The following is a 55,662-nucleotide window of genomic DNA, read 5'->3' as shown; positions in this document are numbered from 1 at the left end:
GTCTCCTCGGCTCGTGTCATGCGTCTGTCGTCCAACGCGCCGCCCCGCCCATCATTCGCCGTCGCCCATGGCACCGTCATGGGCCACGCCGGGGTCGGGCGGGTCGGGCACGTGTCCGCCGGCGGTCGCGCTGTGGTCATGGGCCTCCCCCACCCGGACCAGCCCCCACCATCCCTCGCTGACTCCCCAGTGGAGGTTGCCCGTCCGATACACGTAGTCGCCGGGGTGGTTGGCGCGGAAGCGGACGGTGCGGGTACTGCCGGAGGCAAGGGCGCCAATGGTCGAGACATAGTGCCCGCGCCCCGTCTCGGAGGCGTCCCAGACCTGCCCGTGGACCGTGAAGCATTGATTGCGCATACGGGAAGCGCCGACCACGAGATGGATCGCCGCCTGGTCGCCGGGCCGGCAGCGCAGCAGCGGCGTCGGCGGCTCGGGGGCCGCCAGCACAGGGTCCAGCGGATGCAGGGCCGCGGTGCGGTAGTTGTACGCCTTCTGGCCCGCGTCGTCGGGACTGTCCGAGAACAGGTCGGTGACCGGCTGGGTGAGGTCCCCGTCGTGGTAGAGACGCAGGCCGTCCTGGGTGACCAGAACGAGTTCCCGCACCGGCTCGGCGTCCGGGCGGCGTACCACGGACAGTTCGCCGGTCCAGCGTTCCCGGCCGGTCCGCGGGTCGTACGGGGTGGCGTCCGACTCCTCGACGACGAGCGCGCCCACCAGACCGCGGCGCATGTGCGAGACGGGGTCGGCGAACGAGCGCAGCAGTACGACGCCCGGTTCCCCGGCGTACCAGCGGTAGGTGCGGGCGCCGCCCGGCTTGACCGTGCTGTCCTCGTTACGGCCCACCGCTGCGCCGTCGTCCGTCCGTACGTCATAGCCGAGCAGCGTGGGGTGGAGTGACACTCGGCCGGAGACCGTCCGGGCGCCGGGATCCTGCTCGGCCATCAGCCCGGGGTCGTGGGGGTTGGCCGCGGGCACTGCGTCAAGCTCGTTGATCAGGGTCACCTCGACCCACTCTCCGGCCCGGCAGCGCAGCACCAGCGGCGTACGGCCCGCGTCGGCGCCGTGGTCCCCGTCGACGGTGCAGACCAGGCCGTACGGATCGGTGCGCCGGTCGCTGTACTCGATGACGCGGGCGCGGGCGCGCACGGTATAGCGGCGGGTGGCGCGCCGTTGCGGCAGGGCAGGGGCGGCCGAGGCCCGGGCGCCGGGCAGTGGCGGCAGGTCGGTGCGGCGGCGCTCGTGCAGGCGCAGCAGCCCCCAGCAGCCCAGCCACAGGTCGTTGCTCGCGCTGAACGCCCAGAGGTGGTCGCCAGGACCCAGGGTGGCCGGGTCCAGGGCGAGTTCCGCGACGTTGGAGATCCCCAGCGTCTGCTGGTTGCGCCAGGGGGTGTCGGGTCGGCGGGCCCACTCCCGCCAGCGGGCGCCGTGCAGGGTGAAGCTGTGCTGCAGATCGTGCGAGCCCTGCAGGATGTGCACCCGCAGGTCCTCGCCCGGGTAGCCGCGCAGCAGCGGTGTGCCGGGGTCGCCGTGGACGGCGCTGGAGAACCAGTCGGCCGGGTCGCCGCCACGCACGGACAGCGGGGCGCAGCGGTAGTTGACGCCCATGACGCCCTGGTCGTCCGGGGCTCCCGGGAAGGGGGGCGGGTTGATGGGCCCGCCGTGGTCACCACCGTGGCCGCCGTGCCGCACCATGGGCACGAAGTCACCGATGGCCAGGACCATCTCGCGGTGGGAGCGTCCGTCCGGGAGCGTGATGACGGCCTGGCTGCCGCGCCTGAGCGGCTTGGAGTGGTCGGCGGGCGATACCCACTGCGCGCCTTCGGGCTCGGCCATCAGCGCCCCGAACAGGCCATGCCGCTGGCGGTGGTTGGCGAGCAGGTGGTCGTGGAAGAGGACGGTGCCGAATGCCTGGTCGACATACCAGCGGTAGGTCCACGAGTTGTACTGCCGGAACGCCTCGTCACCCTGGTCGGCCGTGGTGGTCGCGGAGATGTAGTTCCAGCCGACCGCGGAGCCGTCGGAGACGAGGGGGTCGTACTTCACCAAGTGGGTGTGGAGCCCGAGTTCGGGCTGGAACGCCAGCCCGGGGTCGAAGGCGGTCTCCTTCTGGGGACCGTGCGGCAGGGCGTTGGTGAGGGTGAGCTCCAGCACCTCGCCCTGGTTCGCGCGGATCACCAGCGGTTCCAGGGTCCGCTCCCCCTTGGCGAGCTGTCGTTTGAACTCCTCCAGTCCGCCGGCCTCTTCGATCTCCTCGGCGAGTACGTAGAACATGCCGTTGTGGTCGTGCCAGGTGACGGCGTGCGGTTCCGTCGGATCTCCGTGGTAGTGGAGCGTGCCGCCTGTGACCACGAGGTGATAGCGGCGCACCGGCGCGCCGGGCGGCCCGATCCTGGTGAACGCCTCGCCCGGCTGCGGGTCGTCGACGAAGGCCTCGGCCTCCAGTTCGGTTGGTTCGCGCCCCATGCCCGGCGGCTGCAGCGGGGTCCGCGGCGGCCTCGGGTTCTTCTGCGGGTAGGAGGCCGACCCGGCCACGAAGGCGGGGAACCCGGGGCGCTCAGGTGTGGGGAGCGGTGGCCGGTCGCGGTGCGGCAGTGGTACGAGCTCGGGGATGGGGCGGCCGTCGGGATAGCGGCCGGTGCCGTCCTGCAGCGTGTCGAAGATCCGGAACAGTCCCCACATGCCCATGTGGAAGTGCACATACATGTGGCAGTGCCAGATGGAGTCCCCGACCGCCCGCTGCGTGGAGCCAAGTCCGCCGATCAGGTCGAGTGTCATGCCCTGCTGCGGGCTGATGCTGACGGAGTCGACGATCGGTGAGTTCTCGTCGTGCGGGTCCGCATGCCACTGGTGCAGGTGGGTGTGGAAGACATGGGTGTCGCGCATGCCGCCGTGGACGAGCCGGATGACGGCGGGGTCGCCCACGTAGCCCGGCAGTACGGGAGTCGAGGGGTCGCCGAACATCCACGAGCTGTGGTGCATCTCCTCGCCGATGACGGCGTCACGCTCCGGATCGAGGACCCCGTCCTCGATCATTTTCTGGTAGCGGTACATCCGCCATTCCATGGGCTCGATGCGCAGATTGACCGGCAGCATCGCCACGTTGGGCGTGGTCAGGTCGTCGATGGTGTCGGATGCGTGCGGGGTGGCCGTGGGCGCCCCGGCGCGGAGGGTGTGCTGGACCACCGGTGCGCCATGCCCACCTCCGTGGCCGTGGCCCGGCATCGCGGGGGTGACGGGGTTGTGGTTGTTGGGGTACTCCATCATGACGATGACGTACTCGCGGAAACTGCGGTCCTTCAGGTGCACGTCCGCGTACAGCCCGCTCGCGAGTGGGCCGCCCGTCTCGGGGTCGGTCCAGGTGGCGTTGGGCGGCTCGACCACCAGGGCGCCGACCATGCCGTGACTCTGGGTGCCCTCGCCGCGTGCGTCGGACATGTCGCCGAAGTGGAATACGCCCTCGTGCTCGCAGACCCACTCGTACACCCGGGCCTCGCCGGGCGGAACGGCGCTGTCGGGGTTGGCACCCGCCGCGAGTCCGTCCATGGTGCGGGCGTCGTAGCGCACACCCTGCATCGTCATGCCGACGGGGCGCGGCAGTTCGTTGCTGAGCCGCACGCGCAGCCGCTCGCCGCGGCGCACGCGGAGCACGAGCGGCCGGGCCAGCGGGTGCGGACCGGGCACGCGCTCGGGTTCCTCCAGATAGCTGGGGAAGGGATCGGGCCAGGTGGCTGCGACCTCGCGCAGTTCCTCGGCGTCCCGCGCCAGGACGTACAGGGTCCCCTCGCGGTCGTGGTCGCCGAACTCGTTGTGGGCGATGGGCACCTGCAGTGCCACGACGTCGTATGTACGGACCGGGCGTCCGTCCCTGGTCTGCTCTGCCGGTGTCAGTGAAGTGCTCATGGGTGTGCGTCCCCCGTTGGTGTGTCCGGTGCGTGGCCGCGCCCCGCGGTGGTGCGGCGCGCGGCGTACTCAGGCCTGGTCGGGCCGTGTGCTGTGGGCGAACCGGGCGACGGTGACGTGGCCGGAGATCACCGAGCCCTCCCATCGGTAGACCTGGCCGAAGGAGCCGTCCGCCGGATCCGCTCCGTCATCGGGGCGCTGCCGGCTGAAGGCGACCGCGATCCGGTCCCCGCGCCGCACGGGTACCGGTTCCGAGATCGGCAGATAGGCGTGCTTCCAGCTGTCGGAGGTGGTGGGTGCCTCGATGTCGTCGCCGGAGATGTCCAGGGCGACGGTGTCCGAGAGCGTGGCGACGAAGTAGCCCTTGAAGCCGGTGAACAGGCCGTCACGCTGAACCGTGTAGACGAGCGGCACCCGGTAGCTGGTCCCGTGCGCGGCGCCGGCGGACTGGAAGTCGTAGCGGCGCACCAGGCGGGGTGCGGCGAGCTGGCCCAGTACTGGGATGATCGCGTCGTAGTACAGGTCGAAAGGGTCGCGGGCGCCGCGCCGCCGCAGCAGCTCGGCGAAGCCCGCTTGCCCCGCGGCGTCCTGCGGCGCCCCCTCGCGGAGCTGTTCGTGAGCCCGCTCCGCTGCCACCGGTACGAGATAGCTCTCCACGGACTGGGGCAGCATGCTGCCGCCCGGGCGCAGGAAGCGCCGGCGGGCATCGTCGAGGATCTCGACGCAGTTCTCGTTGTCCGCGAGGTTGCCCATGATCTCGGAGATGACGAGGTCCACCCGTTCGGGAAGTTCCAGGTCGAAGGAGTACCCGGCCAACGGGTGGAAGCGGTCGCCGAATCCGGCGGCGGCAAGCCGCTCGGCCGCGGTGTCGAGGATCTTCTCATTGAGGTCGATGCCGTAGACGCGCTCGGCGCCCGCCTCCAGAGCCCAGCGGGCGAGGATGCCGGTGCCGGTGCCCAGGTCGAGCACCATCGCCCCGGGGCGTACGGCCTCGGCGATCGCGGCCTGGTACGACTCCATCCGCAGCCGGTCGCCGAGCATGAGGTCGTGGAAGCCGTCGTCCCAGTCGAGCAGCCGCTCGGAGGCCGGCAGCCACAGCTGTTCCGCCTCGTAGAACTGCCCCAGTACGCCGGCCCGGTGGACGGTGAGCGCCTCGTCGGCGGGGCCGGCGACAGGGCAGCCGGTGGTGAGGTCGAAGCTGGTGCGGTGCAGCGGGCAGGTGATGCGGAGGGTGCGGGGGTTGACGTATCCGTGGACAAGGCGGCCCAACCGATGGGTGCACGCCCCGTCGATCACGAACTCCCGGCCGGCGACCCGGACCCGCACCTGGCCGCTTGGCAGTTCTTCGAGCACCGCGTCGTTCATGCCACCTCCTTCGCCCGGGTCACGGCGGCGTCGAAGGCGCCGCCGATCAGCTCGGAGAGCAGCTGCGCACCGATCCACACTTTGGTGGCGTCGATCCCCTCTGCCGTCTCGCATTCCTTGATCGCGAGCTGCATTTCCTGCATGTGGAAGGTGTCGATGTGCAGGTGCTCGGTGTAGTACCGCCCGTTGGCGATGCCGAGCCGGGCGCAGGCCCGGGCCTGGACGGTGAAGGCGTCGGGGATGGCGGCCTCCAGGTAGGCCAGCGCGCCGAGGAAGTACTCCACATCCTCGGCGCGCTGGGTGAGCCAGTAGAAGACGTTCAGGAACTGGAAGGTCTCATCGCCCGTGGTGTCCAGGAAGCTCTCGATGTCCTGCGGCAGTCCCAGCTCGGCGAGCAGGTTGAGGTAGAGCTGCGAGTGGGCCTGGCGCAGATTGCCGCAACCGAACTCGTCGATGAGGACGCGCATCACGGCCATCTGTGCCCTGATGGGCAGGCGGGGTATCGCGGGGAAGAAGTTCTGCGCCTCGGTGAGCCCGTCCAGCGCGAACTCCCGTACGACGTGGGCGAACTGCTCACGGGTGGCCTTCTCGGCGAGATAGCTGCCGGTCGAGCTGCCCGCGCGTTCCCGCGCGAGCAGCTCTTCGAGCCGTTCGGTCCACTCGGCGCGGGAGGCGAGCGGCTGAGTGCCGGCCGTGACGCGGGCGAGCAGCGGTTCGATCCACTCGGCTTCGAGTGCTTCGATCTCCGCCACAACCGCCGCGGCCGGCCGGCTGCGGTTGAGGATGAACAGGCGCTTGTGCGCGCTGCCGGTGAGCTGCGGTGTCACATTCACTGCGGGACCTCCTTGTCTGTCTCCAGCACTCCGCGTCGGTATAGCTCGGTCTTGAGGGAGAGGTACCAGTCGTCGCGCTCCAGTCCGTACCGCACGCAGGCCTGCTGAAGCCTGGCCGCGTGCTCCTCGGAAGGGTCGGTCAGCAGCGCGGCGCACAGGGCGGGTTCGACGTTGCCCAGGGCGACGACGCAGCCGTCCACGGGCCCCGACTCCAGCAGGAGGTGCTCCAGCCCCTGAAAGACGGGCACGCCTGGTCCGGCCGCGATCAGCTCCCGGGTGAACCGCGCGCTGCCCGCGGAGTCCTTGACGCCGGCCACGCCCCTCAGCGCACAGATGCGCAGCAGGGTGCCGAGCTCGAGGCTGTTTCCCGAGACCGCGGACTCGTGGTACATGACCACCGGCAGACTGGTGGCGCGGGAGATGTCCTTGTAGTGCTGGTACATCTCCTCCTGGGTCACCTCGGGCCCGTACGGTGTGGTGGCCACGACGGCGTCGGCGCCGATCTCCTCCGCGGCCCGGGCCCGGGCGACGACCTCGGCCGTGGTGGGCCGCAGCACGCCCGCCAGGACCGGCAGCCGATCCGAGTGCCGGACCGTGGCCGCCACCATGACCTGCCACTGACGATCCGTCAGCGACCCGCCCTCACCGGTGCTGAGGGCGGGCAGCAGGGCGTCGGCGTGCGGGTGTACCGCGGCGACCAGCCGGGCCACGCTCTTCTCGCACACCTCTCCCGCGTCCGTGACAGGTGTCACCATCGCCACTGTCACTCCGCTGATCACGCGGTGGCCTCCCTCCCCCACCGGTCCTCGCTTACGGGACTCACAGCGCATCAGCGGGGACGCGCAGCGCCAGTGACTGCTGGTAGAGGCCTTCGAGCGGTTCGGGGAAGGCGGGCGTGGGCCCGGTGGGGGACTCGGGAGCCCGCACGGGCAGGTCGCGGTGGTGCAGCAGCCGGGGACTGGGCGTGTGCAGCAGTCCCTTGCGGTTGAGGACCATGCCCAGCAGCAGCCTCTCGTGGACGGGGAGGTGGCCCGGGATCTCCTCGTCTTCCGTGCCCCGGCGCACATCGGCCTCGTCGTATCCCACGCGTCGGATGTCCATGACGGTGTGCAGGTTGTCCATGAACGGGTAATAGACATCCTGGAGTTCGCGGCTGAATCCCCAGATGATGTCGTCGCAGCGGCCCACCTGCTCCAGGCTCATCACCAGCCGCCCCTGCAGGTGGGCGACGAAGAACGCCTTGCAGGACCACCGCACCGCGTCGTCCGTACTGTTCATGCCGAGGAACAGCGCGGCGTCGGCGTACGCCGCCGCGTCCTGCCCGGCCGGGTGCGGGTCAGCAGGCATGGCGGTCGAGCACCTCGCGCATCCGTGTCATCGCGTCGGAGAACGTCTGCGGCTCCCGGGCGAGCGCGAACCTGACGTAGGAATCGCCCCGGTCGGGCTGGCTCCAGTAGAAGTACCGGCCGGGCAGCACGTAGACCTCTTCGTCGCTGAGGATCCGCTGCAGGTCGGTGGCGCTCAGGGTGGGGTGGTTGATCTTGGCCCAGGCCACACTGACGTTGGCGATCGGGTCCTGGTGCTCGAGGATCGTACCGTCGAGGGCCTTGCGTATGGCCTCGCGGTTGAGGGTGAGCACCTGGCGTACGGAGCCGAGATCGTCGCGGCGGGAATCCTCGATGTACTGCGTGAGCATGTTGAGGACGAACGGCGAGACGTTGAGCAGCACACTGGTGTGCAGGTTGTAGACCTCTTCGCGGATGTCGTCGCTAGGGGTGATCATCGCGCACTTGGCATCCTGCACGGGCCAGGTCTTGCCGGTGTCCTCGATCGCCAGGTAGGAGACGCCCGAGCTCTCCAGCAGCTCGTAGATGTCGAACCTCGGGAGCTGCGGGTCGAAGAGCGTGAACGAGGCGAAGCAGAAGTCGAAGATCAGCAGCTTGTTGTGGTCCTTGCAGAACCTGATGACCTCTTCGAAGGCCTTACGGCCGTGCTGGAGCAGAGTGAAGCCGGTGGGGTTGTTGGGGTCCACCAGGAACAGCGCGTCAGTGCGGACCCGGCGTTTGAGCTCGGAGTAGATCTGGTCCGGGTCGTGCAGCGCGGATTCGTCGATGGGATAGAGCGGTACGCCCATGTTCGCGAGTACGTCATAGAGGTTGTCGAAACAGGGTTCGACGAGCGTGACGGACATCCGCTGCTGCTTGAGGTACATGCCGGCGACCATCGTCGAGATGGACGCGGCGTAGGAGAGCATGGTCTTGTTCTTGGCCAGCGCTGTGGGCTGCCGGTGGAGCCGGAAGAATGCCTCGGTGAAGCGCTGTTCGTACGTCGCCTGGAGCCCGTTCTCCGCCTCGTACCACAGCTCGGGCAGCCGGGAGACGATCTCGCGCTGGGCGGTCGACTGCCGCTGGTGGGTGTGGGCGTCGGCGAGGTTGAACCTTGTGCGCAGTGCCTGGATTTCGTGCTGGGTCAGGTCGACGAGCTGCCGGTTGTCGGATCCGGTCATGATGCTGTGCGGGTTCACTCTTCCTCCGGTCATGTCTGGACGAGCCGTGCGGAGATGGACGCGCAAAGCGACGCCCGAAGCCCGTTGCCGGGCCGGCGTATCGCGGGAGTTCGCATGTCGGTCGCCTGCGGCCGCGCTGCCGCCGGGCACGGCGGGGCGGGCACGGCCAGCAGTCAGGGATGCGATGGCAGCGGCAGTGGCTGCCTCAGCAGATGAAACGTGCCGCAGTGGGCGGGAAGCCCGAATCGCTGTTCACGGACGGCGCAGAGCCTGTGATACCTGCCATTGTTTCCCCCCGGTTAAGCGGACTGCGGTCCGGATGGAAACGATGGCACGGCCGGGGCTCAACAGACAAGGCCGGAATCGGCGAGTTGGAGAGCCATTCCCGCAACCGTCACCGGGCTGCCAAGTGCCGGGCGGCTGTCTGTAGACTCCCCCAAAGCCCAGCACACCCTCACCATGGACGAAGCCACGTGCACGACCGGCAGGTCGGCGAGCTCACCGACCTCACTCACCGGCCGCCGCCCCGCGAACGGGCGGACGCCGCACGCAACCGCAGCCGCATCCTGGCGGTCGCCGCGGAACTGTTCGGCGAGCACGGCGTCGAGGGCGTCTCGCTGGACGCCATCGCGGCACGGGCACAGGTCGGCAAGGGCACGCTGTACCGCAGATTCGGCAGCAAAGCCGGACTGGCTGTCGCCCTGCTGGACGAGGAGGACAGGGAGTTGCAGCGGCGGATCCTCTTCGGCCCGCCTCCACTGGGGCCCGGCGCCGACGCGGCGGCCCGCATCACCGCGTTCTTCGATGCCTATCTCGACCTGCTCGACGCCAATTTGGAGCTGGTACGGCTCTCGGAGACCACCGCGCCCGGTGTCCGGTACCAGGTGGGGTCGTACCGCTTCTGGCAGCGCCATCTGTCCATACTGCTCGCCGAGGCGCGGCCCGGGATGGACGCCGAGGCCACGGCCCACCTCCTCCTGGCGGCACTCGACGCGGATCTCCACCACGCGCTGCGCCGGCGCAACGTCGGCCCCGGCCGTGCCCGTGCCGCGCTCGGCGAGCTGGTGCGGCGGCTGCTGGGTGGCTGAAACCCCTCGCCTCTCGGGGCGGCGCTTCCGTATACAAACGGGTCCTGGGCACGGCGGTCGCGCCCAGGACCCGCGGAGGCTCCGTGTGGTGGCTCAGGCCTCCCTGATGGCCTCGATCTCCAGCGCCAGCTCGATCTCCTTGGAAACCAGGATGCCGCCGGTTTCCAGGGCCATGTTCCAGGTCAGGCCCCAGTCCTCGCGGTTGATCTTCCCGCGGGCGGAGAAGACCGTACGGTCGTTGTCCCACGGGTCCCGCGCATAGCCGAGGTACTCGACCTCGAGCGAGACAGGGCGCGTTACGTCCTTGATCGTCAGGTCGCCGTTGAGCGTGCCGGTCTTCCCGTTCCAGCTCACCGAGGTCGACGTGAAGGTGGCCTTCGGGTGCTTCTCCACATCGAAGAAGTCCTCGGAGCGCAGGTGGTCGTCACGCGTCTTGTCGCCGCTGTCGACACTGGCCATGTCGATCACCGCGGTCACCGTGCTGTCCTCGGGCCGCTCACCGATGTTCACGGTGGCGTCGACGCTGGTGAAGCGGCCGCGCACCTTGGTGAGCATGAAGTGACGTCCCACGAAGCCGACTTCGGCGTGCCCCGGGTCGACCTTCCAGGGGCCGGCGGCCGGGAGTTCGACGCCATCGACCACGCGGGTGGGCGAGGTTGCGCTTTCGGTCATCGGTCTTGACCTCTCCTCTTTCGCACACATTGCCTTGATTGCCCTGAGCGGACGTTATGTGCCGTGAGTACCCTCAGGTTTCAGACGTACTCAGGCGCCGGACTCGGTGGGCAGACCGGCTCCGATCCAGTCCTCCTTGCCGTCCTTGTAGGTGTAGACGTTCTGGTAGCCGAGGTGGGCGAGCCGGTTGGCCGCGATCGTCGAGTTCGGGCAGGTCACACCGGTGCAGTAGAGGATGACCGCCGCCTCCTTGTCGGGCAGCAGTCCGGGCGCGAGCTCGTCGACCTGGTCGTGCGGCAGGTTGAGGGCACCCGGCAGGTGGGCCTCCTTGTAGTACGACTCCGGGAGGGCCTCGACCGCCGTGGCCGTGCCCGCGTCGATCTTCTGCTTGACCTCGTCGCGGGAAAGATTCTGAACCATCTCGCCAACCTCCGAAGGGGCGCGGTAAGTGCGTACGCACACACCTTAACAAGTGCGTGCGCACACATGCAATCGCGGGATAGAATTGCAAGGTGACAGACCGGGATCATCGACTCGAGGCATGGCGTGCGCTGCTGCTCGCCCACAACACCGCCGTGCGCGCCATCGAAAGAGATGTCCAGAGGGAGGGACGTGTCCCCCTGACCTGGTACGACGTGCTGCTCGAACTCAAAGCGGCCGGTGCGGGCGGACTGCGCATGCAAGAGGTCGCGAGCCGCGTCGTCCTGAGCCGTACCCGGGTGAGCCGCCTGGTGGACGAGATGGTCCGGGCCGGCCTCGTCCGCAAGCTGCCCGATCCCCACGACAAGCGGGTGTCCTGGGCCGAGATCACCGACGACGGCATTCAGGCGCTGCGCGAGACCGCGCCGGTCTACCTGCGCAGCATCCGCCGTCACTTCTCCGCGCACCTGACGGACGAGGACGCGATGGTCATCGCAAGCGCCCTGTACAAGGTCGCGCAGCGGGACAGCGACGTCGACTGGGGCTGACCATCAGCCCCGGGCTGGTGAGTGGCTCATCGCGGGATAGGCATCTCGCGGCATGGGTAAGGCAGTTGGGGCGACAGTGGAAGGGCTGGCCCCTCCACCGGTGTCCTGACCGCCTCGCCCGTGCGTTCCCACCGACCAGCGTGCGCATCGGCGCACCGAGACCTCTGGAGCCAGTGGATGGAATCTGAAACCCCTCCCCTCGTCATCGACCCCTTGGGCGGGGACATCCACGGCGAGGCCGCCCGTATCCGGCAGCGGGGGCCGGCAACGCTGGTGGAGCTCCCCGGGCAGGTGCTGGCATGGGCCGTCAGTGACCAGGACCTGCTGAGGGAACTGCTCACCGACCCTCGCGTATCAAAGGACCCGCGCCAGCACTGGCCCGCGTGGATCGACGGGCGGATCACCCCCGACTGGCCGCTGTTCACCTGGGTCGCGGTGCAGAACATGTTCACCGCGTACGGCAGCGACCACAGGCGGCTTCGGCACCTGGTCTCCCCCGCCTTCACGGCACGCCGTACCGAGGCCCTGCGGCCGCGTATCGAGCGTCTGACCGCCGTCCTCCTCGAGGAATTCGCCGCTGTCCCCCCGGGAGAGGCGGTGGATTTACGGGAACGGTACTGCTATCCGATCCCGATCCAGGTCATCTGCGAGCTCTTCGGCGTCAGAGACAGCGGCATGCGCAACGAGCTGCGCCGCCTGGTCGACAGCGTCTTCAACACCTCCGTCTCCGCGGAGGAGGCGGCGGCCACCTTCGAGGGTCTGCACACCGTGCTGGCCGGCCTCGTCGCCCTCAAGCGCGAGACTCCGGGCGATGACATGACCAGTGCCCTGATAGCGGCTCGTGACCAGGACGGCGAGCGGCTGTCGGAGGCAGAGCTGGTTGACACCCTGATACTGATGATCAGCGCCGGGCACGAGACCACGGTCAATCTGCTCGACAACGCGATTCATGCCCTGCTGACCCACCCGGACCAGCTCCGCCTGGTCGTCGAGGGCAGGGTGTCCTGGAACAATGTGATCGACGAGGTGCTGCGCGTCCAGGCACCTGTGGCGAGCCTGCCCCTCCGTTACGCGGTCGAGGACATCGAGAGCGGGGATGTGCGGATACGGAAGGGGGAGGCGATCCTCGCCGCCTACGCTGCCGCCGGCCGGCATCCCTCGGTGCACGGTCAGGACGCCGACCGCTTCGACGTCACGCGGGCGAACAAGGAGCACCTGGCCTTCGGACACGGTGTCCACTACTGCCTCGGGGCACCGCTGGCCAGGCTGGAGGCCGGAATCGCCCTGCCTGCCCTCTTCGAGAGGTTCCCGGACCTGGCACTGGCTGTCCCGGCGGACGAGCTGAAGCCCGTGGAGTCGTTCATCTCCAACGGCCACCGCAGCCTGCCGGTGCTTCTGGTCCCGGCGCCCCGGGCGTAAACCTCCGTCGCACTGGCCCGCGCGGGCATGATGGGGCATCCCCCGCAAGCGGCCGGGCTGTGGCCGAAACTCATCGGCGGGCGCGTTGTACGCATGTGTGCGGCCAACCACCGCCGGCCAGGGCCGGCCCGCACGCTCGAGCAGTGGGCCCGCGACCACGCCGACGACTTCCGCCGGCGTCCGCCCCCTCCCGGTACAGCCGGGAGGGGGCTGTCCGGACGCCACCCCGCGCAGGGATGGCCTGCGCGCCGGCCGTGCGCTTCAGCGGGCGGGAGACGGCCCGGGACCACCCGGGAGCCGCTGAGCGCCGACATCTGGAAGCCCCTGAACCGGGTACCGAGACCGCACCGGCGAAAGGACACCGCGCATGGCGGCGGGCCCCGGGTCGCGACGCCGAACTGAGTCCCCGGGGAAGTGGAGTTGAACGAGGCCACGACGTGGCCACGACGTGATGCCGCGGACGGAGTGCCACCCACCCTCTGCCCCTGCCAGCAGCAGAGGGGGCGGTGCGATTCGTCCCTGCGTGCCCATGCGATCACGTGACCCACGAGCCAGGGTGAAACCGAGCGCGACGGGTGGACCGCCCAGCGCCAGACCCCGGAGGTTGGAGACATGACCGTGATGTCCGTGTCCAGGTTCGAGAGGTTCTTCCGAGCGGCGGCGGGTCTGGACGTCGACAAGAACGATCTGAAGCGCTACAGCGACTTCATCGACGAGAAACTCTACGATCTGTTGATCGTCGCCCAGGCACACGCGAAGGCCAACAATCGGGATGTGGTCCACACCTGGGACCTGCCGATCACCAAGGGACTGCAGGAGACCATTCACCGCTTCAGGGCGCTCGACCACGAGATCGAGCTGCAGCCCATCCTGGACCAGATCGCCTCCCACCCGCTCCTGGACCGCCAGCCCGACGAGGAGACGGAGTCGAAGTACCCGGAGATCGTCGGCGGACTCAGCCTCGCACTCGCCCAGACGTTCAGGATTCTCTACCCGGACATCAAGAACCCGCAGAGCCACCACTGGGACACGGTCCGGAAGGTGTTCGACCTCCTGCTCTGAGCTTGTTCGAGCTTCTCTGAGCACGTCCGCGGACCGGCCCCGCCCGAGCGTCGGGCGGGGCCGGTCCGCGGGCAGGCCGCGATCCGTCTAGCGGGCAGGCCGCGATCTGTCTACGTCGGGATGACCGCGGCCAGCGATGCGGGCAGAAGGGCCTTGATGTCCTCCCACTCCCCCTTGCTGACGTGACGCTCGAGGGCCTGCAGGACGGTGCGCACCAGTTGCTCGATGCTGCCCTCGATCGCATAGGGGAAGTTCTCCCGGACGCGCCGGAAGAATTCCTCGCTGTCCATCTTCACGGGCGTTTCCCTGGGCTTCCACCCGTCGTAGTAGACGCCGCGCAGCAACGTCGGAAGCTGTGCACCGAACTGCGCGACCTCGTCGACCGTCAGCCGGTCCCGCAAGGGGTGCAGCACCGCTCGCACGGCCGCGTACGACTGGTTCCGGCGCTCCTTGGGCCATCCGTAGGCCGTTTCGATCTCCTTGAGGAGCCGGTTGACCTTGTCCACCATGGTGTCGAACGAGGAAAAGCCTGTCTCAACCATCTTGGGTCCTTCCCGTGGCTGCGGCGGCACCGGGGCAACGGGGCCGCCGCAGAAGAAAGAGCCGGGTCTGGCGGTCTCAGCCGCCGCCCTTGCTCTCGCTGACCTCGGTGATCTCTATGTGACGGGGCTTGGCGACCTCCGCCTTGGGGACGGTGATCGTGAGCACACCGTCGGACATGGCGGCCTTGACGCCTTCGGTGTTCACCTCTGCCGGAAGCAGCATCCGGAACTCGAACTGGCCGGTACGGCGGGTGCCTCGGCGCAGTATGCCTTTGCGCTCGCGTTCCTTGATCTCCCCGGTCACGACCAGTTCCTGCTTGTTGACCTCGATGTCGATGTCCTGCTTCTTGGCCCCGGGGAGTTCCAGCTCTATCTGGAAGGCCTCGTCGGTTTCCGTCACATCGGCCAGCGGCGTCCATGCCGCTGCGGCTACCGCGGGGACGGCAGTTCCGACGGTGGATTCGAGCAGACCGCCCATCTGGTTGAGCAGGTCGTCGAATTCCGCCAGCGGACTACGCCTCCAGCCCAGCGGACGCTCCAGCGTGGCCTGACGCTGTCGTCGAACGGGCATGGTCATTACCTTCACCTCCGTCATATGGATGGTTCGCTGATGTGTCCCCCACCCGGCTGGGCTGACCGGCCGGGCGGTGCGTAGCTGTGATGGGGCAGGCTCACCGCGCGCGACTCACGGATCATTGCGCGCAGTGCCACAATGTTCTCCAGCGATTGCTGTCCGGCCCGTACGCCGAAGACCGGTTCCGCCAGTCCGCCGAGGGCCATGGCCGTGTAGGGACCTGCGTGGTGACCGTGCCCAGTTCTCCGGTGGTAGCGCTCATAGGCCTCTCCCCGCTTCCCCTTCACGGTGGCAAGCGCAGGGCCGCCACACCTGCGCCTGCGGGGGCGAAAGCCCGCACCGCCGCTCGACCTCCGAGCGCAGTGACACAGGGCAACATGAGTGAGTTCGGCACACCTCGCCCAGGGAGTGCGTCCCCTGCACACGGCGTGCTCACGCAGTACGTGTGTCCGCATGGTGTCCGCGCTCAGCTCGTACCGGCCTGAGCCGTGTGGCCGAGATGTTCGTGCACCAGGTGGACGGCCATCGCCCCCTCACCGACCGCCGAGGCCACCCGCTTGACCGAACCACTGCGGACATCACCCGCCGAGAAGACCCCCGGCAGATTGGTCTCCAGTATCAGGCAGTTACGGCCTCGGCCTTCCCACAGGTCGGGGGTCGCGCAGGCCTGGGCGTCGGCACCGGTGAGGACGAAGCCGCGGGAGTCGAGCGCGAGCGAGTCGGGGAGCCAGGCGGTGCACGGCTGAGCCCCGATAAAGATGAACAGGGCACGGGCCTCCAGCTCGCGGCGCTCTCCGGTGCGGTTGTTCTCCACCACCAGCGACTCGAGGACGTGTTCGCCTCTCAGCTCCCGTACCTCGGTGTGCAACATGACATTGACCTTGGGGTGGCGCTCGACCTGATCGACGAGGTAGCGCGACATGTTGGCGCCAAGGTCTCCGCCCCGCACCAGCAGATGCACCCGGGGCACCCGGCTCGCGAGGAAGAGTACGGCCTGGCCTGCGGAATTACCGCCTCCGACGACGGCGACCGGGTCCATCCGGCACTGCTGGGCCTCAAAGACGGTCGCGGCGTAGTAGACGCTCGCTCCTTCCAGGCGTTCGAGCCCGGGGACGTCCAGCCTGCGGTACTTGGCGCCGGTGGCCAGGAGGACGGTGCGGCCGACGGCCTCGCTGCCGTCCGCGAAGGTGACGCTGTAGCCGCCGTCGCGGAGCTGCAGCGCGGTGGCCTCCGCCGGAATGCTGATCCGGGCGCCGAACTTGCGCGCCTGCAGGGCGGCCCGCTCGGCGAGCTCGGCACCGGTGATCCCCGCCGGGAAGCCCAGATAGTTCTCTATATGGGACGACGTGCCCGCCTGGCCGCCTGTGGCGACCGCGTCCATAACGGTGGTCGTCAGCCCCTCCGAGGCCGCGTAGACAGCGGCTGCCAGCCCGGCGGGGCCCGAGCCGACAATGAGCAGGTCGGCACGGCTCTCCTCGGAGACCGGTGCGGGAAGGCCGATGAGCCGGGCCAGTTCGGCGTTGCTGGGGTTGCGCAGCAGCCGCTGGTCGTGCCAGATGACGATGGGCGTCTCCTCCGGGCTGATGCCGAAGCGGCGCAGCAGTGCCTCGGCCTCCTCGTCCGTCTCCAGGTCGATCCAGCGGTGGGGCAGCCGGTTGCGAGCCGCGAACTCGCGCAGCCGCCGGGTGTCGGGCGAGTAGCGCGAGCCGATGATGCGGAAGCCCGCGCCCAGACCGACGAGCAGAGCGCGTCGGCCCAGGTAGGCGCGGAGGATGAGGTCGCCGAGGGCGGGATCCTGGTGGACGGCCTCACGCAGGCGGTCGACCGGGACGGCGAGGACCTCTCCGGGCTCGCGGACGACCGCGGTGAAGAAGGCCACCTGTCCCTGAAGCAGGCCCAGTTCCCCGAGGAATCGCCGTGGACCGTGCACCCTGAGGACGACCTCCTCAGGGGTCCCGAAATTCTCGAGGATGGCGACTGAGCCGGAGAGGATGACCAAGAAGACCTCGCACCGCTCCCCCTCACGGAAGAGCACCTGGCCGGACTCGACCGGGTACCGCTCTCCGAACTCGGCAAGGAAGACGATCTGTTCGTCGGCCAGACGGGGGTAGGCCCCGTACAGATCCGGGGTCTCGAACTCGGTGGCCTCAGCACCCTCCTCCGGTGCCTGGTGGTCTTCTTGCGACATCACACTATGGCCTCGTGGACGAAGCACCAGCGCCAGTTCTCGCCCGGCTCCATGGATCTCACGATGGGGTGGCCCAGGGCACCTGCGTGGGCACGCGCGTGCTTGTGCGGTGATGAATCACAGCAACCGACGTGCCCGCAGGTCAGGCAGAGCCGCAGATGCACCCAGGGGGACCCCAGCCGCAGGCACTCCTCGCACCCCTCAGGGGTGCGAGGAGTGACGGGGCGTACCAGCGAGAGATGCCAGTCGGTCTGGGTGGCCATCGTCTTCACCCTTCCCCAGCGGATTGCCGGCCCGCCGCCGACTCCTCGACCCACGAGCGCAGTACGTTCGCGGGAGCGGCGCCCGCCCTGCGGGCGATCACCTCGCCCTTGTCCAGGATCAGCAGTGTCGGCACGGCCTGAACGCTGAAGCGGGCGGCGATCCGTGGATTCTTGTCGATGTCGACCTTGACGAGTTTCACCTTCCCGGCAAGTTCCTTGGCGACCTGTTCCAGAGCGGGGGTGACCATCCGGCAGGGGCCGCACCACACCGCCCACAGATCGACGAGCACCAGCGGCGTTGCCTTCTCCGCGACATCGGTGAAGTCGTCGTCGCCGGCGTCCACGATCCACGGCAGCGGTGCCTTGCAGTTGCCGCACTTGGGACGGCCCTCCGCTGCCACGGGCACCCTGTTCGTACGCCCGCAGTTGACGCAGGTGGCGGTCTGGCTCCTCATTGCTTTCACGCGGCCTCTCTGAGCTCCGGCTGCTCTTCCTCCGGCTGCTCGTAAGTGACCACCAGTTCGCCGTGCTGGGCGTCGACGTGGATCGTGGCACCGTCCTGGACGTCACCGCCCAGCAGCGCCCGTCCGATGCGGGTTTCGACCTCGTGGGAGATGAAGCGGCGCAGCGGCCGTGCACCGTACACGGGGTCGTAGCCCTCCTTGGCGATGAGCTCCCGAGCGGCCTGGGTGAGCTCGATGGTGATCCGGCGCTCGGCGAGCCGCCCTCGCAGCTCGTCGATCTGCAGCTCCACGATCCGCTCGATCTGGGCCTCGCCCAGCGGCTTGAACAGCACTATGTCATCGACGCGGTTGAGGAACTCCGGACGGAAGTGAGCCCGCAGCTCGCTCATCACCAGGGCCCGTGCGTCCGGCTTGATCTCCCCGTCGGCGGTGACGCCGTCGATGAGGTGCTGCGAGCCGATGTTGGAGGTCATGATGATCACGGTGTTGCGGAAGTCGACCACATGCCCTTGGGCGTCGGTGATCCGGCCGTCGTCGAGCACCTGCAGCAGGGTGTTGAAGACATCGGTGTGGGCCTTCTCGATCTCGTCGAAGAGCACGACCGAGTACGGCTTGCGCCGCACGGCCTCGGTGAGCTGGCCGCCTTCCTCGTAGCCGACGTATCCCGGCGGCGCGCCGACCAGCCGGCTGACGGTGTGCCGCTCCTGGTACTCGCTCATGTCCAGGCGGACCATGTTCTCCTCGGAGTCGAAGAGGGCCGCGGCCAGGGTCTTGGCCAGCTCGGTCTTTCCCACTCCGGTGGGGCCGAGGAAGATGAACGAGCCGATCGGCCGGCGCGGGTCCCGGATGCCGGAGCGGGCCCGGATGATCGCGTCGGCCACGAGCTTGACCGCCTCGTCCTGGCCGATGACCCGCTCCCGCAGGATCTCGTCCAGGCGCAGCAGCTTCTCGCGCTCGCCCTCCTTGAGGCGGGCAACGGGTATACCCGTCCAGGCGGCGACGATCTCGGCGATCTCCTCCTCGGTGACGACCTCGCGCAGCAGCGGGTGGTCGCCCTGCTTGATGCGCAGCTGCTCCTCTTCGGCCGCCAGCCGGCGCTCCAGCTCCCGCATCTTGCCGTAGCGCAGTTCGGCGGCTCGGTTGAGGTCGTAGTTGCGCTCGGCCTCCTCCGCCTCACGGCGGACCTGCTCCAGCTCCTGGCGCAGCTCCTGTACCTTGCGGATCGCCTGCCGTTCGGCCTCCCACTGGGCATGCTTGGCGTCGGCCTCGGCGCGCAGATCGGACAGTTCCTTGCGCAGCTCCTCCAGCCGCGCCTTGCTGGCGGGGTCGGTCTCGCTGGACAGCGCCGCTTCCTCGATCTCCAGCCGGGTGACCTTGCGGGTGATCTCGTCCAGCTCGGCGGGCATGGAGTCGATCTCGGTACGCAGGCGCGCACAGGCCTCGTCGACGAGATCGATGGCCTTGTCCGGCAAGAACCGGTCGGTGATGTAGCGGTGGCTCAAGGTGGCCGCCGCGACAAGGGCGGTGTCCTGGATCTTGACGCCGTGGAAGACCTCGAGGCGCTCGCGCAGTCCGCGCAGGATCGAGATGGTGTCCTCCACGCTCGGCTCGTCCACCATCACCATCTGGAAGCGGCGTTCGAGCGCGGCGTCCTTTTCGATGTACTTGCGGTACTCGTCGAGGGTGGTGGCGCCGATCATGTGCAGTTCGCCGCGGGCGAGCATCGGCTTGAGCATGTTCCCCGCGTCCATGGCGCCTTCGGCGGCGCCCGCCCCGACGACCGTGTGCAGCTCGTCGATGAAGAGCAGGATGCGCCCGGCGGCGGCCTTGACCTCGGTGAGGACGGCCTTGAGGCGTTCCTCGAACTCACCGCGGTACTTGGCTCCCGCGACCAGGGATCCCATGTCAAGTGCGAAGATCGTCTTGTCCCGCAGCCCCTCGGGCACGTCGCCGCGCACGATGCGCTGCGCCAGGCCCTCGACGATGGCGGTCTTGCCGACGCCGGGGTCGCCGATGAGCACCGGGTTGTTCTTCGTCTTGCGGCTGAGGATCTGGGTGACCCGGCGGATCTCCGAGTCCCGGCCGACGACCGGGTCCAGCTTGCCCTGTCTGGCCTCGAGGACCAGGTCGCGGCCGTACTTCTCCAGGGCCTCGTAGGCCACTTCGGGGTTGGCGGAGGTGACGCGCTGGTGGCCGCGGACCTGGGTGAGGGCGGAGAGGAAGGCGTCCTTGGTGACGCCGTGCTCCTTGAGCACGCGGCCCGCCGCGGTGGACGACCCCTCGTCGGCGATCGCGAGGACGAGGTGCTCCACCGACACGTACTCGTCCTTGAGCCGTTTCGCTTCCTGCTCGGCCGCGTCCAGCAGCCGGGCGAGGCGCTGGGTGACGAAGACCTGGCCGGGTGTGGCACCGGGCCCGGTGACCTTCGGCTTGCGGGCAACCTCGGCTTCGAGCATGGTGCGCAGCGCCGTGGGGTCGGCGCCCACCGCCTCGACCAGTCGCGGTACCAGGCCGCCCTCCTGGTCGAGGAGGGCGAGCAGCAGGTGTTCACCGTCGACCTCGGTCTGTCCCAGACGCATGGCCTTGGTCTGGGCGTCCTGCAGCGCTTCCTGGGACTTCTGGGTCAGTCGGTTCATGTCCATGGCGGTAGTTCACTCCTCGTGCCGCCGCTCCGCAGTGCGGCTTCGAGCCGGCTGATGCGGTCGAGCAGGTCGAGCACCAGGCCGATAGAGGCGTAGTTGAGGCAGAGTCCGGCGCGCAGCCGCTGGATGCGGGCGAGGGTCGCCGGGGCGGTCCGGGCGAACACCAGCTGTCCCGAGGCGTCACGCTCGGCGTCGACCAGTCCGAGGGCGACGAACCGACGGATCAGCTCGGGGTGCAGCTGTGCCCGGCGGGCCACGGTCTCCAGGGAGAGTCGGGGGACGGGCACCAGCGCGTATCGGATGGCGGTCGAATCCGCTGCGGTGGCGACTGGATTCGCTGGTCGAGGGCTCATCGCGCCTTCCTGGGGTCGAAGGAGGAGGTGGCGGCGAGCTCTTCGAACAGCTCGCGCTCCCGGTCGGTGAGCTTGGGCGGCACCATGATGCGGATCTCGGCGTAGAGGTCGCCGTTGGTGCCGCGGGGGTTGGGCATGCCCTCCCCCCGTAGCCGCAGCCGGCGGCCGCTGGAGGATCCGGGGGGAACCGTGACCTTGGCGGTACCACCGGGTGTGGGTACGGGGACGGTCGCGCCGAGCGCGGCCTCCCAGGGGGTGACCGGCAGTTGGACGTGGATGTTGCGGCCGTCCAGGCGGAACTTCGGGTGGGGCCGGATACGGACCCGCAGATACAGGTCTCCTGGCGGGGCGTCTCCGCTGCCGCGGCCGCCCTGCCCGGGCACCCGGATGCTCTGGCCGTCGGTGACTCCGGGCGGAACGTTGACCTCGACTGTGCGCTGTCCTGACGGTCCGGCGAGGGTGACGCTGCGGCGGCCGCCGTGGTAGGCGTCCTCGACCGTGAGCGGCAGTTCGGCCTCCTGGTCCGCTCCGGGTACGTGCCCGCGGGCGCCGCCGGCGCCGAAGAACGAGCCGAAGAGGTCCTCGAAGTCGATGCCGCCGCCCCCGAACTCGTCCCCGAAGCCGCGGACGTAGCGAACCCTGGGACCTCCCGCGCCTGCCGAGCGCCAGCCTCCGAACCCTCCGGCGCCCACACCCGCGCCTGCGCCTGCCGCGACGCGCTCTTCGTAGTCCTCCGGGATCCTGCGGAAGTCCTCGCCGAAGCGGTCGTAGCGGGCTCGGGTCTTGGGGTCGGAGAGCACGCTGTAGGCCTCGTTGAGCTCCTTGAAGCGCTCCTCGGCCTCGGGGTCCTTGTTCACATCGGGGTGGTATTTGCGGGCCAGCTTGCGGTAGGCCCGCTGGATGTCGTCGGAACTCGCGCCCCGCGACACTCCCAGCACCTCGTAGAAGTCCCGTGCCATGGCGGGTCACTCCCGCTTGGCGACGGCGACCGCGGCGGGCCGGAGCAGGTTGCCCGCGTCACCGTAGCCAGGGCGCAGGACCTGCACCACCGTGCCCGGTTCGGCTTCCGGGTCGTCCACTACTCCGACCACTTCATGGCGGGCTGGGTCGAAGGGCATGCCCGTCTCGGCGAACCGGGGGTAGCCCAGCCGGGCGAGGATGTCCACGGCCTGGTCGCGTACGGCCTTGACGCCCTCGACGATCGTGCCGGGGTCCGCCTCGGCGTGCTGCAGGGCCAGTTCGAGGTTGTCGATCACGGGCAGCAGGGCCGCGGCCGTACGCGCCCGCTCGGCCGCCCGTTCCCGTTCCAGCTCCTTGGCGTGGCGCTTGCGGAGGTTGTCGAGGTCGGCGAGGGCGCGCCGCCATTTGTCCTCAAGTTCCGCCAGCGCCGCGGCGTGCTCGTCCTGGACGGTCTCCGCGCCGGTTGCCGCGTCCGGGCCGGGTTCCTCCTCAACGGGTGTCGTCGCCTGCTGCGCGGGGTCCGGCCGCGGCAGGTCCTCCTGGGGAGGCGGTACGGCGCCCTCCGGCACACCTTCCGGTTCCTGGGGGTGGGTGGACATGGCAGCTGCCTTAAGTCCTCGGTCCTTATTCCTTGTCGAACTCGGCGTCTACGACGTCTTCCTCGCCGCCGGCACCGCCCGGCCCGGCGCCGCCCGGACCACCCGGACCACCCGGACCGCCGGCGGCTCCGGCCTCTCCGGCTGCCTCGCCCCCGGCCTGGTGGGCGGCCAGCCCGGCGTAGACCTGCTGGAGGTCGGAGATCAGCGGCCTGACCTTGTCCGGGCCGGCCTCGTCCTTGACAGCCTGGCGGGCCTCGCCCACCAGCATCTCGGCGCGCGACTTCTCGTGGCCCGGTACGGCATCGCCCAGCTCGGCCAGCCGCTTCTCGACCTGGTAGGCGATCGCGTCGAGCTCGTTGCGGGCGTCCACGGCCTCACGCAGCGCCTGGTCCTGGGCGCGGTTGCGCTCGGCCTCCTGGACCATCCGCTCGACCTCACTGCGGTCGAGGTTGGAGGTCTCACTGATGGTGATGCCCTGTTCCTTGCCGGTGTCCTTGTCCCGTGCGGTGACGTTGAGGATGCCGTTGGCGTCGATGTCGAAGATGACCTCGATCTGCGGCTCGCCGCGCGGGGCCGGGCGGATGCCGGTCAGCTGGAAGCGGCCGAGCACCCGGTTGTCGGCGGCCCGTTCCCGCTCGCCCTGCAGGACGACCACATCCACGGCCGGCTGATTGTCCTCGGCGGTGGAGAAGACCTCGCTGCGGCGCACCGGGATGGTGGTGTTCCGCTCAATGATCTTGGTCATCACACCGCCACGCGTCTCCACGCCCAGCGAGAGCGGGGTGACGTCCAGCAGCAGGACGTCCTTGACCTCGCCCTTGAGCACGCCGGCCTGGATCGCGGCACCCATGGCCACGACCTCGTCCGGATTCACGCTCATGTTGGGTTCCTTGCCGCCGGTGAGCCGGCGGACAAGGCTTTGGACAGCGGGGATCCGGGTGGACCCGCCGACGAGGATGACCTCGTCGACGTCGCTCTCACTGATCTTGGCGTCGCCCATGGCCTGCTTCACCGGGCCGAGGCAGCGCTCCACCAGGTCGGCGGTGATCTGCTCGAAGGTGGAGCGCATCACGGACTTGGTGAGGTGCTTCGGGCCGGAGGCGTCGGCCGTGATGAACGGCAGGTTGACCTGGGTCTGGGTCACGGAGCTCAGCTCGGTCTTGGCCTTCTCCGCGGCCTCGAAGAGCCGCTGCAGGGCCTGCGGGTCCTGGCGCAGATCGATGCCGGTCTCGCGCTGGAAGTCATCGGCGAGGTAGTCGACCAGGCGGCGGTCGAAGTCGTCGCCGCCGAGGTGGCTGTCGCCGGCGGTGGCCCGCACCTCGACCACGCCGTCACCGACGTCGAGGATGCTCACATCGAAGGTGCCGCCGCCGAGGTCGAAGACGAGCACCGTCTCGTGCTGCTTCTTGTCCATGCCGTACGCGAGGGCGGCCGCGGTCGGCTCGTTGATGATCCGCAGCACCTCCAGCCCCGCGATCCGGCCGGCGTCCTTGGTGGCGGTGCGCTGGGCGTCGTTGAAGTAGGCAGGCACGGTGATGACGGCTTCCGTGACCCGCTCTCCCAGCTGCTTTCCCGCGTCATCGGCGAGCTTGCGCAGCACCAGGGCACTGATCTCCTCCGGCGAGTACAGCTTGTCGCGCACCTTGAAGCGCGCGTTCCCGTGCTCGTCGGGGACGACGTCGAAAGCGACGGCCTTGGCCTCGTCGGAGATCTCGTCGTAGTGCCGGCCGATGAAGCGCTTGGCCGAGTAGATGGTGCCTTTGGGGTTGAGAATCGCCTGGCGACGGGCCAGCTGGCCCACCAGGCGCTCGCCGGTGTCGGTGAAGGCCACCACGGACGGGGTCGTACGGCTGCCTTCGGAGTTGGGAATGACCTGTGGCTCGCCGCCTTCCCATACGGCGATCACCGAGTTGGTGGTGCCAAGGTCGATTCCGACTGCCTTGCCCATGAGGAGCTCCTTCTCAGCCGCCGCGGACACCCGCTGATGTCCGGCCGGCCCCTGGCTTGTTCAGGTTGTGGCCGCGCCGCCTTTCGCCTCCTGCATCCCGGCGATCAGCCGGGTGGCCTCGTCGGCGACTTCTTCGTCCGCCACGACCTCGTAGCGGCTGGGCTGCATCACGCTGATCGAGGCGAAGTCCCGGCGGCCGCGTTGCAGGGCGTACAACAGGAGCCCGAACAGCGCACCGACGATCGCTCCGAAGATCAGTCCGTAGAGCGCGAGCAGCGCACTGGCGATGAGCGGGTTCAGCCAGTTGAAGAGGCCGAAGATCCAGCCGATGAGGGCGCCGGGGATCGCGCCGGACGCCGCACCGCTGAGCGCCGCCTTGGGGTAGTCCATGCGGCCGACGACCTGCTCCACCATGCGTACGTCATGGCCGACGATGGCCACCCGGTTCACCGGAAATCCGTGGTCGGAAAGGTAGTCGACAGCGCGTTCGGCCTCGGCGTAACTCTGGTATGCGGCAATGGTCCGGCGTGGCTGCTCCGTCATCGCTCTCTCCTCCCCTGGGGGTCGCGGGCGGTGGGCGTCGGTCCCGGCGCAGGCGACCGGACGCGCTCCTGGCTGCGGGCTCGGCAAGCGAACGTCGAGCCCGTATACCGACGTGGCCAGGGTGTCGAGACCGGGGCCTCAGCGCCTGCGCCTGCGGGGTCGAAAAAGCGCTCCGCCGTCCACCTGTCGGCACAGGTTGGAGACGCGGCAGGAGGATGGATACCGCCCGAGGGGGTACTTCCAGGCTTGGTGGGTTTCATTCGCCGAGAAAGCACGGAGTGGCGGCATGACCCCAGGTTCCGCACCGGGAAGGCACCTGGCCCCGGATCCGCAGCGATCTGAGGAAGGGTCCCGCTCACTGGTGGGCGGGGCGAGCGCACCCCGGCACCGCTGGCCCGGCACCGACCGGCAGGCCTTGGATCTGCACGGCCTGTTCATGCTGTCCACGTCCCTGTTCGCCAGCCAGGACGAGGGCGACATACTGCACCGGGCGATGACCCAGGTCAGCACCGTCGGCACATGCCGGGCCGAAGCCGGTTATCTCCTCACCGACAACGTCTTGACCCGCACACCGGACGACTGGCCCGGTGCGGCCACCGCCCTCGATGAACGCGTCAGGGAGCTGGCGGGCCAGGACGGGCCCGTGCCCCTGCCCGAGGGAGCCTGGTGCTGGGCGTTCGGGCTACGGGGGCTGGGAAGGCTGCACGGCTATCTCGTGGTGAGCTGCCGTACGCGGCCCAGCGAGGAGGAGCGGTTCCTGCTCACCGTGCTCGTACAGCAGGCCTCCGCTGCCCTGTCCAACGCGGCCGCGTACCGCCGGGAGCACGAGCAGTCCGTGGAGCTGCGGCGGGCGCGGGACGAGCGGGAGAAGATGCGGGAGCGGCTGGACCAGTCGCTGTGCGACCTGGAGCATGAGCGGGAGCTCCACGACGCCCTCGCCCGGGCCGCCGCCTCCGGGGACGGCGAGCACGGCATCGCCCGAGCACTGCACGCGATCACCGGGCTTCCCGCGGTGATCGAGGACCGGTTCGGCAATCTGCGGGCCTGGGCGGGCCCGGGGCGCCCGGATCCGTACCCCAAACCGGACCCGGTGCGTCATGAGGAGATGCTGCAGGACGCAGCGCGCCGCCTGAGACCCATGCGCGTCAGGGACCGGCTGATCTCGCTGGCCAACCCGCGCGGTGAGGTGCTCGGCGTGCTGGCCCTCGTCGACCCGGACGGCAACGCCGACGAGTACACCATGCTCGCGCTGAGCCACGCCGCGACATCACTCGCCCTGGAGCTGGCCCACCTGCGCAGCCTGGCCGAGGTGGAGCTGCGGCTACGGCGGGAACTGGTCGACGACTTGCTGACGGGCGCGGACGCCGCGAGCGCCTATGCCCGCTCCGAGGCGGTCGGCCACGACCTGCACGGCCCGCACTACGTCGTCGCGGTGCAGTGGATGGCCAGGGCGGCGGACGACTCCTTCCTGCAGGCCGTCAGCCGGGCGGCGCTGGGGCTGGGCATGCGGTCGCTGCTGGCCCGGCGTGCCGGCATGGTGGTCCTGGTGAGCCAGGGCAGGCCACGCGACCGGGCCTTCCACGCGGCGCTGAGCCGGGAACTCGGCACGGAGGCCGGCTCGATCGGCGTGGGAGGACGCTGCGACACCCCAGGTGATGTGCCCCGCTCCTACGGGGAGGCGCTGAGGGCGCTCGAGGTACGGCAGCGGTCGCGCGCGGCCTACGGGATGACCTTCTTCGACGAGCTGGGCCTCTACCGGATTCTGGGGACCGGGAACGACTACCGGGAGGTCGAGCGGTTCGTCCGGGAGTGGCTCGGACCGCTGCTGGACTACGACTCCTCGCACCAGACGGGCCTGGTGGAAACCCTGACCCAGTACTTCGACTGCGGGGGGAATTACGACGAGACGGCGGCTACGCTTGCCATTCACCGAAGCACTCTCCGCTACCGGCTCCAGCGGATCCGCGAGATCAGCGGCACCGACCTCGCGAATGTGGACAGCAGGCTGAACCTGCAGGTGGCGACACGCATGTGGAAGATCATGAAGGGCGGGCCCGACTGAGGCCAGGGGCGGACGGCATGGATAGCCTGCCTGCCGCGCCCGTGATCGACGGATGAGATGACCGCACCTGATCCCAGGAGTGCCAGATGCCCCACGAACGAGCGGGACTGCCCGCAGAGCCGTCGGACTTGGTCGACGTCGCACGGCTGGTGACCGCGTACTACGCACTGCACCCCGATCCCGCCGAACCCACCCAGCGCGTGGCCTTCGGCACCTCCGGCCACCGGGGGTCGTCGTTCTCCACCTCGTTCAACGAGGACCACATCGCGGCCACCAGCCAGGCGATCTGCGACTACCGGGAGAGGCGGGGTACGGACGGTCCGCTCTTCCTCGGCGCCGACACCCACGCGCTGTCCGAGCCCGCACGGGTGACCGCCCTTGAGGTCTTCGCCGCCAACGGCGTCACCGTGCTCATCGACAACGCCGACGGCTACACCCCCACCCCGGCCGTCTCGCACGCGATCCTCACCCACAACCGCGGCCGCACCGACGGTCTTTCGGACGGTGTGGTGGTCACCCCGTCCCACAACCCGCCCTCCGACGGCGGCTTCAAGTACAACCCCCCAAACGGTGGCCCCGCGGACTCGGCGACGACGGCGTGGATCCAGGACCGGGCCAACGAACTGATCGCCGGTGGCCTTAAAGGCGTACGGCGGATCCCTTACGCCAGTGCCCGCTCAGCCCCGGCCACCGGGCGGTACGACTTCCTGGGCCACTACGTCGAGGACCTGCCCTCCGTGGTCAACCTGGACGCGGTGCGCTCCGCCGGGCTCCACATCGGCGCGGACCCGATGGGTGGCGCTTCCGTGGCGTACTGGGGCCGGATCGCCGAGCAGTACCGCTTGGACCTGACCGTGGTGAACCCCCTGGTCGACCCCACCTGGCGCTTTATGACGCTGGACTGGGACGGCAGGATCCGTATGGACTGCTCCTCGCCGTACGCGATGGCCTCACTGATCTCACAGCGCGACAAGTACCCAGTCGCCACGGGCAACGACGCCGACGCCGACCGGCACGGCATCGTCACCCCGGATGGCGGCCTGATGAATCCCAATCACTACCTGGCCGTGGCCATCTCCTACCTGTTCTCCCACCGCGGCCAGTGGCCCGACACGGCCGGGATCGGCAAGACGCTGGTGTCCTCCAGCATGATCGACCGAGTGGCCGATGAGCTGCGACGGAACCTGGTGGAGGTGCCCGTCGGCTTCAAGTGGTTCGTCGACGGCCTGCTGGAGGGGTCGCTCGGTTTCGGCGGCGAGGAGTCGGCCGGAGCCTCGTTCCTGCGCCGTGACGGTTCTGTCTGGACGACCGACAAGGACGGCATCGTCCTGGCTCTGCTCGCGTCCGAGATCCTCGCCGTTACCGGCACCTCTCCGTCCGAGCACTACGCCGCGCTCACCACCCGCTTCGGGGAGCCCGCCTACGCACGGATCGACGCACCCGCGTCCCCGGAGGAGAAAGCCGTCCTCGCCAAGCTTTCGCCGGAACAGGTCGCGACGGATACGCTCGCGGGCGAGCCGGTCACCGCGATCCTCACCAAGGCACCCGGCAACGACGCGCCGATCGGCGGCATCAAGGTGTGCACACAGAATGCCTGGTTCGCCGCCCGCCCGTCCGGCACCGAGGATGTGTACAAGATCTACGCCGAGTCCTTCCTCGGCCCCGATCACCTCGCCCGTGTCCAGGAGGAGGCCAGGGCCGTGGTATCCGCCGCCCTCAGCACCGCCCGGTAGGGCCTCGTACGAAGCCACCTGACGGGCTGCCGACGGCGTCGGACAGAACTGAGGAACCTCAGTAGGTGACGGGCACGGCGAGTTCCCGGAACTCATTGGGCAGCTGCTCCATGAGATGCCGGAACTCGCCCGCGGCGACGGCTTCTCTCAGCGTCCCGAACACCGCGGGTACGCCCCGGTCCAGCGACCGCTTGTTCACATCGGCACGCGCCTGCACCCGACGCATGAACTCCTCGAGGTTGAAGTCTTCGGCGGCCTGATCCGGCGGGATCAGCGCGGGCTGCAATTCCTTGGGCAGCTGCGAGGCAAGGTCCCTGGCTTCCCCGCCGGTGATCCGCTCCGCGAGGGTGGCCAGTGTGGCACGCGTCAGCGCTACCGCCTCCTCCTGCGGCAAACTCGCGCGCCGCTCGACGGACCGGATGAACTCGTCGTACTTCATGGCGTCCCCTTTCGTGAACCGGGTTCCTGAGGTACCCGTGCCATACACGGCAAAACGGACCATTCGCGGCAGGTGGACGGCGCTTTGCCGCTCTTACGGTTCCCTGGGAAGCGAGAGCGGGCGGCCGCCTCGCCGCTCCCAGAAGTCCTGCAAGATGATCTTGATCATGGCCGCGACCGGTATGGCCAGCAGAGCGCCGAGGATCCCGGCGATATCCGCGGCCAGAAGGACGGACAGCAGCACGGTGAGCGGATTGAGCTTCACGGCGCGCGCCATGATGACCGGCTGGAGAACGTGGTTCTCCAGTTGCTGGTAGGCGATGAAGAACGCGACCACGATGATGCCCGCCGTCAGTGAGTGGATGAACCCGGCGATGCCGGCGACGATCGCGCCCAGCGTGGCGCCCACGAGCGGAATCAGGTCCGCGATGGCCACGAACAGTGCGATCAGCCCCGCGAACGGCACCCCGGTCGCCAGCAGCACCCCGTAGGTGAGCGCGCCGCAGATGACGCTGATCAGGAGGTTCCCCGAGACGTAACCGGTGATGGTCTTGGCACATCTGGAGCCCACTTTGCGGACCCGGGCGGCGTGCGACTCCTCCAGCAGCGAATAGGCACCCCGCAGGATCTTCGGGCCTTCGAGGACCATCAGATAGGCCAGAACGAAGATGGTGACCGCGCCCGCCAGTGTCGTGGCGGCCGTGCGCACATAGCCGAGCAACGGCGTGCCAAGGCCGGTGACGAAGGACCGGATCTGCGCCTGGTTGCGCTGGACGTACTGCAGGGCATGGGTACGTCTCAGCACGTCACCAACTGGTCCACGGCCGGACCGGGCCTCCTGGATCAGATGTGGCAGCTCTCTGGCCAGGTGCGCCGCCTCCTGCGCCAGCGGGATGATGAACAGCGTCACCAGTCCCAGGATCAGCACGGCCACCACCAGGAAGACCAGCAGCGTCGCCACGGACCGGCGGCAGCGCGGCACCCGCCGCTCCACCAGGTTGACCACCGGATAGAGAGCGACTGCGAAGAACAACGCGATCAGGGCCCACGTCAGCACCTGCCGCGTCGTCGAGATCAGCAGCAGCGCCACATAGGTGGCCAGCACCAGGCCGATGACGGCCAGGATCGTCCGCACCGGAACAGGCCGGGAAGCCATAGTGACCCGGTGCCCCGGGCGCGCCGCAGGAAACCGTCACCTGCCCTTGCCGCAGTGGGCGCCAGGAGCCTTTACGGTGCGCCGCCATCGGACCCGCGTCGCTGCGGACGGGCCTGGACCAGCGTCAGATAGATGCGTTCATAACCGACCGCCATCGCGGGCAGGTCGAAGTTGGCCTGCGCGTGTGCCCGGCATGCCGCGGGTGAAAGCCTTTCCGCGGCGACGATCCCGGCCGGCAGTTCGTCAGGGCTGTCGACGATGACACCGGTGACTCCGTCGGCCACCACCTCGGGCACGCTGCCCCGGTGCAATGCGACGACCGGAGTACCGCACGCCATCGCCTCGATCATGACGATGCCGAACGGTTCGTCCCAGCAGACCGGGAACAGCAGACAGCGTGCTTCGGCGTAGAGCTCCCGCTTGAACGCCGCGTCGGCCTGACCGACGTACGTCACATCACGGCCGAGCCGCGGTGCGATCTCGGCCTCGAAGTAGGCCTTCTCCCGCGGCTCGCTGACCTTGCCCGCGAGCACGATCCGCCGGCCGGCGGCCTGCGCGGCCTCGATCGCCAGATGCGCGCCCTTGACCCGGTTGAACCGGCCCATGAACAGTACGAAGTCGCCCTTGACCTCCCGGTACGGATACGTGGTGACGTCGATGGCGTTGTACACCCGTCCGACCCAGTTCAGCTCGGGGTTCAGGTTCTTCTGCGCATCGGAGATCGCTATCAGTTCGATCGTCGTGCCGAGCCGGCGCAGGTATGCGCCGGGCTCATCGGTCACTATGCCGTGCGCCGTGACGGCCGTTGGAATCCTTCGGCAGCGGGCCACCAGGGGGCCGGCCAGGCTGTGGTCGTGCACGATGTCGAGGTCGAGACCCTCGAGTTCCTCGGCAGCGGCGGCGGCGTGCAGAACCTCGGGCATCGGTTGGCCGGTGCGCAAGGACGGCGGCTCTGGGAAGACCGGCACGAAGCGGGAGGCGCGAGTCCGGTTCCGTCCGGCGCCGATGAGCGTGAGCTCGTGCCCGCGGATGGCGAGTGCGTCGACGAGGTCGGCGACGACCGATTCGATGCCGCCGTAGGCGGTCGGTGGAAGCTCGAACCACGGTGGCGCGATCATCGCGATGCGCAGTGGTTGCGACGTCGTCCCGAATCGGTCGGGGCCGACAGGCAGCTTCACAGTCATGGTGTCGTCCCGCCCGGGGCGAGTTCCTCGGCGACGAAGGTACGCAGCCATTCCCGGAAGCCCGGGCCGATGTCCTCGCGCTCGCTCGCGAGTCTGACCATGGTGCGCAGGTAGTCGCCGCGGTCCCCGGTGTCGTAGCGGCGGCCGGTGAACAGCACACCGTGCAGGGGGCCACCGGGGCTGCCGTGGGCGGCCATGTCTCGTAGGGCGTCGGTGAGCTGGATCTCCCCGCCCCGGCCGGCACCTGTGCGATGCAGCGTCGCGAAGACCGCTGGATCGAGCACATACCGTCCGATGAGGGCGAGATTGCTCGGGGCCTCCTCGGGGGCGGGCTTCTCCACCAGGTCCTCCACGCGCAGGACCCCCTCCTGGCCGATGGATTTGACGGCCGCGCAGCCATAGAGGCCGACCTGGGAGGGGTCCACTTCCATGAGTGCGATCACACTGCCCCCGAACTCCCGCTGCGCCTCGATCATGGGGACCAGCAGCGGATCCCGTGGATCCACGAGGTCATCGCCGAGGAGCACGGCGAACGGCTCGTTGCCGACATGCAGTTCGGCGCACAGCACGGCATGGCCGAGTCCGCGTGGCTCACCCTGGCGTACGTAGTGCATGTGCGCGAGCCCCGCGGTCGAGCGGACGAGGTTCAGCCGCTCGGTGTCTCCCTTGGCGCGCAGCGCCTCTTCCAGCTCGTAGGCGCGGTCGAAGTGGTCTTCCACCGGGCGCTTGTTGCGACCGGTGACCAGGAGCACGTCCAAGAGACCGGCTGCCACCGCTTCCTCGACGACGAACTGGATGGCGGGCTTGTCGACGATCGGCAGCATCTCCTTCGGGGTCGCCTTGGTCACGGGCAGAAAGCGCGTCCCCAGGCCCGCGGCCGGTATCACGGCCTTCTTCACCGGCTTGTCCAGCGAGGTGGTCATCGTTCCCTCCGAACTCCGAGGGCTGACGGTGTGCGGCGCCGCTCAGCTCCGCGATGTGGTGACGGTGAGGTGCTGGTCCCGGCAGAAGAGGGATCGGCCGGCACCTAGGCATAGCAAGGGCAGCTTTCGGAGGTGATCTGGAGTCCCTCCGGCAGGTCCTCCACGCTCACCTTGCCGTCCCGCACCGCGATACGAACTCGGGCGTTGGCCAGCGGCACATCCTCCAGGTAGACGTCGCCCACCCACGCCGGCAGCGCCGGCGCCAGCCGGAAGCTGCCGTGCGGCACACACGGGTCGGCGTCGAGCAGCACGCGGAGCAGGTGCAACGGGGCCGCGGATGCCCACGCCTGCGGAATGCACGAAGTGGGATACGGCACGGGGCGGGCGTACTCGGCGCGATCGAAGCCGCACATCAGCTCCGGGAGCCGGCCGCCGAGCGACGCCGCGGCCTCCAGCACACCCGAGGCGATCCGCTGAGCGTGCTCGGTGAAGCCGTACCGTCTCAGGCCGGCCGTCACGATGGCGCTGTCGTGCGGCCACACCGATCCATTGTGGTAACTCATGGGGTTGTACGCGCCCATCGTGGACGCCAGCGTGCGTACGCCCCATCCGTTGCGCATCTCCGGTGAGCACAGCAGCTCGGCGACTCGGGGGGCCTTGTCCTCGTCCACGATCCCGGTCCACAGGCAGTGGCCCATGTTGGACGCGAGCGAATCGACGGGCTGCTTGTCCCGGTCCAGCGCCAGCGCGTACCACCCGCGCTCGGGCAGCCAGAAGCGCTCGTTGAACGCATGTTTAAGCCGGGCTGCCCGTTCTCGCCAGTGCTGAGCGCCGTCCGGATCGCCCGCGTCCTCGGCCAGCAGAGCGCGAGCGAGGTAGGCGGCGTGAACGTAACCCTGTGCCTCGGCGAGCGCGATCGGAGGTCCGGCGATCCGGCCGTCCGCGTAGGTGATGCCGTCCCACGAGTCCTTCCAGCCCTGATTCACCAGCCCCTGGTCGGTTGTCCGCTGGTATTCGATGAACCCGTCGCCGTCCTTGTCCCCGTACTGTGCGACCCATTCCAGAGCCCGGTCCGCGTTCGGCAGGAGAGCGAGCACCTGTTCGCGGTCCACGCCCCAGCGCCGCAACTCACCGAGCAGCATGACGAACAGCGGCGTGGCATCGACGGTGCCGTAGTAGACGTTGCCGCCGAGCGCGAGGGACGCGTCCAGGCCGAAGCGGAGCTCGTGCGGGATGCGGCCCGGTTCCTCCTCCGTCAGCTCATCGACCTTGCGGCCTTGGTGGTACGCGAGGGTCTGCGCCGTGCCCAGGGCGAGTGCGGGATCGGTGAACAGCGCCATGAGCGAGGTGATGATGGAGTCGCGGCCGAACAGCGCCATGAACCACGGCACACCTGCGGCGATCACAGGGGTGTCCGGCAGTTCCGGGTCGGACATGCGCAGGCTGCTCAGATCGCGGCGACTGGTCTGCAACGTCTCGTTGAGGTTGTGGTCGCCCGTGGAGATCCTGGGTCCCGTCTTGCGCCACTGGGTGGCGCGGACAGCCGGCCCGGTCTCCTCCATCGGGCGTTCCAGGGGGAACGAGGGGGGAATCTGGTCTCCGTCCACGACCGGGCACACCAGCACGGACGTCCGCCATGTACCGCGGGCCGGGACGAGGACCCGGAAGCTCAACGAGTCCGCGGTGGTGGCCGCGCCCTCGGCGATGAGCCGGACACCGCGGCTCTGCTCCTGGAAACGGCGCGTCAACCGGATCTCGCCCGTATCGTGCTCGGCACTGAGTTCGCCACGGTCACGCACGACCCCTTGTTTGACGTCGAACAGGTCCGCGAAATCGGCTTCCACATGCACCGTCACGGTCCAGTCCGCCGGCGCGTGGCCGAGATTGCGCAACGAAATGTCCTCTCGCATGCCCGCCCCGACGAACCGCTTGCGCTCCACCAGAACCGGGCTCTCAGCCTCACCCGGCCGTGGCCGGGCCCGGGCGAGGAATGTCGCGTGGTACGGCGCCCCCGGTATGACCGTCAGTGGCTCGACCCCCTCGCCCTCGAGCCGCAACTGCCAGGCGGAGAGAATGCGGGTGTCCCGGAAGAACAGTCCCTGCGGCGCGCCTGGAGAGATGTCCCCTCCGGGATCCGAAAGGCAGAAGGAAGACCCTTCAACAAGGGTCACGGCCCCGCCGCCGACCTGCACCGGCTGCCCGGAAAACGCCCAGCCCCCTGCCATGGCCCGTCCCTCCAGCCGCAAACATATGGCCGTGCAAAACAACAGCAAAAAGGAGACTTTGTCATCTCATTCAAGACATCCACCGTATCGCTGCGGCGGGAGCCCGTCCTCCCCGCAGCCCAGACGGCTCTGCGCCCAGCGTACGGTCCGCCACGCCGCCCCCACCTACGCGGCGGTGCCCTTGCCGCAATCCTCGTCAGTGCGGGTAATGATCAAGGGACCAGCGCCTCCAGTGCGCGGTCAAGCGCACTCACCCTGTCCTCGCAATCCGGTGTGCGCAGCATCCGCAGCGCCAGCCCGTCCATACGGCGCCGTCCGCCGCCCACGGTTGGACCGCCCGGCTCCCTCCTCACGCCGGCCCGTCCTCGATGTCGATATCCCACACGGCGGGGCCGCCGCCGCGCCACTCGATCAGTTCGGGGTCGTCGAGCTTCTGCACATCCGGGTCCAGCCCAGCCTGGCGCAGAAATTCCGCCATGTCCCGGGGCCCGTAGGCGACACCCAGGATCGCGGCGCCGACCCGGACCCGGCGACCGCCGGTCGGCGCTGGTGGATGCACGACCACTCGGGGTCGCGGTGAGTTCATAGACACCAGCGTGCGGCCGGTCGGCTGCCCGCGCCTCCCGGCCGCCTCTGTTCAGGTGCGTCACACTTGCGGGCTGAGCCTCCCGCCAGCCCAGCTCGTCGGCCGCACCCCGGATCAGGCTGTGACCCGCGGGCGGCGTTGGACATCATCCTTCGCCGAACTCGCGGAGGACCGGCTCCTCCGCGGATAACCGTTGGAGAATGGCGCTGTCGCGAGGGCAGGATGCGATCATGCGCACTGACGTCACGCTGCGGCCGCTCGATGAGGATCTGCTGCACGACCTGTTGGATGCTGCCGTGACCGATGCGGATCCCCGTGAGGTGATGCCCCCGGTGGCCGGGCCCGCTGGGTGGACTACCGAGCGCCGGACGGCGTTCTTGCGGTTCCATCGGTCCAGGTCTCTGGCAGCCGAAGCGGTGGAGACCACCTATGCCATCGTCGTCGGGGGGACGGTGGTCGGGGCTGCTCGGCTGTGCCCGATGCAGGACGCGAAGCATGCCGTCGAAGCAGGGGTGTGGATCGGACGTTCCCACCGCGGTGCCGGTGTCGGCAGCGCGGTGCTCAGGCATCTCCTGGTCCTCGCACGTGCCGACGGCTTCACATCGCTGTTCGTGAGTACCAAGCCCGAGAACACGGCCGTTCACCGACTTCTCGCTGCTCTGGGCGTCGACCTGGTCCGTGACGACGGCACGGTCACAGTCTGGGTGGACCTCGCCGCCAACGGATAGGCCTACGGGGGGTGCCGGTAAGAACGCTGTCACCAGCCGCAAACGGCGGAGATCTTGCGAGGGTGTCACCCGTGTGGGTGAGTCCGGAGTCGTACAGCTGCGCGGGGTGAGGCCCCGAGAGGACGATCGACAACCGTGGCCCGTACCCCTTTGGACCTGGACGACCTGGTCGAGCACTGGACGCTGTTGAAGGACGTTGTTCTGGTCCCACGTCCGGCCCTACGGCGAGGTGAAACTCAACATGACCAGCAGACTCCCGCTCAGCACGAGCTGACCGGTGTCCGGTTGGGGATCCCTTACATACACGGCCTGTGATCCGGCAGGGGTATCACGATCGCCTCGGAACACAGCACCGCGAGATCCTTGGGCGCCCGAAGCCCGCGCCGATCCGATGTCGAGCGCTCAGCGCTTGGTCTCGTACCTGGTCAGGACCACGCCGTCGGGAAACGTCCGGGTCTCCACTAGGGTCAGGTTCACCCAGTTGTCCAGGGCTGTGAAGAACGGCGTGCCGCCGCCCACCAGGACCGGATGGGTGACGATCGCGTACTCGTCGATCAGCCCGGCCCGCATGGCCGCCGCGGCGAGTGTGGCACCGCCGATGTCCATGGGGCCGCCGTCGTCGGCCTTGAGCCTGGTGATCTCGGTGACCGCGTCGCCGGTGACCAGACGGGTGTTCCAGTCGACCGTGCTGGTTGTAGAGGAGAACACCACCTTCGGCATGTCCCGCCAGCGGCCGGCGAACTCGATCGCCGCCGGTGTGGCACCCGGCTGCTTGTCGGCGGTCGGCCAGTGGGAGCTCATCGTCTCCCACAGCTTGCGCCCGTACAGCGCCAGGCCCGTCGCGTCCACCCGGTCGGACCACCACTGGAACAGCTCGTCGCTCGGCACGCTCCAGCCGAGGTCGTCGCCGGGCGCGGCGATGTAGCCGTCCAGGCTCATGTTCATGGCAAAGGTCAGTTTCCGCATGGCGTCAGCCTCCCGTGAGTCGGTACAACCTGCTACTACTTCCGAGCAGTTCGCCGTCCTGCCCGAGGCCGCGTTCAGACGGTGGGAGTGGTGCCGCCGTCGATGACGTGTTCGGCGCCGACGATGGATGAAGCCCGGTCGGAGACCAGGAAGGCGACCAGTTCGGCCACTTCTTCCGGTCGGTTGGGCCGGCCCAGGGGGATGCCGCCAAGGGATGCCATGAGCCGCTCCAGCGCCGCTTCGTGGGTGACCCCCGCATTCTCGGCGATCCGGTCGATGAGGGCGTCGGCGGCCGTGGTCTGCACAAAGCCCGGCGAGACCGTGTTGACGCGTACGCCATGTGGGGCGACCTCGTTGGCCAGTCCCTTGCTGTAGGTCGTCAGCGCGGCCTTGGCCGCGGCGTACGCCAGCGTGCCGTTCCACAGCGGCATGCGGCGCTGGATCGAGGAGACATGCACGATCACCCCCTTGCCCGCTTCGATCATGCTGGGCAGCAGGCCGCGGTCCAGGCGGACCGCGGCGAGAAGGTTGGTGTTCAGTTCCTTGGCCCAGTCGTCCTCGCTCAGGGCCGCGAATCCGCCTGAGGGCGCGTCGGAGGCTCCGAGGTTGTTGATCAGGATGTCGATCCCGCCCAGGCGGTCGAGCACCTCGGTGACCACGGTGGCCGCCCCCTCGGCGGTGGAGAGGTCGGCGCCGATGAAGAGCCCGGGGTCCATGTCGTCCGGCCGGCTACGGGCGGTCACCAGCACGGTCGCGTCTGCTTGGGCAAGGCGCCGGGCGATGGCCGCACCCGCGCCCTTGGTGCCGCCGGTCACCAGGGCCCGCCGGCCCTCGAGGGAGTCGCTGACCGGGGTGGTCACGCTGTGTTCCGTTCCCGGGGCGTCATGTGATACACCGCCTCATACTTCTTACAAGGCTAGTCGTCTTGCAGCGCGGCGGCGGCCGATTCCCGTTCGCTGTGCCGATACGGCGACGAAGATCCGGCTGAATCGGCCGACACGGCCGTCGGTAGGGCGACCAGAAGCAGGAGGCAAGTCCACACATAGGCGTTGCTGCCGAGGAAGCCGCCCACGCCCGAGGCGTCGAACCGCCACAGCCAGACCACGCTGCTGCACAGCAGAACGTACAACGCGCTGGATACGCCCAGCAGTCGGCGTCGCCGTGAAGATCCGGTGGCGGAGCGCAGGCCGGTGTCGGCGAGCACCACCAGAGACGGGATCACCCAGACGAGGTGGTGCACCCATGTGACGGGGCTGATGAGGCAGGCGGCGAGGCCGGTCAGCGCGAAGCCGGACAGCTCGTCGCCCGCCGCGGCGGCCCGGCGGCTGCGGTAAGCCCAGATGCCCAGAACGGCAACCACCGCAAGCGCCCAGACCGTTCGGCTCGGCTCGGCCGGCTGGAGCCGGGCCAGCACCCCCTCCAGCGACTGATTCGACACATAGTCGAGGGTGCCGACCCGATCCGTGTTCCACAGCGCCTCGGTCCAGTAGGTCGTCGAGGCGTCCGGGGCCACCCCTGTGCCGAGCAGGGTGGAGGCTGCCGCGGTGCCCATGGCGACGCCGGCCGGGCGCCACCGCCGGGTGAGCAGCAGATAGCAGATGAAGACGGCCGGGGTGAGCTTGATCGCGGTGGCGAGGCCGATGCCGGCGCCCGCGCACCGGGAGGCGGCGCGAGCGAAGCGGTCCGCGGAGCCGGCGCCGCGCTCAGGCCTACGGTCCGCGGCAAGGAGCCACGCGTCGGCGAAGACAAGCGCCATGAGCAGCAGGTTGACCTGACCGAAGCTGAACGTGTCGCGCACCGACTCCAGCAACGCGAACATGCACCCCGCCACCGCGTAGGCGAACCACGGGGTCCAGCCCTGTCGGCGGATGACCGGACCGACAAGCCAGTACAGCAGCACGGCCGCCGAGCCGATGCCGAGTACCAGGTTGATCGTTACGGCTGCCGGCCAGCTCATCAGGGCCATCGGCAGCATGCACACCGCGGCGAACGGCGGGTATGTGAAGCCGAACTGCGTCCCCGGCCGCAGGTACTCGTAGAGGTGACCGCCGTCATGGATCCAGTAGTTGACGGTTCCGTAGTAGACGCCCACATCGAACCAGTCGCGGTGCAGCGGAACCGTGGCCAGGAAAACCGCTGTGGCGGTGACGAGTACGAGCACCAGCAGCCGCTGCCGTGCTGCCGTCCACGGCCCCCTCACGGCCTGACCGGCGGTCGGGACGCGACCGCGAATCCGGGGGCCAGGTACATCCACCACAATGCGAGCAGCGCCAGCGCGCCACCGCAGATCGCCAGCGTCACCTGCAGACGGTCCGGTGCGAACCCGCTGGGCAGTACGGCCACAGCGAGCACGGCACTGACGGCCGCGGCCCAGCGCCGTACCCGCCCGTCCGGCGCGGCCGCCGCTATCGGAAGCAGCCCCCACAAGACGTACCAGGGCCTGAGCGCCGGCCCGAGAACGGCCACAGCCGCGAGACTCAGTCCCACGGCGTAGATGGGGTGGAAGCGTTTGCGCCCCACCCATACGGCGAGTATGGCGATGGCGGTGGCGGCGAGGCCGAGCCAACGCCACAGGGGCATGGCGACGGGTGCCATGCCACTGCCGACCCAGTGCAGCAGCGCCTCGGTGAGCCGCCCGAGCGTACTGGTCAGCGACCAGTTGTCGGGCGAGACAGGGGTGCCCAACGCCGCTATCCAGCCGTACCCCGTGCCGGTCGCCGCCGTCACCGCGACCGTCACGGCCAGCGCGACCGCAAGGGTGAGCAGCGCCGATCCGGCCGGCCGCGCCCGGCTGGACAGCCGGCCGGACCACAGCGATGCGACGCCCAGCAGCCCCAGCGCGGCAGGCGATTTCACCAGCGCGGCGAGTGTGACGAGCACCGCGGCCCGCACATGCCGTTGGGTCAGTGCCGCCAGGAGCCCTGCCGCGAGAAGCCCGAGCATGAGCGCATCGTTGTGCGCTCCGGCGACCAGATGCAGCAGCACCAGGGGGTTCAGAGCGCCGAGCCACAGGGCCACGGCCGGGTCGACTCCGCAGTGACGGGCCAGCGAGGGGAGGAAGGCGATCATCAACCCCACTCCGAGCAGCGCCACAAGACGCATGCCCAGCACTCCGATGGCCACCTGGGGATGGGAGAGGCCGGCTGCCGCCGTCGCCACGGCGAGGAACACCGGGCCGTACGGGGTGGGTGTGTGCTGCCAGACGGGAGACACCTCGAGCGCCAGCGGCCCGCTCAGGCGGTCGGGGCCGTGCGTGTATACGTCGATCCCGGCGTCGACCATGACACCTTGTGCGAGGTAGCTGTACACGTCCCGGCTGAACAGCGGCGGACCGAGCAGAAGCGGCGCAGCCCACACGGCAAGTGTCACCAACAGCTCGCGGGTGCTGGGAGGTTGTGGACCACTGACGGCCCGCCCCAGCCACCACCAGGCCGCGATCAGCAGGATGAGCCCGAAGTAGGTGCAGACCACGCCGAGTGCGACCTGGCCGGGAGACCGGGCGAGGAGGTCCTGTACCGGCAGGGCCCCGGCAGCGAGGCCGCCCACCGCGAGAGCGGCCGAACCCGTAAAACCGAGCCATCGGCAGCGCCCCGGGGCGACGACAGCGTCCAATGCCAGCACGCAGGGAATCTGTCAGTGAGTGGTGGCCGGGAACCGACGGCGCACTGACCGGCACGTGTCCGACAGTCATCGAGCGATCGTCCGGCCCCGCTTCCGGTGGGCCGCGTACCTGAGACCGACCGCCCAGCGAGCGGCTTCGGTGACGAGTCGGCCTCGGGCGCCGGTCGCGGCTGTGGTCATCCGGCGCCCGGTGTAGACGCACGCGTATGGAATTGAGCTTCGCAGCTATGGCTCGTCTCACCGGGTCAGGCTTGACTGGACTCATGACTGACAACACGCAAAAAGCCACAACGCAGACGACACTGGTCATCGGGGGCACGGGCAAGACCGGGCGCAGGGTCGCGGAGCGACTCGCGGAGCGCGGCCTGCCGGTGCGAGTCGGATCACGCTCCGGCGAGCCGCCCTTCGTATGGGAGGACCCCGCCACCTGGGAGGCCGCGCTGGACGGCGTCGGCGCCGTCTACATCACCTACCATCCGGACCTGGCCTTCCCCGGGGCCGCCGAGACCGTCGGCGCGTTCTCCCGGTTCGCTGTCGGGAAGGGTGCGCGCCGCCTGGTGCTGCTCTCCGGCCGCGGTGAGGAAGGCGCCCAGGTCAGCGAGCTCGCCATGCGGGATTCCGGTGCCGACTGGACCGTGGTCCGGTCAAGCTGGTTCGACCAGAATTTCAGCGAGAGCTTCTTCCTGGAGCCCGTGCTCGCCGGTGAGCTGGTGCTGCCCACCGGGGATGCTGTCGAGCCGTTCGTCGACGCCGATGACATCGCCGACGTTGTCGTTGCCGCGCTCACCGACAGCAAGCACATCGGCAAGATCTACGAGCTCTCCGGGCCGCGACTGCTGAGCTTCCAGGACGTGGCCACAGAGCTGTCCAAGGCCACCGGCCGGGAAATCCGCTATCTGCCGATCACGATCGACGAGTACCGGGCCATTCTGGAGGAGAACGGCCTGCCGGTCGAATTCGCCGACCTGTTCGGCCTGGTCCTCGACGGGCGGAACGCGCACCTCGTCGACGGCGTCCAGCAGGTCCTCGGCCGCTCCCCCCGGGACTTCAGCGAGTACGCCGCCGACGCTGCCGCCACTGGCGTCTGGGCGGTCTGATCCCACGCTGCGGCGGGCTCCGGCGTACCGGCGCATACCGCCGGCGGAGCCCGCCGTCAGCGGAACCGCCCCGTGCCGCACCGCGCTGGCGAACGCCTCGCGGCCGGCCGGCAAACGAGCCGGCAAGCACGGCATGGACGTGCCACCTTGAATCGCCCACGCACGACCGCTCTGCGACCAGACAAGGAAGCCTGATGCACACTGTCCAGGGAGCTACCGGCTACCGTGCCGACCTGCCGGCCGGCCCACGCCACTCGGCGGCCGGGCCGGTGCTCGCGGCTGCCACAATCGCCATGGGCCTGATGGCGGGCCTCTTCTTCGCCTTCGACGTCTCCGTGATGCCCGGACTGCGTCGAGGTGACGACCTGACGTTCGTGACCGCCATGCAGAACATCAACAAGGCCATTGAGAACGGCCTGTTCGGCTTGGTGTTCGTCGGCGCGTTCGTGGCCACGGGTGTGGCCGCCGTGATCCAGCAGCGCCTCGGCCGGCGCGGTGCCGCCGCGTGGGCCTGGGCGGCGCTCGCCCTCTACACGGTTGCCCTGCTCATCACCATGGGCGTCAACATCCCGCTCAACAACGAGCTGGAACGCGCCGGGAACCCCGCCAGGATCGCCGATCTCCATGCCGTCCGGGACAGGTTCGAGGGCGCGTGGGTGGCTGCCAACGTCTTCCGCACCCTGGCCTGCACCGCGGCCCTCGGCTGCCTGGGCCGCGCCCTGACCCTGCACGGCAGGGGCGGGGCCCGGTTCGCCCAGAGCTGACAGCCGTCCGGCTCACCCCCATGAAACGGCGCCCGCCCTCCGGACCCCCCGCTGCAGGGCGGGCGCTTTCTTTCGCACGCCTTCCTGTGCGCACGGCCGGCAGTGCACGCACCGGATCAGTGGAGCACCAGCGCCCAGCACAGACAGCCCAGCGCGGCCGTCGACAGCACCGTGCGTACGGTGTTCCACCGCACCCATGCCGCCTCGAACTTCCTGCGCACCGAGGCCTGGTCAGCGATGCGCTCGGGCGGCCCTGCCGCGGCCAGCTCGTCGTTGAGCGGGATGTTGACCCGCCGGGTGATGGCGATCACGGCCAAGTACAGGACGAAGGCAACCGCGACCGGGACCACGACCTGCCGCTCGTCGCCGATCAGATGCAACGCCGTCGCCACGCCTGTCGACAGCAAGGCGCCCACGAAGCCAAGGACGAACCACCCGTTGAGAATCGCCACGTTGATGCGCTGCATGACGTCGATGAACGTCCTGTCGTCCGTGCCGCGCAGCCCAGGCATGACTGAGCAGGCGTAAGCGTAGAAAAGGCCGGTGACCAGCCCCATCGTCATCGTCGCCGCCACCAGCGACACCGTTCGCGCCAGTTCCATCATTGCGCCTCCATGGTGAGATTCTTACGCACAAGGAAATGTGAATTCATTCGTCGGCATCTAAACTCTGAGGCATGGACACACTCACGGCGCTGCTGGAAGGGCCGAAGGCACGTGGAGCGTTCCTGCTGAAGTCCGTCTTCAATCCGCCGTGGTCCCTGCGGATCGAGGACCGCGCACCGGTCTCCGTGGTGACGATGGTGCGCGGCGAGGCCTGGGTGCTCCCGGCCCACAGCGCGCCGGCGCTGCTGCGCCCCGGCGACGTCGCGGTCATGCGGGGTCCGCACCCGTACACCATCGCCGACTCCCCCGACACGCCGGTCCAGATCACCGTCGGTCCCGAGCAGCGCTGCAGTACCACCCAGGGCGAGGACGTCACCGAGAGCATGTCCCTGGGGGTGCGTACCTGGGGGGACGACATCCAGGACGGTTCCGCGGTGATGCTCAGCGGAACCTACCAGGCGCCCAGCGAGATCGGGCGGCGTCTTCTCGACGCCATGCCCGAGATGCTGGTCCGGCCCGCGGAGGCCGGGGACAGCACGCTTGTGACGCTGCTCGTCAGTGAGATCGCGAAGGACGAGCCCGGCCAGGAGCTCGTGCTCGACCGCCTGCTCGACCTGCTGCTGGTCAGCGTCCTGCGCTCCTGGCTCGCCGCACCCGGCCCCGGGGCCCCCGCCTGGTACCGGGCCCAGAGCGATCCGGTGATCGGCCCGGCGCTGCGGCTGCTCCACGAGAATCCGGCCCACGCCTGGACGGTGGCCTCGCTCGCCCTCAAGGTCGGCGTCTCCCGCGCCGCGCTGGCCCGCCGCTTCACCGCGCTGATCGGGGAGCCCCCGATGGCCTACCTCGCCGCCTGGCGGCTCACCCTCGCGGCGGACCTGCTGCGCGAGCCGGACTCCACGGTGGCCACGGTGGCTCAACGGGTCGGATACAGCAGTGGCTTCGCGCTGAGCGCGGCTTTCAAGCGGGTGCGCGGTATGAGTCCCCAGGAGTACCGCACCAGCGGCCCCGCCGCGGGGGCCCGGCCGCTCAGTGCGCCGCCACGAAGCGTGGTGCTGGCTCCCTGAACGGGGTTGGCATACCAGCGCCGGCGGGCTGTACGACCACCGTGACCAGCAGCCCGTCGCGCACCAGCCAGCGGCCGGTGAAACAGGTCGCTCCCGCCTGGCCGGCGATCGGTCCGACGCGCACCAGCCGGGCCGAGAACGTACCGTCACGACTGATCTCCACATGGGCGTCCCTGACCGCCAACCACCGGTTGGTCAGCGGAAACCAGGTCTTGTACACCGCTTCCTTGGCCGAGAACAGCAGCCGGTCCCAGCAGATTCCGGGCTCATCGGCGCTGAGCCCGGCCAGCAGTGTCCGCTCCTGTGGCGAGGCGACCAGGCCCAGCACGCCGTGCGGCAGCGGCAGCGCGGGCTCCGCGTCGATACCGATCCCGGCCAGGTCCCTGGACCGGGCCACCGCGGCTGCTCGGTAGCCCTCGCAGTGGGTGATGCTGCCCACTACGCCGGCAGGCCACTGGGGCGCGCCACCGAGCCCCGGAAGCAACGGGGCCGGCCGCAGCCCGAGTTCCCTCAGCGCGCGCCGGGCACAGGCACGCGCGGTCGCGAACTGGCGGCGCCGGCTGGGCCTTCGGCCCGCCATCAGCGCGGCCTCCTCCGGGAACAGCGGGGCGGGCGCCAGGTCGTCGAAGGCCTCGGCCGACCCGACGCCCGCGGGAAGGATCTCCTGGATCACTTGGTACGCCCGCGCCGGGGACGCCCACGGTCGGTCAGCCGCGCGACCGCCCGTACCACCGCGTCCGGTTCCTCCAGGGGCAGCATGTGCCCAGCGCCGGGCACTTCCTCGAAACGGGCATCGGGCAGCGAGTTGGCCACCGCACGTCCGAGCGCCGGAGCGACGACCCGGTCGGCGGAACCCGCCAGCACCACGGCGGGCAGCCATACCGACGCCAGGCCGGCGCGCAGGTCCATCCCCCGCGACGCCCGGAAGCACTCGGCGCGCACCCGCGGCGAAGTCGCCGCGAACATCTGCCGGTTGACCTCGAGCGCCTGGGGATCCGGCCGCTCGCCCACGGTCTGCCGTAGCAGGCGCCGGCCCAGTCCCTGCCGGGCCAGCGCCCTGGAGAACAATCCGCTGCCCATCATGCGGACTTCGCCCTCGCTGGTGTCCTGGTCGTGGGCCGCGGTGCCCAGCAGGACCAATGCGCCCAGTCGCCCGGTGGCGGCCCGCGGACCGGCCGTGGCGTATGCCATGGCGGCGAAGCCGCCGCCGGAGTGCCCGACGACGATCGCGTCCGAGGCGTCCACGCCGTCCAGCACCGCCGCCAGGTCCTTGCCGAGCCGCTCGATGCCGATCGGCTCCCGGCCCAGCGTGGAGGCGCCGTGGCCGCGCTGGTCGTACAGGACCACCCGGTGGCCGGCGCGGACCAGCCGGTCGGCGACCGTACCCCACACCCGGCGGCTTGCGGCCCAGCCATGCACCAGTACGACCGTGGAGCCGTGGCCGTCCTGGGCAGCGGCGGGAGCGGGCGGGGCCAGGACGGTGACCGCCAGGCGGGCACCGTCGTCGCTCTGTACGGCGGTCTCCGCGACAGCCGGTGGCGCGGCGGCCCGCAGGCCGGTCGACACGGTCATGACGCGCTCCCCACCGTCGCCCGCTCCTTGGCGAGGTACATATCCAGGGCGCTGAACGCCGCTTGGGTCGCCTTCGAATGCTCCGCGCCGATGTCGGCGACCCGGGCCAGCAGCTTCAGCCAGCCGTGGGGCCGCCCGCGGAAGTGCATCCCGAGACGGGTCCTGCGCCCTGCGTCCAGCGGTTCGAGGATGAACTCGCTCCGGCCCCGGAAGACACCGTCGACGTACTCGACGGACAGGCTCCGGCCGGGGTCGACAGCACCGGTGCGGGCGGTGAACCTCAGCTTGAGTCCGCCGCGGTCGACGCCCCGGGTGTGGACCGTCACCCGGACCTCGCCGCCCAGCCGGTCAGGCGAACCGGAGGCGGACGAGAAGGTGTTGTGCGGGACCCACCAGCGGGCGGCACCGCGGAATTCGGCGATGAGCGCATCCCAGACAACACCGGGTGGAGCGTCGATCACCGCCTCGTCGATAAGGTTGTAACCGTTCATGGCAGCCTCCCTGCAGACGGCAGGATCGATGGGACAACCGCGGTGCGCCGCAACGGGGACTCAGGGCAGGTGCAGGCCCCTCCGGAGGACCCGCACCGCCCTGACGGCCGCTCGGCAGCGCGCGGTCCGGCTTCAGACGAAGAAGCCCTGACCGGGGGTGAGGACGTTGGCCGCGTCGTAGCGCTGCTTGGCGTTCACCAGGTCGGACCAGCGGGAGCCGAAGTGCCGCTTCCAGTCGGTGGGCGTCATCCTCGGAATGGCGCCGACCAGGTACCGCTTGGCGCCGATCGCCACGCTCGCGTCGTACAGCCGGCGGTTCTGCTCCAGCATCTTCGGGATGTCCGCGCCGGGTTCGGGGAACCGCAGCAGATCGAAGAGGTAGCCCACGGGCTCGTTCGGCTGCACCGCCAGCGGGCGGGTGATCTTCGACGTGAAGTACGGGTACAGCAGCAGGAAGCCCCCGCCCAGATCCGCCGAGGTCAGCTGGGACTCGACCAGCTGCATGAACTCCTTGGTCTTCGAGGCCGGGAGGTACAGGCTCAGCCAGGGCTTCGGCTGAGTCCAGTACCCGGCCTGCTTCAGGTAGTCCGCGTAGGCGTCGAGCCGGAACACGTAGTCGCGGTAGGCCAGATCGTCGAACACCGCGGACGGCCGGTCGTCGCGCAGGCCGGTGATCAGCCTCGCCCGGTCAGGAGCCGAGCCCGAGTAGTAGGCGACGGCCTCCATCCTGTACCGCCAGCCCGAGTTGTCGGCCTTGCGCAGCACCTCGCCCGTCTGGGCGTGGAATCGCCCATCCGCCAGGACGCGCTCGGAGTCGGCGAGGTACGTCGCCAGATCGTCGTAGTAAAGGCTGAAGACGGCCGCCCGGGCCGGTGCCGGCTCCAGCTTCACCTTGGCGCGGACGATGATCCCGCACTGTCCGCCGCCGGCCAGGACCGCGTTGAACAGCTCGGGCCGGATCGAGGGACTGGCGGTGACCAGCCGGCCGTCGCCGGTGACAACGTCGACCGACTGGACCGTGTCCACCTGCAGGCCGTACTTCTGCACGGTGCCGCCGACACCGCCGACGCTGAGCGTGCCGCCCACCGACAGGTGCAGATAGTCGGTGAGCGCCGGCGGTGTCTTGCCGTACGCCAACGCGGCATCGGTCAGCTGTCCCCAGGTGACGCCCCCCTCCACCACGGCGCTGCTGGAGCCGATGCTGATAATCTTCGACAGGCCGCGGGCATCGATGGAGATGCCGCCGGGCACCTCTGCCTGGCCGTAACTGGAGTGCGATTCAAGGTCGTTGCCGGTGCCGCTGCGCCCGTTCATGGCGATCTTCAGACCGTTGGCCCGGGTGTAGTTGACCATCTTGACGATGTCCTGCACCGACCCGGGGCGCAGTACCGCCCACGGCGTGCCGGTCACCATCCGCCCGAAGTCGTGTCCGAAGGGGGCGACCGCTTCCGGAGAGGTCTCCAGCGTGCCGTCCAGCGTCGGCAGCGGCGCCACACCGGCGCCGGCCTTACCGGCGGCGGTGGCCCACGACTGGCTCGCCGTGCTCCAGCCGACGACCGCGGCGGCAACGCCGCCCAGGACCGTACGCCGCGAAAGGGGGCTGCTCATGGGTGTCTGTCTCGCTTTCGTCATGCGTGGTTCAGGGCCGGTGTGCCGGCGCCCAGGGTGGTGGCGAGCTGGTATTCCCGCAGGTCGAACCGCTTGGTCTGGCGGCGGAATCGCCAGGTGTACGTGGGCCAGATCGACGGGTTGCGCCCGTGCTCGTCGAGATACCAGCTCTTGCAGTTGCCGGCGTTCCAGACGGTGCCGGCCAACCGCTCCTCGAGCCGCGCGTTCCACGCCGTCTGGGCCTCTCTGCGGACCTCGACGCTGGACAGACCGCGCCGCTTCATGTGCTTCAGCGCGTCCAGCACGTACGCGATCTGCGCCTCGATCATCACGACCTGGGAGGAGTGGCCGAGGGTGGTGTTCGGGCCGAGCAGCATGAACAGATTGGGGAAACCCACGACCGTGGTACCCCGGTGCGCGGACATGCCCTCTTGCTGCCATACCTCGCGGAGCGGCACGCCGCCGCGGCCGAGGATCCGCCGCGCGACCGGCCGGTCGGTGGCCTGGAATCCGGTGCCCAGGATGATGGTGTCGACCTCGCGCTCTCGTCCGTCGGCCGTGACGATGGACTTGGCCCTGATGTAGTCGATCTTGTTCGTGACCAGCTCGACGTTGGGCTGCTGAAGCGCCGGATAGTAGGTGTTGGAGAACAGCAGCCGCTTGCACGCCATGACGTAGTCCGGCGTGAGCCGGGCCCGCAGCTCGGGGTCCTTGACGCTCTTCTTCAGATGGTCGCTGGCCATCTTCTGCATCTTCGCCGCGACCTTGGGGCGGGCCATGACGAACGCCAGGATCTCGCGGCCCCACATATTGAAGTTGCGGCGGAAGTTCTGGTAGCCGGGCACCTTGTGGAGCAGCCAGCTCTGCATGCGGCTGGTGGGCTTGTCGTTCTTGGGGCCGATCCACGGCGGGGTGCGCTGGTAGAGGTCCAGCTGTCCCACCTCGGGCTGGATCTTGGGCACGAACTGGATGGCGGAAGCGCCGGTGCCGATCACGGCGACGCGCTTGCCGGACAGCTCGTGGTCGTGGTTCCAGCGGGAGGAGTGGAACACCGTTCCCGCGAAGTCCTCCAGACCGGGGATCGCCGGAACGGCCGGCTCGCTCAGATAGCCGGTGCCGCTGACCAGGACCTGGGCGGTGTAGTCGCCCTGGGAGGTCTCGATGTGCCAGCGCCGGGCGTGCTCGTCCCAGCGTGCCTCGAGAAGCTCGTGCCCGAAGCGGATGTGCGAGCGGACCCCGAAGCGGTCGGCGCAGTGGCGCAGGTACGCGTAGAGCTCCTCCTGGCTGCCGAAGGTGCTCTTCCAGCCCGGGTTCTGGGCGAAGGAGAACGAGTACAGGTGGGACATGACGTCGCACGCGCAGCCGGGATAGCTGTTGTCCCGCCACGTGCCGCCCACCTCGTCGGCCCGCTCGAAGACGAGGAAGTCCTCGATCCCCGTCTGCAGCAGCCGGATGGCCATGCCCAGCCCGGAGAACCCGCTGCCGATGACGGCCACCCGCAGATGCCGGCTCGGGCCGCCGCCGTCCCGCTGCGCGGCCGGCTCGCTGGGTCCGTCGCTGCGTACTGGTCCCAGAGTGCTCGTCACGACGGCCTCCCTGGTGCGGCGGGCCGACGGGCGATGGTGATACGGAAGTTGTTGAAGAACTTGTCCTCGAGCGTGTACGCGAAGATGTCCAGGTACCGCTCGAAGCGGGCCACAACGTCCGCGCCCTCGAGGGCGACCGCCTCGTCGCGGCGCTCGGCCAGCAGCTCCAGCCAAGCGCGGCAGGCCTGAGCGAAGGACTCCCGCTCGTTGACGATCTCGACCACATCGAACAGGCCCTCCATGCCGAGGGCCAGCTCGTGCAGATGTGGAATGTGGCAGCCCTCGAACTCGGAGCGCTGAAGGAACTTCAGGTCGTCCAGCAGCTGCCGGTTCATCGGCAGCGCCTCGGCCGTCATGGTGTGCAGTACGAGCCGGCCGCCCGGCTTCAGCGCCTTGTGGACCTGGCCGAAGAAGGTGCGGTACCGCTTGGTGCGCTCACGCGGCGGAAGGCTGGAGTGCACGAAGTGCTCCAGCGCGTTGATGCAGAACGCGGCCTCGTACGGCTCGCCGGTCTCGTGGTCCTCCCAGCTCTCCACCCGCGTCTGGATCCGCGGGTTGCCGAGTTCGGCGATGAACGCCTCCTGGGTGCGGCTCAGGGTGAGGCCGACCGCCTCCCGCACCCCGTGCACGGTGGTGAGCCGGTGGAGCATCGTGCCCCAGCCGCATCCGATGTCGAGCACCCGCTCGGCGCCCGCGGCTCCGGCGAGTTCGACGAACGTGTCGAGCTTGCGCTCCTGGGCCTGGTCGAGCGCGGCCCGAAGCTCCTCGCCCTCCTCCCAGTACCCACCGGAGTACATCATGGTCGGGCCCAGCAGGAGGCGGTAGAAATCGTTGCTCACCTCGTAGTGGTGCCTGATCGCCTCGACTTCGGGGTTCACCGATCTGGATGCGACCGTCGTCATCCTCGTCCTCATTCCTGTCCGGCTCAGTGCTTCCGACCGTCAATGCGGTGAGGAAAGCAGGTGGCTCGCAACGGATCTGCAAGACGGGGCGCTATGGCCGTGTTGCGGCCCGATTGCGCAGACCGCAGTTCCATGCCTGTTCAGGAATCCGAAGCAAGTCAGAGAGGACGACGTCATGTCGCTGCCGACGATCGAAGAACTGGCGAGCCAGCTTGAGGCCGTGTCAGGCGCCAAGGAGGTCGACCCGGACCACCCGCTGCAGCACATCGCGGACGTGGACTCGCTGGACCTGATGGAGTGGCTGTACGGCTTCCAGAACCAGTACCCGCACATCCCGGCCGACGAGTCGCTCTTCGCGGACATCGACGACACGACCACACTGCGGACCGTGTACGAGCGGATCGTGGCGCTCGTGCCGCAGCCGGCGCAGGGCTAGCGGGCGCCCGTGAACGGCTTCGACATCGCCGGGTGGGGCATCGCCGTACCCGAGCGCATCGTCTCCAGCGTGGAGCTAGCACAGCGCTTCGGCGTCGATGAGCACTGGATCGTCAGCCGGTGCGGTATTCGCGAGCGACGGGCCGTCGGACCGGGGCAGACGACCGCCTCACTGGCCGTGGACGCCGGTCGCCGCGCACTGGACAAGGCGGGACTGAGCGGCAGCGACATCGCGCACCTGATCGTCGCCACGGCGACTCCCGAGCAGCCCTCGCCGGCAACGTCCGCGTTCGTCCATCACGATCTGGGCATCGCCGGCAGCGCGCACGATGTCAACTCCGAGTGCTCGGGGTTCGTCTACGGGCTGGTCTCGGCGATGGCGCTGATCGCCATCGATCCGCGTCCGATCCTGCTGATCGGGTCCGACACACACACCCTGACGGCCAACCCGGACGACCGCGACCTCAGCATCCTGGTCGGCGACGGGGCGGGCGCGGTCGTCCTGGTGCCGAGCGCCGACAACCGGGTGCTGGCGTGGAACCTCGGCGCGGACGGTTCATGCACGGGCAGCCTCAAGGTGCTCGCGGGCGGCAGCCGTATGCCGACCAGCGAGGAGACGGTGCGTCAGAATCTCCACTACGCCGAGATCAACGGCAACGAGATCTATCTCAACGCCGTCCGGTACACGGTGCGCACGGTGCGGGAAACCCTGGAGGCCGCCAAGATCGACGCGGCCGACGTGGACCACATCATTCCGCATCAGGCCAACATCCGGATCATCAATTCGATCCTCCAGCACACCGGTCTGCGGCCGGAGCGGCTGGTCACCAATCTGGAGCGGTACGGGAATACCGCCTCGGCGTCGATCCCGATCGCGCTGGCCGAGGCGCTCGACGCGGGTCGCATCCACGATGGCGAGCTCGTTCTGCTCGCCGGCTTCGGCGCCGGAATGACGTGGGGGTCGGTCCTCCTGAAGTGGGGCGGAGACACGAAATGAGCCGTGACAGCCGGCCGGGCGGCAGCCGTCCCGAGCAACCGGTGGCCCTCGTCACCGGAGCATCCGGTGGGCTCGGGCAGGCCCTGGCGGTCGAACTCGACGCGCTGGGGTGCCGGGTCGCCGTCCACTACAACACCTCGGAAACAGGGGCTCGGGCAGTACAGGACAAGCTCCACAACGACTCGGCCGTCGTGACCGCCGACGTCTCCTCATGGGAGGCGGTCAGCGCGATGTACGACGAGATCACGCAGCGGCTCGGCCCCGTCGACGTGCTCGTCAACAACGGCGCCGTGCGCAAGGACGCTCTGATGGCGATGCAGTCGCCGGCGGACTGGAGGCAGGTGATCGGCACCAACCTGATCGGCCCGTTCCACACCGCGCGGGCCGCGGTCCCCCATATGCTCCGGCAGCGGTGGGGGCGAGTGATCAACATCGTGTCGCCGTCCGGCCTGATCGCGACGGCGGGGCAGACCGCGTACTCCTCGTCGAAGGCGGGCCTCATCGGGTTCACCCGCACCCTGGCCGCGGAGTGCGGGCGGCGCGGGGTGACGGTCAACGCCCTGTCGCCTGGCTTCATGATCACGACGATGACGCAGGCGCTGCCGGCTCATGTCATCGACGGCATCCGGGGGAAGGCTCCCATCCCCCGTTTCGTCACGCCCGAGGAGGTGGCCCGCAGCATCGGCCTCTTCCTGGAGCAGGACTGCATGACGGGCCAGGTCATCAGCATCGACAGCGGGGTCTCCATCACCTGAGAGGTGTCGATGCCGCCGGTGCCCGGCGACCGGTACGGCCGGCACGGCACGCGGCACGCCTGACACAGCGTGGGCGAGGGGGTCCGGCAGTTGCTGTCGGGCCCCTGCGCTGTTTCCCCTGTCGTCCTCTTCCACTCGGTGTGTGGGGCAGCCTCTGGGAGGCGCCCCCGGGCTGCCCCCAGTGCCGGCAGGGGGAGAAGTCTGGTGGGGGGTGGAGAAGAGCTCAGGAGGGGCTGGAGCAGGAGGCCCGGGACGGGCAGTCGGCCCTAGACGGGCCAGCCGTCCAGCAGGCCGGCGTGGCGCTGGATGAGCGGTTCATGGGGATGCGACCGCACGGCCGATACGGGATTGGGGGCCTTCAACACCCCCATCAGAACGGGGTCCAGATCAACCGCCCTCCGGGGCTCGGGCCGCCGGGGCTCCGGACTGTGCAGCAGGTCCAAGTACGCCGCCTGGATCTCCGGTGCCGGATCTATGCCTAACTCCTCGGCGAGCACCTGTCTCAGCTCGTGGTACGAGCGCAGCGCCTCAGCCCGGTTTCCGGCGGCCACATGCGCCGCCATCCGGCACCGGTAGGCGCTTTCCCGGAACGGCGCACTGCGCACCGCCTCATCGGCGTACCGCAGTGCGTGGTGCTCGTCACCGAGGGCCGAGGCGGCCAGGCTCGCGGTCTCCAGCGCCGCCAGCCGCAGCGCCTCCACGCGCTCCCGTACACCGGTGACCCACTCACCGTCATGGGCCGTCAGAAACGAACCGCGGAGATTCGCCACGGCGTCGGTGGCGAGCTGCCGCGCCACGGCGAACACCCCCTCGGCGAACGCCTCGGATGCCTGGGTCACCGCTGCCTCAGCGCACTCGACGTCGACCTCCGCGTGGGCGGGAAGCCGCAGCAGATAGCGGCCGCCCTGCGCGATGAGCGGATCGGCTGCCGGCTTCTGCATGGGGTGGGTGACGAACGCACGCACCCGGCTGACGACACTGCGCAGCGCCGAAGCCCAGGTTTTGGGCAGCCCGCCGGGCCACACCGTGTCGGCGAGCTGATCTCGGCTGGTGCCGCTGGATCTTTCCAGGATCAGCCGCGCGAAGGCCACTTGAGCCTGAGCACTCGAGAGGTATCGCGGTGGCGCACCGTCGTGCTCGATCGTGACGAGACCTGTGAGTCTGATCAAAATCAACACTCCCCCTTGTCATCGGCTGCCGCCGAAAACGCGGCGGCATACGCCTGCCGGCGATTACGCGCCAAAGGCACGCCAGGGATGCCACCACGCCGAGGAGTTCAATGAAAAGTAAAGGAAAACGAATAGCAGACAAAGAACACGCAACTCCGCTTCCGGAATTTGACATTCCGGCGCCTTTCTGGATCACGGAAAACCGTTACTTCGCACTTGTGTTGCGCACGCCTTGCGGGGGCTCACGTAGATATCTCGTCGCAGTCGCACGTGAGTGTGCTGTTGGAGCGAGCCGCGAAAAGGCACGGAAACCGGATGAGGAGACGCTTGTGAACGCATCTGGGGGATGGGAACGCCTCGAGCCCAAGCTGGCCGCTACGCGGCAACGCGTCCAGTCCCTGGAGTGGGAGCCCAGCCGCCGTAACAGCTTCGTCGCGTACACGGTCGAGCGCGACACCGCGTACGCGGACGTCGACGGCACCCGCCTCCTGATGATGTCGGGCTACAGCTACCTCGGCCTCGCGGGCGACGAGCGGGTGGTCACGGCGGCCAAGGCCGCGATCGACCGGTACGGCACCGGGAACCACGGCGTACGGGCGCTGGCCGGATCCATCCCACTGCACGAGGAACTGGAGGCGGAAGTCGCCCGGTTCGCCGGCCGCCAGGACGCACTCGTCTTCGGTTCCGGCTATGCCGCCAACGTCGGTACCGTCGGCGCCCTCGCCGGCCCCGGCGACACCGTCCTCATCGACAAGTACGACCACGCCAGCATCGTCGACGGCTGCCGGCTCAGCGGCGCCACCGTCACCCGGTTCCGCCACAACGACGTCGACCACCTCGACCGGCGGCTGGCCGCGGCCGACCCCAACGGCGTGCGGCTGGTCATCGTCGACAGCGTCTACTCGATGGACGGCGACATCGCTCCGCTGCCCGGGCTGCGCCAGGTGTGCGACGCGCACAACGCTCTGCTCATGGTCGACGAGGCCCATGCGCTCGGCGTCATCGGGGCCACCGGCCGTGGTATCGAGGAGCACTTCGACGACGCCGTGAAGGTGGACATCAAGCTCGGCACCCTCTCCAAGGCCATCCCCTCCATGGGCGGCTGGGCGGCGGGCACCAGCGAGCTCATCGGCCACCTGAAATACGCGGCGCGCCCCTTCCTCTTCTCTGCCGCCCTCGCCCCCGCGCAGGCCGCCGCGGCGCTGGAAGCCCTGCGCATCCTCGAGCAGGAACCCGAGCGCGTCGCCCACACCCAGCACGAATCAGCGCGGCTGCGCGGCATCCTGGGCGAGGCGGGCATGTGCACCGGCGACAGCGAGACCGCGGTGATCCCGCTCATCGCGGGCTCCGACGACGCCGCGTACGACTACGCCACAGCCTGCCGCCAGGCCGGGGTCATCGGCCTGCCGGTGGTCACCCCGGCCGTCCCCAACGACCTGGCGCGGCTGCGCATCGCCGTGACCGCCCGCCATACCAAGGCGGACATCGACTTCGCAGCCGAGGCGTTCCTCCAGGCCGCCCGCGAGTGCCGCCTCATCCCGGCCTGAGACACGGCCTGACCCCGGCCTGACGAGACGTACGGGAGCCGAGATGCCAACCCCGCCCAGAGCCCCGGTCGTGATCACCGGCATAGGTGTGGTCACGCCGGCGGGCTGCACCCCCGACGACCTGTGGGCCGCCCTGCGCGCCGGCCAGTCGACCGCCGCACCCCTCACCCACCTCGACCTGACCCGGCACCGGGTGCGGATCGGCTGCCGGGTCCGCGGGCTTGACCAATCCGGCCTGGTGCCGGCCAAGGACGCCCGCCGGATGGACCCGTTCGCCCACTACGGAACCACCGCGGCGCTCGCCGCCCACCGGGACGCGGGCTCGCCCGCCCCCGAACCGGGCCGCTCCGCGATCGTCGTCGGCAACGCCGTGGGTGGGCGGCACACCAGCGACCAGGAGTCACGCCATTTCACCGAGTCCGGGCCGCAACGGGTCAACCCGCTGATGCCGCTGCTGACGATGCCCAACGCGGCGGCGGCGCAGATCGCCATGCGGCTCGGCTGGCAGGGCCCCGCCCTCACCGTCGCCACGACCTGCGCCAGCGGCGCCGACGCCATC

The 55,662-nt window shown here is 69.3% G+C and carries 52 protein-coding genes (1 of these 52 cut by a window edge); 15 read left to right on the top strand and 37 right to left on the bottom strand.

Features of this window, described 5'->3' with window-relative positions; translation table 11 throughout:
• Positions 1-51 precede the first annotated feature (51 nt).
• From ACY34J_RS07290 to ACY34J_RS07265, 6 genes are all read right to left on the bottom strand, one after another.
• A complete protein-coding gene (locus tag ACY34J_RS07290; RefSeq protein WP_462725375.1) occupies positions 52-3,900 on the bottom strand; it encodes a multicopper oxidase domain-containing protein in 3,849 nt (1,282 codons plus the stop codon).
• A 69-nt stretch (positions 3,901-3,969) separates the two neighbouring features.
• On the bottom strand, positions 3,970-5,265 hold the full coding sequence (locus tag ACY34J_RS07285) for a methyltransferase domain-containing protein (protein ID WP_462725376.1): 1,296 nt from the start codon (positions 5,263-5,265) through the stop codon (positions 3,970-3,972).
• The gene (locus ACY34J_RS07280) at positions 5,262-6,098 is read right to left on the bottom strand and encodes an iron-containing redox enzyme family protein (RefSeq protein ID WP_462725377.1); all 837 of its coding nucleotides are present in this window, start codon (positions 6,096-6,098) and stop codon (positions 5,262-5,264) included. Before ACY34J_RS07280 ends, ACY34J_RS07285 begins: the two co-directional genes overlap by 4 nt.
• A complete protein-coding gene (locus tag ACY34J_RS07275) occupies positions 6,095-6,877 on the bottom strand; it encodes a dihydrodipicolinate synthase family protein (protein WP_462725378.1) in 783 nt (260 codons plus the stop codon). The genes ACY34J_RS07280 and ACY34J_RS07275 overlap by 4 nt, the downstream gene beginning before the upstream one ends.
• Before the next feature lie 40 nt (positions 6,878-6,917).
• Positions 6,918-7,445 carry a DUF6190 family protein gene (locus tag ACY34J_RS07270; protein ID WP_462725379.1) on the bottom strand — a complete coding sequence of 176 codons (528 nt, stop codon included), beginning with the start codon at positions 7,443-7,445 and terminating at the stop codon, positions 6,918-6,920.
• The gene (locus ACY34J_RS07265; RefSeq protein ID WP_462725380.1) at positions 7,435-8,622 is read right to left on the bottom strand and encodes a pyridoxal phosphate-dependent aminotransferase; all 1,188 of its coding nucleotides are present in this window, start codon (positions 8,620-8,622) and stop codon (positions 7,435-7,437) included. Before ACY34J_RS07265 ends, ACY34J_RS07270 begins: the two co-directional genes overlap by 11 nt.
• 455 nt (positions 8,623-9,077) lie before the next feature.
• Between ACY34J_RS07265 and ACY34J_RS07260 the strand changes: the two genes are divergently transcribed.
• Positions 9,078-9,692 carry a TetR/AcrR family transcriptional regulator gene (locus ACY34J_RS07260; RefSeq protein ID WP_462725381.1) on the top strand — a complete coding sequence of 205 codons (615 nt, stop codon included), beginning with the start codon at positions 9,078-9,080 and terminating at the stop codon, positions 9,690-9,692.
• Between the two features lie 93 nt (positions 9,693-9,785).
• Here ACY34J_RS07260 and ACY34J_RS07255 read toward each other — a convergent pair whose 3' ends face one another.
• Positions 9,786-10,364, bottom strand: a complete 579-nt coding sequence (locus tag ACY34J_RS07255; protein ID WP_462725382.1) for a YceI family protein — start codon at positions 10,362-10,364, stop codon at positions 9,786-9,788.
• 90 nt (positions 10,365-10,454) lie between these two features.
• Complete coding sequence (locus ACY34J_RS07250) at positions 10,455-10,784, bottom strand: rhodanese-like domain-containing protein (RefSeq protein WP_462725383.1); 330 nt, start codon at positions 10,782-10,784, stop codon at positions 10,455-10,457.
• Between the two features lie 92 nt (positions 10,785-10,876).
• On the opposite strand from ACY34J_RS07250, the gene ACY34J_RS07245 reads away from it, so the two are divergent.
• The 3 genes from ACY34J_RS07245 (at position 10,877) to ACY34J_RS07235 (ending at position 13,813) form a co-directional block, all read left to right on the top strand.
• Entirely contained in the window at positions 10,877-11,332 is a 456-nt protein-coding gene (locus tag ACY34J_RS07245) for a MarR family winged helix-turn-helix transcriptional regulator (RefSeq protein WP_462725384.1), read from the top strand.
• A gap of 177 nt (positions 11,333-11,509) precedes the next feature.
• Positions 11,510-12,751 (top strand): cytochrome P450 family protein, encoded by a 1,242-nt coding sequence (locus ACY34J_RS07240; protein ID WP_462725385.1) that lies wholly within the window; start codon positions 11,510-11,512, stop codon positions 12,749-12,751.
• A 612-nt stretch (positions 12,752-13,363) separates the two neighbouring features.
• The gene (locus tag ACY34J_RS07235; protein WP_462725386.1) at positions 13,364-13,813 is read left to right on the top strand and encodes a DUF1931 family protein; all 450 of its coding nucleotides are present in this window, start codon (positions 13,364-13,366) and stop codon (positions 13,811-13,813) included.
• Between the two features lie 110 nt (positions 13,814-13,923).
• Here the strand turns inward: ACY34J_RS07235 and ACY34J_RS07230 are convergent, their stop codons facing one another.
• The 11 genes from ACY34J_RS07230 to ACY34J_RS07180 form a co-directional block, all read right to left on the bottom strand.
• A complete protein-coding gene (locus ACY34J_RS07230; RefSeq protein WP_462725387.1) occupies positions 13,924-14,355 on the bottom strand; it encodes a DUF2267 domain-containing protein in 432 nt (143 codons plus the stop codon).
• 76 nt (positions 14,356-14,431) lie between these two features.
• Complete coding sequence (locus ACY34J_RS07225) at positions 14,432-14,932, bottom strand: Hsp20/alpha crystallin family protein (RefSeq protein WP_462725388.1); 501 nt, start codon at positions 14,930-14,932, stop codon at positions 14,432-14,434.
• 463 nt (positions 14,933-15,395) lie between these two features.
• Positions 15,396-17,117 carry an FAD-dependent oxidoreductase gene (locus tag ACY34J_RS07220; RefSeq protein ID WP_462725389.1) on the bottom strand — a complete coding sequence of 574 codons (1,722 nt, stop codon included), beginning with the start codon at positions 17,115-17,117 and terminating at the stop codon, positions 15,396-15,398.
• Positions 17,117-17,380 (bottom strand): UBP-type zinc finger domain-containing protein, encoded by a 264-nt coding sequence (locus tag ACY34J_RS07215; protein ID WP_462725390.1) that lies wholly within the window; start codon positions 17,378-17,380, stop codon positions 17,117-17,119. The genes ACY34J_RS07220 and ACY34J_RS07215 overlap by 1 nt, the downstream gene beginning before the upstream one ends.
• 5 nt (positions 17,381-17,385) lie before the next feature.
• The gene (gene trxA / locus ACY34J_RS07210; protein ID WP_462725391.1) at positions 17,386-17,835 is read right to left on the bottom strand and encodes a thioredoxin; all 450 of its coding nucleotides are present in this window, start codon (positions 17,833-17,835) and stop codon (positions 17,386-17,388) included.
• 5 nt (positions 17,836-17,840) lie between these two features.
• Complete coding sequence (gene clpB, locus ACY34J_RS07205) at positions 17,841-20,486, bottom strand: ATP-dependent chaperone ClpB (RefSeq protein ID WP_462725392.1); 2,646 nt, start codon at positions 20,484-20,486, stop codon at positions 17,841-17,843.
• The gene (locus ACY34J_RS07200) at positions 20,477-20,839 is read right to left on the bottom strand and encodes a chaperone modulator CbpM (protein WP_462725393.1); all 363 of its coding nucleotides are present in this window, start codon (positions 20,837-20,839) and stop codon (positions 20,477-20,479) included. Before ACY34J_RS07200 ends, clpB begins: the two co-directional genes overlap by 10 nt.
• Complete coding sequence (locus tag ACY34J_RS07195) at positions 20,836-21,798, bottom strand: DnaJ C-terminal domain-containing protein (protein WP_462725394.1); 963 nt, start codon at positions 21,796-21,798, stop codon at positions 20,836-20,838. Before ACY34J_RS07195 ends, ACY34J_RS07200 begins: the two co-directional genes overlap by 4 nt.
• Positions 21,799-21,804: 6 nt before the next feature.
• On the bottom strand, positions 21,805-22,398 hold the full coding sequence (locus tag ACY34J_RS07190) for a nucleotide exchange factor GrpE (protein ID WP_462725395.1): 594 nt from the start codon (positions 22,396-22,398) through the stop codon (positions 21,805-21,807).
• 25 nt (positions 22,399-22,423) lie between these two features.
• The gene (gene dnaK, locus ACY34J_RS07185; RefSeq protein ID WP_462725396.1) at positions 22,424-24,346 is read right to left on the bottom strand and encodes a molecular chaperone DnaK; all 1,923 of its coding nucleotides are present in this window, start codon (positions 24,344-24,346) and stop codon (positions 22,424-22,426) included.
• A gap of 60 nt (positions 24,347-24,406) precedes the next feature.
• On the bottom strand, positions 24,407-24,889 hold the full coding sequence (locus ACY34J_RS07180) for a YflT domain-containing protein (protein WP_462725397.1): 483 nt from the start codon (positions 24,887-24,889) through the stop codon (positions 24,407-24,409).
• A 286-nt stretch (positions 24,890-25,175) separates the two neighbouring features.
• On the opposite strand from ACY34J_RS07180, the gene ACY34J_RS07175 reads away from it, so the two are divergent.
• Together ACY34J_RS07175 and pgm are read left to right on the top strand one after the other, a co-directional pair.
• A complete protein-coding gene (locus tag ACY34J_RS07175; protein WP_462725398.1) occupies positions 25,176-26,951 on the top strand; it encodes a PucR family transcriptional regulator in 1,776 nt (591 codons plus the stop codon).
• Positions 26,952-27,037: 86 nt separating this feature from the next.
• Positions 27,038-28,684, top strand: coding sequence for a phosphoglucomutase (alpha-D-glucose-1,6-bisphosphate-dependent) (pgm, locus tag ACY34J_RS07170; protein WP_462725399.1), 1,647 nt, complete (start codon positions 27,038-27,040; stop codon positions 28,682-28,684).
• Between the two features lie 58 nt (positions 28,685-28,742).
• Here the strand turns inward: pgm and ACY34J_RS07165 are convergent, their stop codons facing one another.
• The 6 genes from ACY34J_RS07165 to ACY34J_RS07140 form a co-directional block, all read right to left on the bottom strand.
• Positions 28,743-29,123, bottom strand: coding sequence for a DUF2267 domain-containing protein (locus tag ACY34J_RS07165; RefSeq protein ID WP_462725400.1), 381 nt, complete (start codon positions 29,121-29,123; stop codon positions 28,743-28,745).
• A gap of 93 nt (positions 29,124-29,216) precedes the next feature.
• Positions 29,217-30,278 carry an AI-2E family transporter gene (locus ACY34J_RS07160; protein ID WP_462725401.1) on the bottom strand — a complete coding sequence of 354 codons (1,062 nt, stop codon included), beginning with the start codon at positions 30,276-30,278 and terminating at the stop codon, positions 29,217-29,219.
• A 71-nt stretch (positions 30,279-30,349) separates the two neighbouring features.
• Entirely contained in the window at positions 30,350-31,462 is a 1,113-nt protein-coding gene (locus ACY34J_RS07155) for a glycosyltransferase family 4 protein (RefSeq protein WP_462725402.1), read from the bottom strand.
• Complete coding sequence (gene galU, locus ACY34J_RS07150) at positions 31,459-32,385, bottom strand: UTP--glucose-1-phosphate uridylyltransferase GalU (protein WP_462725403.1); 927 nt, start codon at positions 32,383-32,385, stop codon at positions 31,459-31,461. Before galU ends, ACY34J_RS07155 begins: the two co-directional genes overlap by 4 nt.
• 104 nt (positions 32,386-32,489) lie before the next feature.
• On the bottom strand, positions 32,490-34,610 hold the full coding sequence (locus ACY34J_RS07145) for an amylo-alpha-1,6-glucosidase (RefSeq protein ID WP_462725404.1): 2,121 nt from the start codon (positions 34,608-34,610) through the stop codon (positions 32,490-32,492).
• A gap of 349 nt (positions 34,611-34,959) precedes the next feature.
• Entirely contained in the window at positions 34,960-35,196 is a 237-nt protein-coding gene (locus tag ACY34J_RS07140) for a hypothetical protein (RefSeq protein WP_462725405.1), read from the bottom strand.
• Between the two features lie 230 nt (positions 35,197-35,426).
• Between ACY34J_RS07140 and ACY34J_RS07135 the strand changes: the two genes are divergently transcribed.
• Positions 35,427-35,924, top strand: coding sequence for a GNAT family N-acetyltransferase (locus ACY34J_RS07135; RefSeq protein WP_462725406.1), 498 nt, complete (start codon positions 35,427-35,429; stop codon positions 35,922-35,924).
• Positions 35,925-36,326: 402 nt separating this feature from the next.
• Here ACY34J_RS07135 and ACY34J_RS07130 read toward each other — a convergent pair whose 3' ends face one another.
• From ACY34J_RS07130 to mptB, 4 genes are all read right to left on the bottom strand, one after another.
• Positions 36,327-36,890: a dihydrofolate reductase family protein gene (locus tag ACY34J_RS07130; protein WP_462725407.1), complete on the bottom strand. Its 564-nt coding sequence runs from the start codon at positions 36,888-36,890 to the stop codon at positions 36,327-36,329.
• Between the two features lie 74 nt (positions 36,891-36,964).
• Positions 36,965-37,750 (bottom strand): SDR family oxidoreductase, encoded by a 786-nt coding sequence (locus ACY34J_RS07125; RefSeq protein WP_462725408.1) that lies wholly within the window; start codon positions 37,748-37,750, stop codon positions 36,965-36,967.
• Between the two features lie 56 nt (positions 37,751-37,806).
• The gene (locus ACY34J_RS07120) at positions 37,807-39,090 is read right to left on the bottom strand and encodes a glycosyltransferase 87 family protein (protein ID WP_462725409.1); all 1,284 of its coding nucleotides are present in this window, start codon (positions 39,088-39,090) and stop codon (positions 37,807-37,809) included.
• Entirely contained in the window at positions 39,087-40,511 is a 1,425-nt protein-coding gene (gene mptB / locus ACY34J_RS07115; RefSeq protein ID WP_462725410.1) for a polyprenol phosphomannose-dependent alpha 1,6 mannosyltransferase MptB, read from the bottom strand. The genes ACY34J_RS07120 and mptB overlap by 4 nt, the downstream gene beginning before the upstream one ends.
• Before the next feature lie 263 nt (positions 40,512-40,774).
• Here mptB and ACY34J_RS07110 point away from each other — a divergent pair, with 263 nt between their 5' ends.
• Both ACY34J_RS07110 and ACY34J_RS07105 read left to right on the top strand, forming a co-directional pair.
• Positions 40,775-41,608 carry an NmrA family NAD(P)-binding protein gene (locus tag ACY34J_RS07110; RefSeq protein WP_462725411.1) on the top strand — a complete coding sequence of 278 codons (834 nt, stop codon included), beginning with the start codon at positions 40,775-40,777 and terminating at the stop codon, positions 41,606-41,608.
• 194 nt (positions 41,609-41,802) lie between these two features.
• Entirely contained in the window at positions 41,803-42,372 is a 570-nt protein-coding gene (locus ACY34J_RS07105) for an anthrone oxygenase family protein (protein WP_462725412.1), read from the top strand.
• A gap of 116 nt (positions 42,373-42,488) precedes the next feature.
• Here ACY34J_RS07105 and ACY34J_RS07100 read toward each other — a convergent pair whose 3' ends face one another.
• Positions 42,489-42,974, bottom strand: a complete 486-nt coding sequence (locus ACY34J_RS07100) for an anthrone oxygenase family protein (protein WP_462725413.1) — start codon at positions 42,972-42,974, stop codon at positions 42,489-42,491.
• Between the two features lie 74 nt (positions 42,975-43,048).
• Between ACY34J_RS07100 and ACY34J_RS07095 the strand changes: the two genes are divergently transcribed.
• On the top strand, positions 43,049-44,041 hold the full coding sequence (locus tag ACY34J_RS07095) for an AraC family transcriptional regulator (RefSeq protein WP_462725414.1): 993 nt from the start codon (positions 43,049-43,051) through the stop codon (positions 44,039-44,041).
• Here ACY34J_RS07095 and ACY34J_RS07090 read toward each other — a convergent pair.
• The 6 genes from ACY34J_RS07090 to ACY34J_RS07065 form a co-directional block, all read right to left on the bottom strand.
• Entirely contained in the window at positions 44,004-44,714 is a 711-nt protein-coding gene (locus ACY34J_RS07090) for a 4'-phosphopantetheinyl transferase family protein (RefSeq protein ID WP_462725415.1), read from the bottom strand. The two genes, ACY34J_RS07095 and ACY34J_RS07090, sit on opposite strands and share 38 nt — an antisense overlap.
• The gene (locus ACY34J_RS07085; protein WP_462725416.1) at positions 44,711-45,613 is read right to left on the bottom strand and encodes an alpha/beta fold hydrolase; all 903 of its coding nucleotides are present in this window, start codon (positions 45,611-45,613) and stop codon (positions 44,711-44,713) included. The genes ACY34J_RS07090 and ACY34J_RS07085 overlap by 4 nt, the downstream gene beginning before the upstream one ends.
• Positions 45,610-46,104, bottom strand: a complete 495-nt coding sequence (locus tag ACY34J_RS07080; RefSeq protein WP_462725417.1) for an SRPBCC family protein — start codon at positions 46,102-46,104, stop codon at positions 45,610-45,612. The genes ACY34J_RS07085 and ACY34J_RS07080 overlap by 4 nt, the downstream gene beginning before the upstream one ends.
• A gap of 132 nt (positions 46,105-46,236) precedes the next feature.
• Positions 46,237-47,712 carry an FAD-binding protein gene (locus tag ACY34J_RS07075; RefSeq protein ID WP_462725418.1) on the bottom strand — a complete coding sequence of 492 codons (1,476 nt, stop codon included), beginning with the start codon at positions 47,710-47,712 and terminating at the stop codon, positions 46,237-46,239.
• Positions 47,713-47,732: 20 nt separating this feature from the next.
• Positions 47,733-49,298: a flavin-containing monooxygenase gene (locus tag ACY34J_RS07070; RefSeq protein WP_462725419.1), complete on the bottom strand. Its 1,566-nt coding sequence runs from the start codon at positions 49,296-49,298 to the stop codon at positions 47,733-47,735.
• On the bottom strand, positions 49,295-50,200 hold the full coding sequence (locus ACY34J_RS07065; protein WP_462725420.1) for a class I SAM-dependent methyltransferase: 906 nt from the start codon (positions 50,198-50,200) through the stop codon (positions 49,295-49,297). The genes ACY34J_RS07070 and ACY34J_RS07065 overlap by 4 nt, the downstream gene beginning before the upstream one ends.
• Before the next feature lie 175 nt (positions 50,201-50,375).
• Here ACY34J_RS07065 and ACY34J_RS07060 point away from each other — a divergent pair, with 175 nt between their 5' ends.
• Genes ACY34J_RS07060 through ACY34J_RS07050 form a run of 3 tightly spaced genes read left to right on the top strand, consistent with a single transcriptional unit; the run spans position 50,376 to position 52,387 of the window.
• The gene (locus tag ACY34J_RS07060) at positions 50,376-50,636 is read left to right on the top strand and encodes a hypothetical protein (RefSeq protein ID WP_462725421.1); all 261 of its coding nucleotides are present in this window, start codon (positions 50,376-50,378) and stop codon (positions 50,634-50,636) included.
• A 9-nt stretch (positions 50,637-50,645) separates the two neighbouring features.
• Positions 50,646-51,632 carry a 3-oxoacyl-ACP synthase III family protein gene (locus ACY34J_RS07055; RefSeq protein WP_462725422.1) on the top strand — a complete coding sequence of 329 codons (987 nt, stop codon included), beginning with the start codon at positions 50,646-50,648 and terminating at the stop codon, positions 51,630-51,632.
• Positions 51,629-52,387, top strand: a complete 759-nt coding sequence (locus ACY34J_RS07050) for an SDR family NAD(P)-dependent oxidoreductase (RefSeq protein WP_462725423.1) — start codon at positions 51,629-51,631, stop codon at positions 52,385-52,387. The genes ACY34J_RS07055 and ACY34J_RS07050 overlap by 4 nt, the downstream gene beginning before the upstream one ends.
• Before the next feature lie 266 nt (positions 52,388-52,653).
• On the opposite strand, the gene ACY34J_RS07045 is transcribed toward ACY34J_RS07050, so the two are convergent.
• On the bottom strand, positions 52,654-53,565 hold the full coding sequence (locus ACY34J_RS07045; RefSeq protein ID WP_462725424.1) for an AfsR/SARP family transcriptional regulator: 912 nt from the start codon (positions 53,563-53,565) through the stop codon (positions 52,654-52,656).
• A gap of 320 nt (positions 53,566-53,885) precedes the next feature.
• On the opposite strand from ACY34J_RS07045, the gene ACY34J_RS07040 reads away from it, so the two are divergent.
• Positions 53,886-55,103, top strand: coding sequence for an aminotransferase class I/II-fold pyridoxal phosphate-dependent enzyme (locus ACY34J_RS07040; protein WP_462725425.1), 1,218 nt, complete (start codon positions 53,886-53,888; stop codon positions 55,101-55,103).
• A gap of 43 nt (positions 55,104-55,146) precedes the next feature.
• Positions 55,147-55,662, top strand: the beginning of a protein-coding gene (locus ACY34J_RS07035; protein ID WP_462725426.1) for a beta-ketoacyl-[acyl-carrier-protein] synthase family protein. The gene runs 720 nt beyond the window's last position; the window shows 516 of its 1,236 coding nt (coding positions 1-516); its start codon is at positions 55,147-55,149; its stop codon lies beyond the right edge, outside the window.

The organism is Streptomyces sp. HSS9-12, from assembly GCF_054963655.1.
This window is presented reverse-complemented; position numbering and strand designations above follow the sequence as displayed.

What these genes read in the sequence shown, in the direction of transcription:
- ACY34J_RS07160 (WP_462725401.1), bottom strand. Translation starts at nt 30,278, where the DNA reads ATGGCTTCCCGGCCTGTTCCGGTGCGGACGATCCTGGCCGTCATCGGC.
- ACY34J_RS07110 (WP_462725411.1), top strand. Translation starts at nt 40,775, where the DNA reads ATGACTGACAACACGCAAAAAGCCACAACGCAGACGACACTGGTCATC.
- ACY34J_RS07050 (WP_462725423.1), top strand. Translation starts at nt 51,629, where the DNA reads ATGAGCCGTGACAGCCGGCCGGGCGGCAGCCGTCCCGAGCAACCGGTG.
- ACY34J_RS07065 (WP_462725420.1), bottom strand. Translation starts at nt 50,200, where the DNA reads ATGACGACGGTCGCATCCAGATCGGTGAACCCCGAAGTCGAGGCGATC.
- ACY34J_RS07175 (WP_462725398.1), top strand. Translation starts at nt 25,176, where the DNA reads ATGACCCCAGGTTCCGCACCGGGAAGGCACCTGGCCCCGGATCCGCAG.
- ACY34J_RS07285 (WP_462725376.1), bottom strand. Translation starts at nt 5,265, where the DNA reads ATGAACGACGCGGTGCTCGAAGAACTGCCAAGCGGCCAGGTGCGGGTC.
- galU (WP_462725403.1), bottom strand. Translation starts at nt 32,385, where the DNA reads ATGACCACCTCGCTGGACAAGCCGGTGAAGAAGGCCGTGATACCGGCC.
- ACY34J_RS07155 (WP_462725402.1), bottom strand. Translation starts at nt 31,462, where the DNA reads ATGACTGTGAAGCTGCCTGTCGGCCCCGACCGATTCGGGACGACGTCG.
- ACY34J_RS07075 (WP_462725418.1), bottom strand. Translation starts at nt 47,712, where the DNA reads ATGAGCAGCCCCCTTTCGCGGCGTACGGTCCTGGGCGGCGTTGCCGCC.
- ACY34J_RS07140 (WP_462725405.1), bottom strand. Translation starts at nt 35,196, where the DNA reads ATGAACTCACCGCGACCCCGAGTGGTCGTGCATCCACCAGCGCCGACC.
- ACY34J_RS07200 (WP_462725393.1), bottom strand. Translation starts at nt 20,839, where the DNA reads ATGAGCCCTCGACCAGCGAATCCAGTCGCCACCGCAGCGGATTCGACC.
- pgm (WP_462725399.1), top strand. Translation starts at nt 27,038, where the DNA reads ATGCCCCACGAACGAGCGGGACTGCCCGCAGAGCCGTCGGACTTGGTC.
- ACY34J_RS07165 (WP_462725400.1), bottom strand. Translation starts at nt 29,123, where the DNA reads ATGAAGTACGACGAGTTCATCCGGTCCGTCGAGCGGCGCGCGAGTTTG.
- ACY34J_RS07255 (WP_462725382.1), bottom strand. Translation starts at nt 10,364, where the DNA reads ATGACCGAAAGCGCAACCTCGCCCACCCGCGTGGTCGATGGCGTCGAA.
- ACY34J_RS07105 (WP_462725412.1), top strand. Translation starts at nt 41,803, where the DNA reads ATGCACACTGTCCAGGGAGCTACCGGCTACCGTGCCGACCTGCCGGCC.
- ACY34J_RS07100 (WP_462725413.1), bottom strand. Translation starts at nt 42,974, where the DNA reads ATGGAACTGGCGCGAACGGTGTCGCTGGTGGCGGCGACGATGACGATG.
- ACY34J_RS07135 (WP_462725406.1), top strand. Translation starts at nt 35,427, where the DNA reads ATGCGCACTGACGTCACGCTGCGGCCGCTCGATGAGGATCTGCTGCAC.
- ACY34J_RS07195 (WP_462725394.1), bottom strand. Translation starts at nt 21,798, where the DNA reads ATGGCACGGGACTTCTACGAGGTGCTGGGAGTGTCGCGGGGCGCGAGT.
- ACY34J_RS07130 (WP_462725407.1), bottom strand. Translation starts at nt 36,890, where the DNA reads ATGCGGAAACTGACCTTTGCCATGAACATGAGCCTGGACGGCTACATC.
- ACY34J_RS07220 (WP_462725389.1), bottom strand. Translation starts at nt 17,117, where the DNA reads ATGTCGCAAGAAGACCACCAGGCACCGGAGGAGGGTGCTGAGGCCACC.
- ACY34J_RS07145 (WP_462725404.1), bottom strand. Translation starts at nt 34,610, where the DNA reads ATGGCAGGGGGCTGGGCGTTTTCCGGGCAGCCGGTGCAGGTCGGCGGC.
- trxA (WP_462725391.1), bottom strand. Translation starts at nt 17,835, where the DNA reads ATGAGGAGCCAGACCGCCACCTGCGTCAACTGCGGGCGTACGAACAGG.
- ACY34J_RS07215 (WP_462725390.1), bottom strand. Translation starts at nt 17,380, where the DNA reads ATGGCCACCCAGACCGACTGGCATCTCTCGCTGGTACGCCCCGTCACT.
- dnaK (WP_462725396.1), bottom strand. Translation starts at nt 24,346, where the DNA reads ATGGGCAAGGCAGTCGGAATCGACCTTGGCACCACCAACTCGGTGATC.
- ACY34J_RS07290 (WP_462725375.1), bottom strand. Translation starts at nt 3,900, where the DNA reads ATGAGCACTTCACTGACACCGGCAGAGCAGACCAGGGACGGACGCCCG.
- ACY34J_RS07240 (WP_462725385.1), top strand. Translation starts at nt 11,510, where the DNA reads ATGGAATCTGAAACCCCTCCCCTCGTCATCGACCCCTTGGGCGGGGAC.
- ACY34J_RS07225 (WP_462725388.1), bottom strand. Translation starts at nt 14,932, where the DNA reads ATGACCATGCCCGTTCGACGACAGCGTCAGGCCACGCTGGAGCGTCCG.
- ACY34J_RS07235 (WP_462725386.1), top strand. Translation starts at nt 13,364, where the DNA reads ATGACCGTGATGTCCGTGTCCAGGTTCGAGAGGTTCTTCCGAGCGGCG.
- ACY34J_RS07060 (WP_462725421.1), top strand. Translation starts at nt 50,376, where the DNA reads ATGTCGCTGCCGACGATCGAAGAACTGGCGAGCCAGCTTGAGGCCGTG.
- ACY34J_RS07080 (WP_462725417.1), bottom strand. Translation starts at nt 46,104, where the DNA reads ATGAACGGTTACAACCTTATCGACGAGGCGGTGATCGACGCTCCACCC.
- ACY34J_RS07250 (WP_462725383.1), bottom strand. Translation starts at nt 10,784, where the DNA reads ATGGTTCAGAATCTTTCCCGCGACGAGGTCAAGCAGAAGATCGACGCG.
- ACY34J_RS07190 (WP_462725395.1), bottom strand. Translation starts at nt 22,398, where the DNA reads ATGTCCACCCACCCCCAGGAACCGGAAGGTGTGCCGGAGGGCGCCGTA.
- ACY34J_RS07270 (WP_462725379.1), bottom strand. Translation starts at nt 7,445, where the DNA reads ATGCCTGCTGACCCGCACCCGGCCGGGCAGGACGCGGCGGCGTACGCC.
- ACY34J_RS07095 (WP_462725414.1), top strand. Translation starts at nt 43,049, where the DNA reads ATGGACACACTCACGGCGCTGCTGGAAGGGCCGAAGGCACGTGGAGCG.
- ACY34J_RS07085 (WP_462725416.1), bottom strand. Translation starts at nt 45,613, where the DNA reads ATGACCGTGTCGACCGGCCTGCGGGCCGCCGCGCCACCGGCTGTCGCG.
- clpB (WP_462725392.1), bottom strand. Translation starts at nt 20,486, where the DNA reads ATGGACATGAACCGACTGACCCAGAAGTCCCAGGAAGCGCTGCAGGAC.
- ACY34J_RS07230 (WP_462725387.1), bottom strand. Translation starts at nt 14,355, where the DNA reads ATGGTTGAGACAGGCTTTTCCTCGTTCGACACCATGGTGGACAAGGTC.
- ACY34J_RS07180 (WP_462725397.1), bottom strand. Translation starts at nt 24,889, where the DNA reads ATGACGGAGCAGCCACGCCGGACCATTGCCGCATACCAGAGTTACGCC.